The organism is Kitasatospora sp. NPDC053057 (assembly GCF_044546945.1).
Taxonomy (GTDB): domain Bacteria; phylum Actinomycetota; class Actinomycetes; order Streptomycetales; family Streptomycetaceae; genus Kitasatospora.
In genome coordinates this window covers 53,429-109,691 of the sequence record NZ_JBITZP010000009.1, presented here as the reverse complement: position 1 = coordinate 109,691, position 56,263 = coordinate 53,429, and the positions used below count along the sequence as shown (strand labels likewise).

Here is a 56,263-nt window from a genome sequence, read left to right as displayed (position 1 = left end):
GAAGGCCAGGCGCAGTTCGGCCATCAGCCGGGCCATGCACTCGTCGATCCGCCGGCTGCCGGCGATCCCCGTGACGGCCTGGTGGAAGTGCAGGTCGGCGGTGCCGACGGTGACCCAGTCGCCGATCGCCTCGGCGGCCTCCGCGCGGTCCAGCGCGGCCCGCACGGCGGCCAGGCGCTCGGGCGCCGTGCTGCGCAGGGCGCGCACGCCGGCCGTCTCCAGGGCGAGGCGCAGGGTGTAGATGTCGGCGACGTCGGCCGGTTCGAGGATCCGGACGAACACGCCGCGGTTCAGCTCGTGTACGACCAGCCGCTCGTCGGCCAGCAGTCGGAAGGCCTCGCGGAGCGTGTTGCGCGAGACGGAGAGCGCCTCGCCGAGCGCCTCCTCCGACAGTCGGGTGCCGGGGGCGAGCCGGCCCTCGGTGATGTGGTCGCGCAGCACCTCGGCCACGCGCTGGGCGGCGCTGGCGCGTTCGAGCCGGCCACGATCGGCCGCGAGCGCGTCGAAAACTCCGGTCACGTTCCACCTCCTGAGCTCTTGTCGGATTGTTCCACAATCCCCTAGCCTCGCGGCAACCCCCGCAGGGTCGCGGCCCACCCAGTCGCGACCGCCTCCGCCCGTGCTGCCCCAGACGGCCGCCCTCGGGGCGGAGGCCCGTTCGAAAGGCGGTCAGGAACATGATCGTTCTGCTCGGCATCCTCGTCGTGGTGGCCGGGTTCGCCACCCGGCGAAATCCGCTCCTCGTCGTCGGCGCCGCCGGCGTCCTCACCGGACTGCTGGGCGGGATGAGCCCGCTGAAGGTCCTGGAGGCCTTCGGCACCGGCTTCGCCTCCAGCCGCTCGGTGACCATCTTCGCCGTCACCCTGCCGGTGATCGGCCTGCTGGAGCGCCACGGCCTGCAGGAACAGGCCCGCACCCTGATGAACAAGCTCGCCAGGGCCAGTGCCGGACGCGTGCTCGCCGTCTACCTGGTGCTCCGCCAGCTCACCGCCGCCTTCGGCCTCACCGGCCTCGGCGGGCCGGCTCAGGCGGTGCGGCCCATGGTCGTACCGATGGCCGAGGCCGCCGCCGAACGCCGCCACGGCACGCTGACCGACAAGGCCCGCGAACGCCTGCGCTCCTTCGCCGCGAGCGCCGACAACGTCGGGCTGTTCTTCGGCGAGGACTGCTTCCTCGCCGTCGGCTCGATCCTCCTGATCACCGGCTTCGTCAACGCGACCTACCACACCGACCTGGAGCCGGTGCAGCTCGCGCTCTGGGCCATCCCCACCGCGGTCTGCGCCACCCTCATCCACGGCGCTCGCCTGCTGCGCCTGGACCACAGCCTCGCCCGGGACCTGCCCGCCGCCGGCCAGGCCACCACCGCCGTCCGCATCGAGGAGCCGAGCAAGTGATCAAGGTCGAGTGGCTGTACTGGCTGGTCGGAGCCATCTTCCTCGCGATGGCCGCGCAGATGGCGGTGGACCGCGGCAACCCCAGGCGCCACGGCAGCGCCGCCTTCTGGGGCCTGCTCGGCGCGAGCTTCGTCTACGGCACCTGGGTCGCCGACAAGAGCGCCCCCGCCGCACCGCTGGGCGTCGCCGTCCTGCTGATGATCTGTCTGGCCGGCTTCGGCTTCACCGGCCGAGGAACTCCCACGGCCGCCGCCCCCGAACAGCGGGCCGCCTCCGCCGCCCCCGAACAGCGGGCCGCCTCCGCCGCGCGCCTGGGCAGCCGACTGTTCATCCCCGCGCTGGCGCTCCCGCTGGTCGCGCTGGCCTGCGGAACCCTGCTCAAGGGCGTGCGCCTGGGCGGCGGCGGTGCGCTGCTGCTGCAGACCGGCAGCGAGACGCTGCTCGGGCTGGGCATCGGCACGCTCGTCGCCCTGGGCCTGGCGCTGCTGCTCACCCGCGAGCGCAACCCGGCCGTCGCCCTGCGCTCCGGCCGCGGGCTGCTGGAGGCGATGGGCTGGGCACTGCTGCTGCCCCAGCTGCTCGCCGTCCTGGGCTCGATCTTCCAGAGCGCCGGCGTCGGCACCCAGGTCGGCAAGATCACCACCCACTTCCTGCCGGACGGCAGCAAGTACGCGGCGGTGGCGGTCTACTGCCTGGGCATGGCCCTGTTCACGATCATCATGGGCAACGCCTTCGCCGCCTTCCCGGTGATGACCGCCGCGATCGGCTGGCCGATCCTGATCACCCAGCTGCACGGCAACCCGGGCGTGGTCCTGGCGGTGGGCATGCTGGCCGGCTTCTGCGGCACGCTGGTCACGCCGATGGCGGCCAACTTCAACCTCGTCCCGGCGGCACTGCTCGAACTCAAGGACCAGTACGGGCCGATCAAGGCCCAAGTCCCCACTGCTGGCGCGCTGTTGGTCTGCAACATCGCCATCATGTCGCTCTTCGCGTTCTGACAATTCTTGGAAAGGCGGTCCCGTGACCAGGGTCCTGCTCACCGGCTTCGAACCCTTCGACGGCGCCGACGTCAACCCGTCCTGGGAGGTCGCCCGCCTCGTCGCCGACACCCCGCCCGACGGGCTCCTGGTCACCCCCGTCCGCCTGAGCTGCGTTTTCGGCCAGGCTGCCGAGGAACTGCGGACCGCCGTACGGAAGTTCACCCCTGACCTGGTGGTCTGCCTCGGCCAGGCCGCCGGCCGCCCGGACGTCACCGTCGAGCGCGTCGCCATCAACGTCGACGACGCCCGCATCCCCGACAACGCGGGCCGCCAACCGGTCGACCAGCCCGTCGCCCCCGACGGCCCGGCGGCCTACTTCTCCACCCTGCCCGTCAAGGCCTGCGTGGCCGCCGTCCGGGAGTCCGGCGTTCCCGCCTCCCTCTCCCACACCGCCGGGACCTTCGTCTGCAACCACGTCTTCTACGCCCTGATGCACCTGCTAGCCACCGAACTCCCCACCGTCCGAGGCGGATTCGTCCACATCCCCGCCCTGCCCGAACAGGCCCTCGACGGCTCCAAGCCCTCCCTCCCGGCCGACTCCGTCGCCCACGCCCTACGCGCCCTCCTCACCGCCGCCGCGACCCACACCGCCGACCTCCGCATCCCGGAAGGCGCGACCCACTGAGGGCGCGACTGATGTGGGTGATGTCGGATTCCGTTCCGGCGGGTATCGGCTCGCAGCAGACCTGGTGGCGCTCCGGCCTGAGCGGGAACGACGCACGCCTCGGCGCCGTCAGACGGTTTGCTCCACCGGGTCGATGCCGAGAACCCTGGTATCGGTCCGGCCTCGTCCAGTCGGCGTGTCCGGCCGCCGATGCAGCCGGATGGTCAACGCGAAGCGGTGTCCGTTCAGGCAGGTACGAACTCGTCGCCACCGCTCGTCTGCCACGGTTCGCTCCGGCCCGGGGCTATGGCTTTCACCAACGACGGCCGGAAAGCGGAAGGAGCCGCTTCCCGAGGGCGACGGCCTCGGAAAGCGGCTGTCCGACTCAGCTGTTTCGGGTGCGACGGCGGGTCAGCACGACGGCGGCGCCACCGGCGGCGAGGAGGGCACCGGCGATGCCGGCGGTCAGGCCGACTCCGTCGGAGCCGGTGTCGGCGAGCTCGGCGCCGCTGTGGGTGGCGGCGGCCGGCATTGCCGGTGCCGCGGTGGTGGTGGATGCGGTGACCGGGACGACCGCGGGCGCGGTGGTGGTGCTCGGGGCGGGCGCCGGCGAGTTCTGGCCAAGGCACTCGGGGGCGCCGTCGACCGGGGTGGCGGCGATCGGCTTCGTGACCCAGAACAACGCCTGGTCGGCGCCCGGGAAGTAGCCGAAGTTCAGCGAGGCGTCCGTGTCGGTCTTGAAGTTCTTGCCGAGCGTGACGCGGGCGTTGAGCACCCGGTTGTCCACCGGGCCGGTGGCCCACTTGGTCAGGTCGACCTCCTGCCCCTCGATGCCCCCGGCCCGCAGGCCGACCTTGTGCCAGCTGCCATCCTTCGGGTCCTGGACGTCCACCTGGGCGTCACAGGCGGCCGGGCCTTCCATCGAGCCGTACTTCTGGCCGGCCCAGAGGAAGAACGAAGCCTTGGTGAGGTGCCAGTCGAAGCCGTTGGCGGTCTTGATCGAGACCTGGAAGGCGTGCGGCTTCCCGTCGGCGGGGACGTCCTTGGGCAGGCCGGTGACGGCCGTGGTGAGCCCCGTCGTCTTCACGCTCTTCCCGACGGCCCGTACCGTGAAGTCCTTGGCCAGGCCGTTCGCGTCCATGGTGGGCGCCAGGAAGGCCTCGAGCTCGACGTCCTGGCGGGGGCCCTCGTGCGTGGACTGCACCAGCTTGAACCGCAGCTTGAAAGTGCGCGAGGTGTGCGGCTGGACGTCGATCCCGGCACCGGTCAAGTCGGTCGCGACACCCTGGTGGTCGGCGGGCTTGGCGCCGAGGTCCTGGTTCACCAGCTTCACTGGCTTCCAGGCGCCGGAGGTGCCGTCCGCGTACTCGGCGGCGACCTGGTCCATGCCGAGCATCTCGGACCCGAAGTACAGCACGAGGTGCTGGCCGCTGTAGGGCGCGTCCGCGTCGTTCTTGACCGTGACGGTGCCCTCGGACCAGCCACCGCCGGCCTCCACCGCGGTGAAGCCGTCGACCGTGACGGAGTGGTCCTTGTCCGGTCCCGCAGCCTGGGCCGGCAGGGACATCGCGAGCGGGGACGCGATCAGGGAGGCAGTCAGAATTACACGCCGAAGGCTCAATTCAACCTCAAAAGTCCGAAATGGCCGCGATCTTCGCGGCGACGCGAAGGTTCCCCCCACCGCGTCGGGCCGGACAATAACCGATCACCATTCAGTAGGCAAACCATATGGAAATTCCAGCCAGCCGTCGACCCAGGGCTTGAACCTTCTCAGTCGCAGGCTTGGCCAGGTCAAGCCCGTGATCGGGGGCGACCGGCAGTGATCTACGGCGGCGGCGCGGCTGCGCCGGCCGATGGACCGGGATGGATGTCCCGCCCCACACCTACGTGTGTTGCTCGTCGATCAGGACTCGCCGGGGTCTTCGCGGCGCGCCGCCGAACTCGGAGAATCGACGGAATCGCTGGCGGGCAGTATCCGGTTTGCGGAGGCCTGGCGACGAGAAATTGCCGGGCCCGGGAGGGTCGAGGACTATCGGTACAGGTCGGTCCTGGTGCGGCGGGTCATCAATCTGGATCGAACCCTCTTTGTCGGGTCCTTCAATGCGGACTGGGAAGGGCACGAGTCGACAACCTGTAGGTTCTGGCCATCTTGCACGGCCCCTTGTGCCGGGGCTGGCGTCGGCAGTTCGGTGTCATGGTGGACGGCGCTGAGCGCGTCTTCTGACGGAGGGAACAGGATGGCGATCGAAGCGGAATTCAAGGCGGTCGTGCGTGATCCGGAAGGCGTGCTCAAGCAGTTGGAGCAGCAGTACGGTGTCGGGCGCGCGGAGGTCTATCGCGACACGTACTACGACGCCCCGGACGGCGGTCTGATGGGCGCCGACCGGGAGCTGCGGATCCGGACCGTGCACGGCCCAGAGGACACCCGCACCGTGCTCACGTACAAGGGTGCCCGGGTGGATGAGGCCTCCGGGTCGAAGCCGGAGGCCGAAACCCGGGTCGAGGACGCCGACGCGATGCACGAGATCGTCCGTGGCCTGGGTTTCGTTCCGCGCATCGCTTTCGAGAAGCGGTGCCGGAACTACAGCTTCCAGCGTGACGGGCAGCGTCTGCTGGCCACGCTGGTTCGTGTTCCGGAGCTGGACGACGCGACGTTCATCGAGGTGGAGACATCGGCCGCGACGGAGGATGAGCTCGCCCCGGCCCTCACCCTGGTTCGTGCCGTACTGACCGAACTCGGCATCGATGAGGACGATTTGACCACCGAGCTGTACACCGACGCGGTCGCGGCAGCGGACTACTGCCTGGTGTCGGCCCGCAGGGCCTCCATGAACCACGCGAACACCGGCGCCAGGCTTGGTGGAACGGGCCATCCGTTGATGACAGCCAGGAGGTGCCAGTAGCGTTCCGCGCGCGGGTCGCCGGCCATCTCCAGGCGTGTCAGCAGCCAGTGGCGCAGGTCGGCGTCGTCGGCGCGGCTGAAGGTCTGGGCGTAGCGGGCGGTCAGGGTGTTGAGGATTTGTGCGGCCTCGGCAGAGGTTGGGGCGATGTCGGCGTCGAGCGCGCGGCCGATCTGGTCGCGCACGGTCTCGGTGAGGTCGTGGTGCAGCCCGGTGGTGTCGCCCTGGGCGCGCTCGGCCGCCTGGTACTGCGCCATGCGGCGGACGGCGGTGCGGAAGTCCGGGTCCTGGGCGAGCTCGGCGAGTTCCACCCAGGCATCGACCTGATCGGGTTCGGGGTCGTCCGGCAGATCGGGCATGGCCGAGCGCATCATGTCCACGAAGTCGGCGTTGGCATCCAGACCGCCGAAGGTGTCGTCGATGAAGTCGCTGATGAGGCACCGGCGTTCGACATCGGAGAGCTTTGCGAGTTTGTGCATGAGATCCATTTCCTCAGTGGTGGAGCCCCGCTTGGCCACCGCGCGCAACACCGCCCGCCGGAGCCGGAGCGTGCGGATCTGCACCTCCAGAGCGTCGGCGTGCGCGGCCGCGATCTCGGGCACCGTGACCTCGTGGTCCAGCACCTGCCGAATGACGGCAAGGTCGAGTCCCAGGTCGCGAAGAGTGCGCACCATGTCCAGACGCGCGAGTGCGCTGATGTCATAGAGCCGGTAGCCAGCCGGGCTGCGGTCCGTCGGCGGCACGATCCCGGAATCGGAATAGAACCGAATGGTCTTGACCGTCAGCCCGGTCCGCCGAGCCAGGTCGCCGATCGAGAAGAGCGTGTCGCCGTCCATGTCTCCCACCTTTGCGTCTCCCCCTGCTGGAGACTCAAGCTCCTTCGCTTGCCGAACGGCAGCGAACAGCTCTCCCCCGCAGATCTCGACAATTCCACCGACGCCGCCAGCCGGGGTCCGCCAGCACTCGGTTGAGCTCGGATTGTGAGCCTCGGGGGATGAGTGATCACGAGTCGACCGATGCGGAACTGTGAGCAACAACCAGGAAGCGTGAGGAGCTGGCGATGGTGGCGTATCACGACGCCTCCGCCCTCTCCGAGAGGGCGGAGGCGTTGCAGACGATCTCTTATCGGCGCGCTCCCTGCGGCCACAGCACTTCGACCGGCACACCTCGCTGCTGCGCATACGCGACCACGTCTGCTGTGCCGCCGTATCCCCGGGCCGGCAGACCGTCCCAGACGGCGAGGAGCTTGTCGACGCGCTGGACGAGGATCTCGCTTCCCGCCATGTGGGCAGCTTCGCTGGACTCCACGTGTCCGGTGCGGTGAATGGCGGTGGCGGACTCCAACAGCCGGTCGTAAACGGGGTGATGCCACTCCGGCAGCCCGCCCCGGTACTGATCGGCAGGGATGACGACCTCCAACTGCGCACCCCGCGCAAGCGCGATCTCTGCCAACCAGGCGTCCGGCCCGTCCGCGATGCACGACACGACGGTGAGGCTGCTCGAATCCTCGCTCACGAGCGAGGATTCGAGCAGCTGTCGGACCTGCCCTTCGATCTCGGCCGTCAGCCCCCGGTGCCCTGTGATCCCGATCAGCATTTCGCATCAATCCAACTGCGCAGCGCGCTCATCCAGTTCTTCGACGCCCGGAACGTCGCGGAGACGGTAGAGGCGGGCTCGCATATCGCTGACAGCGTCCTGGACTTTGATGGAGCGGATGCCGTCCGCGCAGTCGAGGAAGTCGTTCCAGGAGACGAGGGCCCCGTCGACGTCGTCCTGGCGGAGACGGACGGTACCGAGGTCGGCGAGGACGATGGCGCGGGTGCGGCGGCGGTCGAGTCCGTGGATGTCGAGCGAGTGGTGGAGGTGTTCCTGTGCGCTGCTGTAGTCGCCGAGTCGGGCGAGGATCATGCCGGACTCATGGGCCCACCGGCCGATGCTGTAGTGCGAGGCCCATGACGCGCCCGGCGTGTCGGTGGCCCGTTCGATCGCGGTCTGGGAGGCCGAGAGCGCAGCGGTGGCGGTGCGGCGGTCGCCATCGAGCGCTGCCGCGTTGGCCAGGGTGGCCTGGTAGTAGGCGAGGGCTCGGGGTGCGTCAAGAGTCTTGGCATGGTCGACGCACTCTTCCGCTATCCGGACGGCGGTGGGCCTGAAGCCGAGGTCAATGGCCTGGACGGCGAGGCCGCGCAGGGCGGTGGCGGCGAGTTCGGCGTCGCCCGCTTCGGAGGCGAGGCGGAACGAGTGGGCGTAGTACTGCTGGGCGGCGTCCTGGTTGCCTTCGTCCTGGGCCATCCAGCCGGCCAGGTGGACGAGCTGGGCGGTCGCTGCGAACAGCTCCCGGCCGACGGCTTCGGTCCAGGTGCCGTCCAACCAGGGTGCTACGTCGTCGTGGAGGTAGCGGACGGCGAGGTGGCGGGCGTGTCCGCCGCCGAGTTCGGCAGCGGCATCGCCGAGCGACTTCGTCATCTGCCGAATGGCGGCAACCTCGCCATGGCCGACCTGAACCTTGCCACCGGACTTGAGCCGCACACGCCGCAGGACGGCGTCGGGGTCAGGCAGCCCCAGTGCCGCGAGCGCGTACGCGCTGGAGGCGGCCAAGAATCCCCGGCGATCCACCACGTCCCTCCGGCTCAGCTCGATGACGGAATCCACGGTATCGCCAGCTGCGGTCTCATCCTGACCGGTTGGTGAGCTGCCGATCGTTTCTGCTAGATCGATGCCCAGGACCGAGATCAGATAAGGCATCCAGTATTTGGGAACGCGCCCACCGCGTTCCCAGCGGGAGACCTGGCCGCGGTCTGGCCCCGGGCCGCCTTTGCCTTCTGCCGCGCCGAGTTCGCGACCGAGCCTGGGCTGTGACCAGCCTTTCCTTTCCCGTGCACTCCTGATCAGGTCTGCGACAGTCGCGGATCCCCCTGACACGGGCGCCCTCCCTCGGGCCGGTACCTGGCCCACAGCGGCCGACAACTGGCCGACATCTGGTCCACACGCTGGCACCTTATCTCGGAGCGTGTACGGAGGTTGACTGAGAGTGAGAACTTGCTTGTGCGTCAGTGTCTCGGCTGCTGCCGAGACACTGACGCCTGGCTCTGTGCGGGCATCTATCCTGCCCCGGTTGGCCTGGAGGGACCCATGGTGGTTAGTCCACTGAGTAACGCTCGATTCCCGGTTCCGCTGGAGTGGGGGGTACCGCCGGGGGCCGATGCGGTGCCTGCGGCTCGACGGCTCGTGGTGGCGATTTTGCGGGAGTGGGGGGTGCCGGTGTCGGACGACGCGCTTCAGGATGTGGAGCTGTGTGCGAGCGAGGTAATCGCGAATGCCTTGCTGCACGCGGGGGAGCGGTGTGTTGTGTCCGTCCGGTGGCGTGGTGGGCGGGTGCGGGTGGAGGTGGCCGACCGGTGTTCGGAGTTGCCGTTGCGGGAGCGGGATGCCGAATCGACGGGCGGGCGTGGGCTGTTGCTGGTGGAGGCGCTCGCGCACGCGTGGGGGTGGTATCCGACCGGATCGGGGAAGACGGTGTGGTTCGAGTGCCTGGAGAGCGCCGAAGCGCCGTGCCCCACGCATGGGTGGGGCACGGCGCAGGACCTTCGCGTCCTTCACGAGGTGGCGTAGTGGCGACCACAGCACGCCTCGTGTGGTGGGTGCTGTTCTCGGCGGCTGTGGTGGCGGGGTTCGTCGCTGGGTGTGACCGCTAGAGAGCTTCCAGGGTCTGCTTCATGACCTGGGCGCCCCGGCTCACGCGGAGGCGGACCTGCTCGGCCATGGCGTGGGGGAGCACATCAGTGGTCCACACGAGGGGGCACCGACCAGGCCCCTCGGGGAGGACCTGGAACGAGGCGTGGTGGTGCGTCAGGGGAATCTTGAAGCCCTCGACCGCCGAGTACGCGAGCCGCCGCAGGTCGTCGTCGATGCTGACGATCAGCTCCCGGATCACCGCCCCGCCCGGCATGGTCAGGTAGCGGACATCCCCGTCGACTCGGGTGTCGAGGACGTCAGACGGCGTCCGCGTCGGCCTCGACGACGACGTCCTCGACGATGGTGGCGATGCTCCTCAACTCCCTCAGGACGTACCGAAGAAGCTGTCCAGGATCCGCTGCGCGGCCAGCCCCGCCGGCAGCGTACCGGCGCGGACCTCGGCCTCCAGCGACGGGGCCAGCCGCCGCACGTCCGGGTGCTCGTGCAGCCGCGCGTACAGCTGGTCGTGGACCATCGACCACGTCCACTCGACCTGCTGCTCCCGCCGCTTGGCCGCCAGCGCACCCGTCGCGTCGAGCACCTTGCGGTGCTGCTGCAACCGCTCCCACAAGACATCGAGCCCAGCCCCGTCGAGCCCGCTGCAGGTGAGCACCGGCGGCGTCCATGCCGCATCTGGCGCCTGCAACAGCCTTAGCGCGCCCGCGAGTTCGCGCGCGGCAGCGCGAGCGTCCCGCTCGTGCGGCCCGTCCGCCTTGTTGACGGCGATGACGTCCGCCAGCTCCAGCACGCCCTTCTTTATGCCCTGGAGCTGGTCGCCGGTCCGCGCCAGGCTGAGCAGCAGGAAGGTGTCGACCATCCCCGCCACCGCAGTCTCCGACTGCCCGACGCCCACCGTTTCGATGAGCACCACGTCATAGCCCGCCGCCTCCATGACCACCATCGACTCCCGGGTGGCTTTGGCGACCCCGCCCAGCGTCCCCGACGTGGGCGACGGCCGGACGAAGGCGGCGGGATCCACCGCCAGCCGCTCCATCCGGGTCTTGTCGCCCAGGATGGAGCCGCCCGTCCGGCTGGAGGTCGGGTCGACGGCGAGCACCGCGACCCGGTGCCCCAGTCCCGTCAGCATGGTCCCGAAGGAGTCGATGAAGGTCGACTTGCCGACCCCGGGCACCCCCGTGATGCCCACTCGGACCGCCCCGCCCGCGTGCGGCAGCAGCCGCTGGAGCAGCTGCTGCGCGAGCGCGCGGTGGTCGGGCCGGGTGGACTCGACGAGGGTGACGGCGCGCGCGATCCAGGCGCGCGAGCCGTCCAGGACACCCGTCACGTAGCTGTCGAGGTCGATCGTCCTCGGTGGCATCCGCTAAAAACCCAGCCTCACAGCTCGTGGCCGAGGTCGGCCGCCAGTGCCGTCAGCAGGTCGTACGCCGCGTCCGGGATCACCGTGCCCGGGCCGAACACGGCCGCCGCGCCCGCCTCGTACAGCGCGTCGAAGTCCTGCGGCGGAATGACGCCACCCACCACGATGGTGATGTCCTCGCGCCCCGCCTCCGCGAGTTCGGCGCGCAGCGCGGGCACCAGCGTGAGGTGCCCGGCGGCGAGCGACGACACACCCACGATGTGGACGTCGGCCTCGACGGCCTGGCGGGCGACCTCGGCCGGGGTCTGGAACAGCGGGCCGACGTCGACGGTGAAGCCGAGGTCGGCGAAGGCGGTGGCGATCACCTTCTGGCCGCGGTCGTGGCCGTCCTGGCCCATCTTGGCGACCAGGATGCGCGGACGGCGGCCCTCGGCCTGCTCGAACCGCTCGACCAGGTCGCGGGTGCGCTGGAGGGGAGCCGACGGGCCCGCTTCGTCTCGGTACACACCGGAGATGGTACGGATCTGGCCGGAGTGGCGGCCGTACACCTTCTCCAGGGCGTCCGAGATCTCGCCGACGGTGGCCTTGGCCCGGGCCGCGTTGACGGCCAGGTGCAGCAGGTTGCCGTCGAGTGAGCCGCCGCGCTGCGGGCCGGCCTCGGCGGCCGCCGTCAGCGCGCGCAGGGCGTCCTGGGTCACGGCCTCGTCGCGCTCCTCGCGCAGCCGACGCAGCTTCTCGATCTGCCGGGCGCGCACCGCGGAGTTGTCGACCTTGAGGACGTCGATCTGCTCGTCGCTCTCGACCCGGTACTTGTTGACGCCGATCACCGGCTGGCGGCCGGAGTCGATCCGCGCCTGGGTGCGGGCGGCGGCCTCCTCGACGCGCATCTTCGGGATGCCCGCGTCGATGGCCTTGGCCATGCCGCCGGCCGCCTCGACCTCCTGGATGTGCTGCCACGCCCTGGCCGCCAGGTCGTGGGTGAGCTTCTCGACGTAAGCCGAGCCGCCCCACGGGTCGATCACCCGGCAGGTGCCGGACTCCTGCTGCAGCAGCAGCTGGGTGTTGCGGGCGATGCGGGCGGAGAAGTCGGTGGGCAGCGCCAGCGCCTCGTCGAGGGCGTTGGTGTGCAGCGACTGGGTGTGGCCCTGGGTGGCGGCCATCGCCTCGACGCAGGTGCGCGTCACGTTGTTGAACACGTCCTGGGCGGTGAGCGACCAGCCCGAGGTCTGTGAATGGGTGCGCAGCGAAAGGGACTTGGCGTTCTTCGGGTCGAACTGCTTGACCAGCCTGGCCCACAGCAGCCGGGCCGCGCGCAGCTTGGCGACCTCCATGAAGAAGTTCATGCCGATCGCCCAGAAGAACGACAGTCGCGGCGCGAAGGCGTCCACGTCCAGCCCCACGTCCAGGCCCGCGCGCAGGTACTCCACCCCGTCGGCCAGGGTGTAGGCCAGCTCCAGGTCGGCCGTCGCACCGGCCTCCTGGATGTGGTAGCCGGAGATGGAGATCGAGTTGTACCGCGGCATCTTCTGCGAGGTGTACGCGAAGATGTCCGAGATGATCCGCATCGACGGCTGCGGCGGGTAGATGTACGTGTTGCGGACCATGAACTCCTTGAGGATGTCGTTCTGGATGGTCCCCGCGAGCTTCTCCGGCGGTACGCCCTGCTCCTCGGCCGCGACGATGTACAGCGCCAGGACGGGCAGCACCGCGCCGTTCATGGTCATCGACACCGACATCCTGTCCAGCGGGATGCCGTCGAACAGCTGGCGCATGTCGTAGATCGAGTCGATGGCGACGCCCGCCATGCCGACGTCGCCGGTGACGCGCGGGTGGTCGCTGTCGTAGCCGCGGTGGGTCGGCAGGTCGAAGGCGACCGAGAGGCCCTTCTGACCGGCCGCCAGGTTGCGGCGGTAGAAGGCGTTGGACTCCTCGGCGGTGGAGAAGCCCGCGTACTGGCGGACGGTCCACGGCTGGTTGACGTACATGGTCGGGTACGGCCCGCGCAGGTACGGGGCGATGCCGGGGTACGTCTCCAGGAAGTCCAGCCCGGCCAGGTCGGCCGCGGTGTACAGCGGCTTGACGCCGATGCCCTCGGGGGTGTCCCAGACCTGCTCTTCGGCGTCCTTGCCGGTGGACCGGCGCCAGGCGGCCTGCCACTGGGCGTCGGAAACCTCGGTGACGTCCCCGGCGGTGCCGCCGTCCAGCCCGATTCCGGTGAAGTCGGGGATCATCGAGCAACTCCGATCTGGTCCAGCAGGGAGGTCAGGACGGCGATCGCGTCCCCGCCCGCGTAGATGAACTCGTCCACTCCGGTGGGCACTTCGGCGAGCCGCCCGGCCAGCAGCACCCGCTGGGCGCCGGCCGCCTTCAGGGCGCCCGCGACGGCTGCGGCGTGCTCGCCGTACAGGGCGTCGCTGGAGCACAGGCAGGCGACGACGGCGCCCGAGGCGGCGAACGCCTCGGCGAACGCGGCCGGGTCGACGCCCTCGGTGGAGACGGTCGCGATGCCGCCGGCCTGGAACAGGTTGGCCGCGAAGGTGGTGCGTGCGGTGTGCGCGGCGGCGGTGCCGATCGAGGCCAGGAACAGCTTCGGGCGGGCGCCGGTCTCGGCCAGGAAGGCGTCCGAGCGGTCCCGCAGAGCCTCGTACGCCTCGGCGCGGCGCACCCGCGGCAGGCCGCCTTCCGGCGACGCCGGGGCCGGCTCGCGGACCAGCGGCTGCTCGTCCAGGTGCGGGAACTCGCTGACGCCGGTGACCGGTTCGCGCCGCTTGGCGAGCTTCCCGGACCGCTCCGCCCAGGTCGCGGCGATCCGCTCGCCGACGAGACCGGACTCCAGCGCGGCCTGCTGGCCGCCGGCCCGCTCGATCTCCTGGAACCAGGCCCAGGCGGCCTGCGCCAGCTCCTCGCCCAACTGCTCGACGTACCAGGAGCCGCCGGCCGGGTCGATCACCCGGGCCAGGTGGGACTCCTCCAGCAGGATCGACTGGGTGTTGCGGGCGATCCGGCGGGCGAAGGCGTCGGGGAGGCCGAGCGCGCTGTCGAAGGGCAGCACGGTGACGGCGTCGGCGCCGCCGACCCCGGCGGCCAGGCAGGCCACGGTGGTGCGCAGCATGTTCACCCACGGATCGCGGGCGGTCATCATCACCCGGGAGGTGACGGCGTGCTGACGCTGCGCCGAGGCCTCGGCGGAGGCGCCGGACACCTCGGCGACGCGGGCCCACAAGCGGCGCGCGGCACGGAACTTGGCGATGGTCAGGAACTGGTCGGCGTCCGCGGCGAAGCGGAACTCCAGCTGGCCGAGCGCGGCGTCCACGGACAGTCCGGCGGCGGTCAGCGCGCGCAGGTAGGCGACGCCGGTGGCCAGCGCGCAGCCCAGCTCCTGGGCGGGGGAGGCACCGGCCTCGTGGTACGGCAGGGCGTCCACCGTGAGCGCGCGCAGCTGCGGGTACCCGTCGGCGCAGCGGGCGGCCAGCGCGGTGGCCTCGGTGAGCAGCGCAGTGGTGCGGCCGGCGGAGCCGGTGCGGGCCTGGAAGCCGAGCGGGTCGGCGCCGAGGTTGCCGGCGGCGGAGCCGGGGGAGACCTCGCGCTCCTCGTACAGCTTGAACAACTGTTCGGCGGCGTCGGTGAATTCGGCCCCAGCGTCGAGTGCCACGGCGGCCAGGTCCAGGTACACCCCGGCGAGTGCCTCGGGCAGGGCGGCGACCGGCAGGCCCGTGCCGCCCAGCTCCAGCCAGAGCGAGCCGACGCCGTGCTCCAGGTCGGCCAGCACGGCCTCGTTGGTGCGCCGCCGGTCCGGGTCGGCGTGCCGCTGGCGTACGTCCCACCCGGAGACGGCGGAGCCCTGTGGGCGGCCGCCGCGGACGAACGGCGGGAAGCCGGGGTAGCCGGGCTCGGCCGAGGTGTTCTCGGCGGTGTACAGCGGGCGGGCGCGCAGCCCGTCCGGGAGCGCGGTGGTGAGCGCCTGCTCGGCGGCGGCGCCGGCCTCGGGCTGGGCACCGGACTTGCGCAGCACGCCCTCGACGAGCTGCTGCCACTGCTCACGGTGCGCGGCCGGGAACTCGGCGGCGAGGGGGAGCCTTTCGGGCGGGACCTTCATGTGCGCAGGTTAGCGCCCGTTCGCATGCCCGCAGGAGGGGCGGCGCGTGTGAGCTTGTTCTCGCTTTGGCGAACCTTTTGCACTCCTTCGGCCGTGGAGTGTCAAGCGGGGCGTCGACGGCCGCGCAGTGCGGGGCGTCAACGGGAGTGCGGGGAGGGGGATTGCGAACCAGACCGGTCTGCGGTCACTCCCCGGCCACTGACAGGACGATCTTCCCGGTGGTGCGGCCCCGCTCGCCCAGCCGGTGGGCGTCCGCGGCCCGCTCCAGCGGCAGGACGGTGTCGACCAGGACCCGCAGCCGGCCGGACTCGACCAGCCGGGAGACCTCGCGCAGGCCCTGCCGGTCCGGCTCGACCAGCATGAAGACGGCGCGGACGCCCGCGGCCGCGGCCTCGGCGAGGGGGAAGGCGTCGGTCGGCGGCTCGATGGAGACCAGGGTGCCGCCGGGGCGCAGCGCGCGCAGGGAGCGGGACCAGCTGGGGCCGCCGAGCGGGTCCAGCACGAGGTCGACCTCGCGGACGGCCTCGGCGACGTCCTGGGTGCGGTAGTCGACCAGCTCGTCGGCGCCGAGTTCGCGCAGCAGCCCGTGCTTGGCGCTGCTCGCGGTGCCGATCACGTATGCCCCCCGGGCCTTGGCGATCTGGACGGCGAGGTGGCCGACCCCGCCTGCGGCGGCGTGCACCAGCACCCGCTGCCCGGGGCGCAGGTCGGCGGTGTCCACCAGGGCCTGCCAGGCGGTGAGCGCGGCGAGCGGCAGCGCGGCCGCCTCGACGTGGCTCAGGCCGCGGGGGCGGTGCGCGAAGTGCCGGGCGGGGGCGGCGACGTACTCGGCGTAGCCGCCCGCGGGGTGGGGGAAGCGCGGCATCCCGTACACCTCGTCGCCCGGACGGAAGATCGTCACGCCGTAGCCGACCGCCTCGACCACGCCCGAGACGTCCCAGCCGAGGGTGAACGGGGGCGTGCCGCCGGTGGCGAAGGTGCCGCGCGAACGGGTCTTCCAGTCGGCCGGGTTGACGCCGGCGGCGTGCACCCGGACCAGGATCTCGCCTCGGCCCGGCTCGGGTCGGGCGGTCTCCACCAGCCGGAGCACCTCGGGGCCTCCGGCGGTGTCCTGCGAGATCGCGCGCATGGTGTCGGTCATGTGGTGCTCCTCCGGTCGTCGGCCCGGACGGCTGACCGGGCACCCCGTCAGCGTGCCGGTGCGCGGCGGCCCCTGGTGGTGGCGCGATGGCCACAGGGTGAAAGGATCCGGCCATGCACCACGTCGGCGTACTCGCCCTGGACGGCGTCTTCCCGTTCGAGCTCGGCATCCCGGCCCGGATCTTCGGCACCGCCCGGGACGAGGAGGGCAGTCCGCTCTACACCGTCACCACCTGCGGCCTGCACGGCGGACCGGTCCGCACGGCCGCCGACTTCGACATCGCGGTCGCCCGGGACGCGGGGTTGCTCGCCACCGTCGACACCGTCGTCATCCCGCCCTCGGAGTCGCTCGGCGCCATCCGCGAACACGGCACCCTGCCCGAGGCGCTGCGGACCGCGCTGGCCGCGATCCGCCCCGGCACCCGGGTGGTGGGCATCTGCACCGCGAGCTACGTGCTGGCCGCCGCCGGCCTGCTCGACCGGCGCCGGGCCACCACCCACTGGCGGGAGGCCGACCGGCTGCAGCGGATGTTCACCACCGCCCGGATCGACCCGGACGTCCTGTTCGTCGACGACGGCGACATCCTGACCTCGGCCGGGGTCGCCGCCGGGATCGACCTGTGCCTGCACCTGGTGCGCCGCGACCACGGCAGCCGGGTCGCCAACGAGGTGGCCCGCTCCTGCATCGTCCCGCCCTGGCGCGACGGCGGCCAGGCCCAGTACATCCGTCGCCCCGTCCCCGAACCCTCCGCCGCCGGCACCGCCGCCACTCAGGCCTGGGCCCTGGAGCGCCTCGCCGAGCCGCTCACCCTCGCCGACCTGGCCGCCCACGCCCACACCAGCGTGCGCACCTTCTCCCGCCGCTTCCGCGAGGAGACCGGCACCACCCCCGCCCAGTGGCTCACCCGCCAGCGTCTCGACCTCGCCCGGCACTACCTGGAGACGACGGACTGGCCCGTCCCGCTGGTCGCCCGGCGCTCCGGCCTCGGCACCGGCGCCTCGCTGCGCCAGCACCTGCGCGCCGCCATCGGGGTCGGGCCGCAGGCCTACCGGCGGACCTTCCAGCCGAGCTGATGCATCGTCAAGATCCTTGACCGGTAACCGTGCAGTCCTCCTCGGCCAGGGCGGCAGGCGCCCGCCCGACCCGTTCGGCCGGGGTCAGCTGACCGCTGCGGTGGACCACGTCGGCGCCCATCACGGCGACGAACTCGCCCGCGTGGACGGTCAGGTCGACCCCGCGCAGGGCGTGCACCTCGGCGGCGCCGCGCCCGTGCGCTCGGGAGACCCCGGACAGCTGCAGGACGGGTGCGGGCCGGCTCGGATCGATGTGGGACGCGGTTCCCCTCGTGGGCTGTTCAGCTGTATATGTCGATGAACTATATATGCCGCGAGCGGGCGCACAAGCTGCCCGGGTTTGGTCAAGGTTCTACAAAGCTGTCGAAGATCAGCCGAAAAGGTGAACTCGGGTGGCCGCGGCGGGTCTATGCTTTTCGAGGTTTGAAAAGGCACCTCGTTCGGTGAGGCGTCTTCACGGACACAGGCCACTGACCCGACGACGTCGAGAGACGCCCAGGTTCAGGACAGGTCTTCCCGAGTTAAGGGTTGACCCCAAGTGGCTTCCGGCCGATCCGGCTGGACACGCCGTGGAGTGCCAAAGCTCTGACGAGTTGGGGTGTACCGGTCCATCGTTGACCGGTGTGCTCCTTGCCGTGTCGTGACGCGGCGCACAGACGGTGCGCCCCCGACCGGGAGGAGGCGAGAGACGTGGACTGCAATAGTCCGGGCCACAGTAGCCCCTACCCCCGCATGCTCTCGAACACCTCCGGCACGCGGTAACAACCTTCCCTGCGCGTTCACCCGGCGTTTCGTCCTGCGCTCGACCATGCCCGGACGCAAACCGCCTGACGCATCGTCATGCCCGCACGGCCGCCGCCGCTCAGCGTCGCCGTACGGAGCGGACGTCGTGCGCTCGCAGGGAGGATCGCTGCTGCGTGCCCCCTGTCGCCCTCTCAAGGAAGAGGGCAGGGAGGCCCCGCCATGACCAACGTGATGCTGGACCCGAAGGTTCCCACGGTCCCCACCGCTCCCGCCGCCGCCCAGTCCGCCGTGCTCGACGACGCCCACGTCGGCGACATCAAGGGCGCGCTCGGCACCATCCGGCTCGACGACACCACCCCCCGCAGCGGACTCTCCGCCCGGCTTAAGACCCTGCTGGCGATCGTCGGTCCCGGCCTGATCGTGATGGTCGGCGACAACGACGCCGGCGCCTTCTCCACCTACGGCCAGGCCGGCCAGAACTACGGCACCCAGCTGCTGTGGACCCTGCTCATGCTCGTCCCGGTGCTGTACGTCAACCAGGAGATGGTGCTGCGCCTGGGCGCCGTCACCGGCGTCGGCCACGCCCGCCTCATTCTGGAGCGCTTCGGCAAGTTCTGGGGCGCGTTCAGCGTCATCGACCTCTTCCTGCTCAACGCCCTCACCCTGGTCACCGAGTTCATCGGGGTCACCATGGCGGCCGGGTACCTCGGGCTGCCGAAGGTCGTCTCGGTGGTGCTGGCGGCGGCGATCATCATCGCCTCGGCCTTCACCGGCTCCTTCCAGCGCTTCGAGCGCGTGGCCATCACGCTGTGCATCGGCTCGCTGCTGCTGGTGCCGATCTACTTCATGGTCCACCCCAAGACCTCGCAGATGGCCCACGACTTCGTGACGCCGACCATGCCCGGCGGCGCCGGCCAGCTCGCCGCCGTGATGCTGGTCATCATCTCGATCGTCGGCACCACCGTCGCCCCCTGGCAGCTGTTCTTCCAGCAGTCGTACGTCATCGACAAGCGGATCACCCCGCGTTTCATGAAGTACGAGAAGGTCGACCTGTGGATCGGGATCGTCGTGGTCATCGTCGGCGCGGCCGCGCTGATCGGCCTCACGGCGGCGGCCTTCGCGGGCACCGACGGCTTCGGCCAGTTCTCCGACACGGCCGCCGTGGCCAAGGGCATCGAGGACAAGGCCGGCCACCTCGCGGGCGTGCTGTTCGCCATCGCGCTGCTGGACGCCTCGATCATCGGGGCCTTCGCGGTCTCGCTGTCCACCGCCTACGCGATCGGCGACGTGTTCGGCATCAAGCACTCGCTGCACCGCGGGGTCAAGGGCGCCAAGGGCTTCTACGCGGTGTACGCGGGCCTGGTGGTGGTCGCGGCGGCGATCACCCTGCTGTCCAACGACTACACCCAGGGGCTGATCACCCAGTTCGTCCAGGTGCTGGCCGGGGTGCTGCTGCCCTCCGCCACGGTCTTCCTGCTGCTGCTCTGCAACGACAAGGCCGTGCTCGGCCCCTGGGTCAACGGGCCGCGGACCAACGCCTTCACCTCCACGGTGGTCGGCGTGCTGGTGATGCTCTCGCTGATCCTGACCGCCTCGGTGGTCTGGCCGGGCATCAGCTCCGACGCGATCCTGTGGATCATGGGCAGCTGCGGCCTGGTGGGCGTGCTGGTCGCCGGATACTTCTTCACCGCCGGCCGCACCGCCACCAAGGAGGACCCTATCGACCGCACCGGCCGCGAGGACTGGCGGATGCCCCCGCTGGAGACGCTGAGCCGTCCGGTGATGTCCACCGCCCGCAAGGTCGGCATGGGCGCCCTGCGCGCCTACCTGCTGCTCGCGATGATCATGGTCATCATCAAGATCGTCCAGACCGCGCTGAACCACTGAGCCACCGGCCGCAGCCCGTACGGACGGGTGGTGAGCAGCGGCTCGCCACCCGTCCGTTGCTTTGCCCGCGCTTCCCTTGCCCATGTTCGGCCGTGACTCCCGCGAATCCTCTGGAGGAGGTGCCGTCGTGCACACCCTGACCACTGTCGAGTTCCTGGTCCGGCTCGCCACCGGCGTCGCCTGCGGCGCGCTGATCGGCGTCGAGCGCCAGTGGCGCGCCCGGATGGCTGGCCTGCGCACCAACGCCCTGGTCGCCGCCGGTGCCACCCTGTTCGTCCTGTACAGCGAGGCCGTCGGTGACACCGGAAGCCCCACCCGGGTCGCCTCCTACGTCGTCTCCGGCATCGGCTTCCTCGGCGGTGGCGTCATCCTGCGCGACGGCGCCGGCGTGCGCGGCCTCAACACCGCCGCCACCCTGTGGTGCTCGGCCGCCGTCGGGGTGCTGGCCGCCTCCGGCAAGCTGGACCTCGCCGTCCTCGGCACCCTGGCCGTGCTCGCCGTCCACCTGGTGCTGCGCCCGGCCGGCCGACTGCTCGACCGGGCCCCGCAGTCCGGCAGCGACCCGGACTCCACCTCCCGGGCCACCGTCCACCTGGAGTGCGACCGCAAGTCCGAGACCCACATCCGCGCCCTGCTGCTCCAGGCCCTGACCGCCTCCGGCCTCGCCCCCACCGGCCTGCGCGCCCGCCGCACCGAGCAGGGCGACGCCACCAGCCTGCGGGCCACCGTGGCGATCAGCGGCCAGGTCGCCCCGGCCCTCGAACAGGTCGTCACCCGGCTGTCCCTGGAGCCCGGTGTGCGGGACCTCCACTGGCACCTGGACGACGAGCCGGACGAGCCGGGCAACCCGGCGCTGGCCTGACGGTGCTGGTGTAGAACGGAAGGGCCGTCACACGAACCTTCCGGGAGGCCCGATGCTGAAAGCCGACCCCGAGCACGGGCCGCTGGTGCCGATGCTGCTGGTGCTGACCGTGGTCACCGGGGTGGTGGACGCGGTCAGCTACCTGGCGCTCGGGCACGTCTTCGTCGCCAACATGACCGGCAACGTGGTGTTCCTCGGCTTCGCCCTGGCCGGCGCCCCCGGCCTGTCCGCCACCGCCTCGCTGGCCGCCCTCGCCGCCTTCCTGCTCGGCGCCCTGGCCGGCGGCCACCTGTCCCGGCACCTGCCCGGCCACCGGGGCCGCCTGCTGACCGTCGCCGTCGCCGTTCAGGCGGTGTTCGTCGCCGCGAGCGTCCTCCTGGCGGCCGCGGCCGGCCACAGCTCCGAGGCGGCCCGCTACACCCTGATCGGCCTGCTCGCGCTCGCCATGGGCGGCCAGAACGCGGTGGTCCGCTCGCTCAAGGTCCCCGGCCTCACCACCACCGTGCTCACCATGACCCTCACCGCCCTCGCCGCCGACCGCACCGGCCCGCGCCGCGTCGCCTCGGCCGTCTGGATGTTCGCGGGCGCCCTCCTCGGCGCGCTCCTCGTCCTCCACACCTCCGTCCCCACCGCCCTGGCCCTGGCGCTCGCCCTGCTGGTCGCCGTCGCCGCCCTCACCCACCACGCGGCCAGGCCGACTCCGGCCCCGGCCTGGACGCGACGCCGCTGAGGCAGACGAGTTCCTGGGGCTCTCAGTCCTCCAGGCGGTTCCCGGCGCGGCCGCTCCAGAGCGGTTCCAGGCGCGCCCAGCCGGAGGTCCAGTCGGCCTCGGCGCGCCGGTCGAGGACGTGCAGGCGCAGACGCAGGGCGAAGGTGAGGAGGGCGAGCAGGGTGAGCAGGGCGCCGGCGCCGGTGCAGGCGGCGGAGACGGCGAGGGCGGCGCGGTTGACCGGGGGATTGGTGGCGTTGCCGGCGGGGTCGACCCAGATGGGGACGACGGTTCCGGCGCTGGCCGTGCTCGGCGCCTGGACGATGCCGGTGTGCCGGGTGGTGCCGGGGTAGGTCCAGGAGGCCTCGGCGTCGATCCGGTTGCCGTAGCCGCCGGAGAAGCGGCTGCCGGTGACGACGCCGTGTTCGGCGGCCGCGGTCACGACGGCGTCGACCTGGCGCAGCCGGGCCCGGTCGGTGTCGGCCTGCGGTGCGGTGGAGCGGTAGAGCAGCAGCGCGCCGCCGACGGCGAGGGCGGCGGCGAGCAGTCCGCCGAGGACGGTGAGCAGCCAGGCGCGGGCGCGGGCCCGGTCGATGGGGCGGGCCAACGGTTCGTGCCGGGCACCGAAGGCCCGCCGCAGCCGGCGGCCGGTTCGCCGCGGGAGCGACGCGGGCCTGGCCGGGCGGGGTGTGCTGGACACGCTGAGGTCTCCTCAAGGACGCGGGCGCGTACGGGGTTTCGTCACCCAATTTCCACCCGATCGCCCCCCTCGCACAAGAGTGGTGAGCGCTCGTGGCACCGTCGGCCCTGACCACCCGGGACGTTCGGCCCTCGGCAGCCGCCCCCGGGGCGGGCAGGCTGGGGTCCGACCGCGTCCCCCGTGCCTGGGCGCGGCGCCGGCCCGGCCGGACCGTGGGGGTTTCGGCCGGTGGTGCGGAGCAGGGGGCGGTCGTGCGGCCGCCTCCTGCCCGTCCTCTTCAGCGAGTTGACGTTTCACCAGGTCGGCGCCGTATTCTTCGCAGCTATACACTCGGTGTATATCCCTGGTGTATCGTCCTCCCCATGAGTGTTCCTTTGACCCTCCTCGGGCTGCTGGAGCGAGAGCCGAGTCACGGCTACGACCTCAAGCGCGACTACGACTCCCTCTTCGGCCGGGGCAAGCCCCTCCCGTACGGCCAGGTGTACGCGACCCTCGGCCGGCTGGCCCGCGACGGCAAGGTGATGGCCGGTGAGGCCGAGCCCGGCGACGGGCCCGAGCGCAAGCGCTACGTCATCACCGAGGCCGGGGCGACCGAGTTCGAGACCTGGCTCCAGGACCCGGTGGCGCCCGAACCCAACCTGCAGTCCGTGCTGTTCACCAAGGTGGTGCTGGCCCTGATGCTGGGCCGCGACGCCGAGACGTACCTGGACACCCAGCGCGCCGCCCACCTGCGCCGGATGCGCGAACTCACCGAACTGCGCCGCACCGGCGCCCTGGTGGACGCCCTGCTCGCCGACCACGGCCTGTTCCACCTGGAGGCCGACCTGCGCTGGATCGACCTGACCGTCGCCCGGCTCGACGCGCTCGCCGCGGAGGTGCGCGCATGACCACGGTGATCGAGGCCCGCGACATCGCCCTCGCCTTCGGCGAGACGCCGGCGCTGCGCGGGGCGAGCCTGTCCGTCCAGGCCGGCGAGGTGCTCGCGATCATGGGCCCCAGCGGCTCCGGCAAGTCGACGCTGCTGCACTGCCTGGCGGGCATCCTGGTGCCCGACGCGGGCGAGGTGCTGTTCGACGGGCAGCGCCTGGACAGCATGAGCGAGGCCCGGCGCAGCGCCCTGCGCCGCGACAAGTTCGGTTTCGTCTTCCAGTTCGGCCAGCTGGTACCGGAGTTGACGGCCGAGGAGAACGTCGCCCTGCCGCTGCTGCTGAACGGCGTGCGCCGCGGCGCGGCGCTGGCCCAGGCTCGCCCGTGGTTCGCCCGGCTCGGCCTGGACGGCATGGAGAACCGCCGCTCCGGTGAACTGTCCGGTGGTCAGGCGCAGCGGGTGGCGCTCGCCCGCGGTCTGGTGGCCCGTCCGCAGGTGCTGTTCGCCGACGAGCCGACCGGCGCGCTGGACTCGCTGACCGGCGAGCAGGTGATGGAGCTGATGGTCACCTCGGCCAAGGAGCAGGGCACCACCGTCATCCTGGTCACCCACGAGCCGAGGGTCGCCGCCTACGCCGACCGCGAGGCGATCGTCCGCGACGGCCAGGCCCGTACGCTCTCCGCCGGATCGGTGGCCCCGTGATCCCCTTCTCGCTCCGGCTGGCCGTCAGCGGCGGCCGGGAGGCCGTGGCCCGGCTGCTGATGATCGCGGCGGCGGTGGCGATCGGGGTCGGACTGCTGCTGTCCACCCTCTCCAGCCTCAACGCGATCGACCGCGCCAACGAGCGGCAGGTCTGGATGAACACGGGCGCCAAGGGCGCGACGGCGGCCAGCTCGGCGGACCCGCTCTGGTGGGCCGCCCGGGCGGACTACTACCGGGGGAAGACCGTCTTCCGGGCCGACCTCGCCCCGACCGGGCCCAACTCACCGCTGGTGCCCGGCCTGAGCCGACTGCCCGCGCCCGGCGAGTACTACGCCTCGCCCGCGCTGCAGAAGCTGATGCGCGAAACCCCGGCCGTCGAGCTCGGGGACCGCTTCCCGGGGCGGCCGGCCGGCACCCTCGGCGACGACGCGCTGCCTTCCCCGGACACCCTGGCGCTGGTCGTCGGCCGCACCGCGGACGAGGTCAAGGCACTGCCCAGGGCCACCACCGTCACCAGCATCGCCACCGCGCTGCCCACCGACTGCGAGGCCGCCTGCTACGGCGCGGGCGTGCACGGGGACCGGATGGTCCTGGTGCTCACCGTGGTGGCCGCCGCGCTGATCTTCCCGGTGCTGATCTTCATCGGCACCGCGACCCGGCTGTCCGCCGCCACCCGGGAGCAGCGCTACGCCGCGATGCGCCTGGTGGGCGCGACGCCCGGGCAGGTGTCGGTGATGTCGGCGGTGGAGTCCACCGTGGCCGCGGTGATCGGTACGGCGGTCGGCTTCGGCCTGTACTTCGTGCTGAAGCCGATGGTGGCCGACGTGCCGTTCACGGGCGCCCGCTTCTTCGCCTCCGACCTGAGCCTGACCCTGCCGCAGGTCGCCGGGACGGTGCTGGGCGTGCCGGTGGCGGCGGCGCTCGCCGCCCGGTTCGCGCTGCGCCGGGTCACCATCTCGCCGCTCGGGGTCTCCCGCCGGGTCACCCCGAAGCCGCCGAGCGCCTGGCGGCTGGCGCCGCTGGTGGCCGGCCTCGCCGAGCTCGGCTACTTCGTCGGCAGCAAGCCGGCGACCACCAACGGGCAGTCCATGGCCTACCTGACCGGCTTCGTGCTGGTGATGCTCGGCCTGATGACCGCCGGTCCGTGGCTCACCATGGCAACCGCCCAGGCGGTGGCCCGGCGGACCAGCCGGCCGGCCTCGCTGATCGCGATGCGCCGCCTCTCGGACGACCCGAGGGCGGGGTTCCGCTCGGTCGCCGGACTGGTGCTGGCGCTGTTCGTGACCACCGGAACCCTGGCCATCATGGGCACCATCAACGCCGACCAGGGCACGCTGAACGGCGCCCCCGAGGTCCGCAAGGCCATCGTGGACGTTCCGTTCGGCAACAAGGAGGACGCGGCCACGCTGCCTTCCGTGCCCGACCGGGTGCTGGCACAGGCTCGGGCCGTCCCCGGGTTCCAGGGGATCGCCCTGGTGCACGACAACCCGGCCCGGATCGGCACGTACCAGCTGGGCGAGCGGCGGATGGTGCCCAGCCTGGTGAGCTGCGCGGAACTCGCGCAGGTCCCCGTGGTCGGCCACTGCGCGTCCGGAGCTGCCGTCGCGGCAGTCGATCCCTTCCAGCTGGTCGACCTGACGGACGGCAGCGGGCACGAGTGGCCGGCCGCGGCGATCTCCGCGCCGGAGGTGGCCAAGCTCCCGGTGCGGATGCTCTACGCGACCACCGACGGCTCCGAGACGGCCAAGGAACAGCTGCGGACCCTGTTCATGAAGGAGTTCCCGACCTACGAGCCGCGCTTGGCCGAGGACTGGGCCTCCGAGGGGCAGAAGAAGCTCCAGGGCTGGCGGCAGCTGGCGAACGTGGTGCTGCTGACCACCCTGCCGATCGCCGGGTGCAGCCTCGCGGTGAGCGTGGTGGCCGGACTGTCCGACCGCCGACGGCCGTTCGCGATGCTGCGGCTGACCGGCGCGCCACTGCAACTGCTGCGCAGGGTAGTCGGTTTGGAGAGTGCGCTGCCGCTGCTGGCGGTGTCGGCGCTCGCGATCGGGACGGGCTTCGCCGCGGCGGCGATGTTCCTGAAGGCGCAGATGAACTACGGCCTGGTGTCCCCGGACCTGACGTACTACGGGCTGGTCGGCTTCGGGCTGGCCGCCTCGCTGGGGATCATCGCCTCGACCCTGCCGTTGCTGGGGCGGATCACCGGTCCGGAGGCGGCCCGCAACGGCTGAGCCCCGCACCGGAGTCGGTTACCCCGTGGCCCTCAGTGGGCGACGGGGTAACCGTGCGTCCCGTCCCGCCGCGCGCCGTCCAGCCCGGGCAGCCAGCTGCCGAGGACCAGCGCGGACGGGTAGAACATCGGCTCCGGCAGCGCGTCCACCGGGAAGCGCTCCCAGCCGGCGCAGGCGTGCGGCTCGGTGACCACCGCCTCGGCCAGGCTCGGCGGCGCCAGCACGGCGGCGGTCAGCCGGGGCCGGCCGAGCTCGTGGTCCAGGTGCACGGCGAGCACCCGCATCCGCTCGGCGGGCAGCACGATCCCGGTCTCCTCGGCGAGTTCGCGGGCCGCGGTCAGCTCGAAGGACTCGCCGGGGTCGACCTTGCCGCCGGGCAGGCTCCAGGTCGGCGGCTCGCCGGCCGTGGTGCGGCGGCCGATCAGCACCCGGCCGTCCCCGGTGGGCACGATGATCCCGGCGCCGAGCATCGGTGCGGTCGTCACTTCGCCGTCATCTCCTTCAGGTGGTCACCAGTTGCCGCGCTCGTAGTCCTTGAGGAAGCAGCCGTACAGGTCCTCGCCCGCCTCGCCGCGCACGATCGGGTCGTACACCCGGGCCGCGCCGTCGACCAGGTCGAGCGGGGCGTGGAAGCCCTCGTCGGCGAGGCGCATCTTGTCCGGGTGCGGCCGCTCGTCGGTGATCCAGCCGGTGTCGACGGCGGTCATCAGGATGCCGTCGGACTCGAACATCTCCTGCGCGCTGGTGCGGGTCAGCATGTTGAGCGCGGCCTTGGCCATGTTGGTGTGGGGGTGGCCGGCGCCCTTGTAGCCGCGGTGGAACACGCCCTCCATCGCGGAGACGTTGACCACGTACTTGCGGCGCGACGCGGACGCTGCCATCGCCGGGCGCAGTCGGCTGATCAGGATGAACGGCGCGGTGGAGTTGCAGAGCTGGACCTCCAGCAGCTCGACCGGGCCGACCTCGCTCACGGTCTGCACCCAGCTGTTGGTGGGCGCGAGGTCGGGCACCAGGCCGCCGGCGTCGATCGCGGTGCCGGCCTCGATCCGGGCCGGGGTGGCGGAGCCGGTGACCAGCGCGAGCGAGGTGACGTCCTCGGCGGCCAGCCGCTGCTCGCCGCCGCTCGCCTGGCGGGGGAGCGCGGGCAGGTCGACGGTGCCGCTGTTGAAGCGGCCGATCGTGGTGGCCTGCGGCAGCTCACCGGCCGGCAGCGGGGCGGACTCGGCGTTGACCAGCTCGCGGTAGGACTCCGGCGGGCGGCGGACGGTCTGCGCGGCGTTGTTGATCAGGATGTCCAGCGGGCCGTCCGCGGCGACCTCGTCCGCCAGGGCCATCACCTGGGCCGGGTCGCGCAGGTCGATGCCGATGATCTTGAGACGGTGGATCCACTCGGCGCTGTCCGGCATCGCCTTGAAGCGGCGGATCGCGTCGTTGGGGAAGCGGGTGGTGATGGTGGTGTGGGCGCCGTCGCGCAGCAGCATCAGCGCGATGTACATCCCGATCTTGGCCCGGCCGCCGGTCAGCAGCGCGCGCTTGCCGGTGAGGTCGGCCCGGGCGTCCCGGCGGGAGCGGTTCAGGACCGCGCACTTCTGGCACAGGTTGTGGTAGAAGGCGTCGACCTCGACGTAGCGGGTCTTGCAGGTGTAGCAGGAGCGCGGCCGCTCCAGGATCCCGGCGATCTCGGTGGTGGTGACGGTGGTCAGGCCGAAGGCGCCGGCCGTCTCGTCGTCGATCCGGGTCGGGGCGCCGGTGGCGGTGCGGGCGGTGACCTCGCGGTCGTTGGCCGTCTTGCGGGCCCGGGTCTCCTGGCGGCGGCGCTGCTTGAGGGTCCGGAATATGCCGCCGACCGCCTTGCGGACGGTGATCGCGTCCGGGTGGTCGACGTGCAGCTCGTCGAGTTCCGCGAGCACCTCCAGGCAGAGCCGCAGCCGCTCGGGGTCGAGGCCGGGACCGTAGTCGATCTCCTCCTCGTGCTGACCCTGCTCGATGTCCATCTGCTCGATGCTCACGCCCGCTGCCGCTTCCCAGTCGCCTCGCCGTTACCGCGTGAATGCTACGGGAGCGGCCCGGGCCGGGGCGAAAGGCCGACGTGGGGGAGGGCTTCTGGGGAACCCCTGGAGAGCGCTTGGAGGATCATCCATGTCTACGCGCGGAGCATTGATCATGGTTTGTGCACATCCCCAGCAATGCTGCTCGAACTGGCTTTTGGCGCCGCGCTCACGGAGAATCGAATGCTGGGTGCCGGGCGCCCGAGTGCGCCCCGACGGCTCCGCCGCAACCGCACCCGAGGTGTAATTTCTCCCAGCCAGAGAGCCCATTCATGCGTTTCCTGAACGACCTCAAGCCTTCGTACGACCTGACGTACGACGACGTCTTCATGGTCCCCAGCCGTTCCGCCGTGGGCTCCCGGCAGGGCGTGGACCTCTCCTCGAACGACGGCACCGGCACCACCATCCCGCTCGTCGTCGCCAACATGACCGCCATCGCCGGCCGCCGGATGGCCGAGACCGTCGCCCGCCGCGGCGGCCTGGTCGCCATCCCGCAGGACATCCCGACCGAGGTCATCGCCGACGTCATCTCCTGGGTCAAGCGCCGCCACCTGGTGGTCGACACCGCGATCACCCTGACCCCCGGCGCCACCGTCGCCGAGGCGCTCTCGCTGCTGCCCAAGCGCGCCCACGGCGCCCTCGTGGTGGTCGAGGACGACAAGCCGGTCGGCGTGGTCGCCGAGTCCGACTGCCAGGGAGTCGACCGCTTCACCAGCCTCGCCGACATTATGTCCCGCGACCTGCTGCTGCTGGACGAGGGCCTCGACCCGCGCGCGGCCTTCGACAAGCTCACCGAGGCCCACCGCAAGCTCGCCCCGGTCGTCGACGGCGACGGCAAGCTGGTCGGCCTCCTCACCCGCAAGGGCGCGCTGCGCGCCACCCTGTACACCCCGGCCGTGGACGCCCGGGGCAAGCTGCGGATCGCCGCCACCGTCGGCATCAACGGCGACGTCGCGGGCAAGGCCAAGGCGCTGATCGAGGCCGGCGCGGACGTGCTGGTCGTCGACACCGCGCACGGCCACCAGGAGAGCATGATCAGCGCGCTGCGCGCAGTGCGCGGTCTGGACCCGCAGATCCCGATCGTGGCCGGCAACGTGGTCTCCGCCGCCGGTGTCCGCGACCTGGTCGAGGCGGGCGCCGACATCCTCAAGGTCGGCGTCGGCCCGGGCGCCATGTGCACCACCCGGATGATGACCGGCGTCGGCCGCCCGCAGTTCTCCGCCGTCCTGGAGTGCGCCGCCGAGGCCCGCCGGCTCGGCAAGCACGTCTGGGCCGACGGCGGTGTGCGCCACCCGCGCGACGTCGCCATGGCGCTGGCCGCCGGCGCCTCCAACGTGATGATCGGCTCCTGGTTCGCCGGGACCTACGAGTCCCCGGGCGACCTGCAGACCGCCGCCGACGGCCGCCAGTACAAGGAGAGCTTCGGCATGGCCTCGGCCCGCGCCGTGAGCAACCGCACCGCCCAGGACTCCTCGTACGACCGGGCCCGCAAGGCGCTGTTCGAGGAGGGCATCTCGCACTCCCGGATGTTCCTCGACCCGGCCCGCCCGGGCGTGGAGGACCTGATCGACTCGATCGTGGCCGGCGTGCGCAGCTCCTGCACCTACGCGGGCGCCAACACCCTGGAGGAGTTCCACGAGAAGGCGATCGTGGGCATCCAGAGCGCGGCGGGCTACGCCGAGGGCAAGCCGCTGCACTCCAGCTGGGCCTGATCCGCCCGGGTCCGTTCCGGCGGGCGCCCGCTCGGGCGTCCTGCCGGACGGGCCGTCCTACCTCCCGCCGGCCGTCCGGTTCCTCGCTTCGGGGAGCCGGGCGGCCGCGGTCGTGTCGGGGGTGGCTGTGTCGGAGGCAGCCGTGTCGGGAGCGGCTGTGTCGGGAGCGCCTTCGTTCTGCCCGGTGCGCCCCTCGCAGTCGTCGTACGGCACCAGCGGCAGCAGCAGGGCGTGGCCGAGCAGCCCGACCGAGCCGTCCAGCGCCGCGGTGAAGGCGCGGGCGGCGGCCGGGAGCCGGCGCAGCTCCCAGAGCGCCTGGACGGCGGACCAGGCCCCCTCCCTGGCGGCCTCGACCGACCAGGCACCGAGCAGGTGGGTCAGCGGCTCGGCGCACTGCGGCAGCTCGGGCCCGGGCAGCAGTTGCTCCCGGACGACGGACTCCACCTCGGCCAGCACCCCGTTGATCCGGTGGTAGTCCTGCTCGACCTCGGCGGGCTCGCAGCCCCGGTGGCGGCAGAGCTCCACCACCGCCAGCGGCAGGTCGTGCTGGATGTGGGCGTTCATCCCGGCCAACGCGAACTGCAGCGGGTGCACGCCCGGGTGGGCGCGCAGCGCGAACAGCGGCCGCCAGCAGGCGGGCGGCTCCTGTCCGGCCGCGTCGGCGGCCACGGCCAGCAGGTACCGCCCGGCGAACACCGCGTCCAGCTCGGCCATCGCCGGCGGGTCGGCGAAGTACCCGCCCGCCAGCCGGTCGCGGACCGCCTCGGTGACGGTGAGGTAGAGCCGGTTGAAGACCGCCACCCCGTCGGCGAGGGGCAGGGCCGCCGCGATCTCCCGCAGCCGGCCGACCACCTCCTCGACCGTCACCGGTGTCCGGACCGTCACCGTGCGGGCCGTCGCTGTACCGGGCATGCGCCACCCTCCGAGGCTGATCGTGCACTGATCGCATCATCGTGGCAGCGTGGAGATATGCCCGTGGGCGCGGCGCGCGTCCGTCGAGCCGGTGTCACACGATCAGGCCGACTCCGCCGCGAAACGGCGCGGACCTGATCATGACTTTGCCGTTGCTCTGCCCATCCCCCACCTCCCGCCATGATCCCGATCGTGATCAACCGTCGAACCCTGATCGCCGCTCTCGCTGCGGCCCCCGCCCTCAGCGCCCTCGGCGCCACCGTGGGCAGTGCCCCCGCGAGCGCCGCTGACCTCTACCCCTCGAACACGGCCCTCTACGCCGACCCGACCCTGGTCGAGGGTGTGGACTACGGCCGCCGCTACCGCCGGCACCTGATCGACGACCAGAGCCCGCAGCACCGTACGGCCCTCATCCGCACCACCGTCATCGCCCCGCACGGTGGTGGGATCGAGCGCGGCACCTCCGAGCTGTGCCTGGCCGTCGCCGGCTACCACCCCGCCGACCTCGCCCCGACGCCGGCCGCCGGGCCGGTGCACGACTTCTGGATGTTCGAGGGCCTGCGCTCCTCCGACAACCGCGCGCTGCACGTCACCTCGACCCACTGCGACGACACCGTGGTCCGCGCGATGTGCTCCGGCAGCCTCAACGTGCTGTCGCTGCACGGCTGCACCACCGCCACGGCCGGACTGGAGGCCGGTGCCCGGGCGGTACTGGTCGGCGGCCTGAACTCCGGCCTCCGTCAGTACCTGATGGAGGAGTTCGCCGCAGCAGGCATCCGAGCCGTGAACGTCTCCGGTGAGAAGGAGTTCGCCGGAGACGACCCGGAGAACATCTGCAACCGCAGCATGCTCGGCATGGGCGCCCAGCTGGAGCTGACCACCGAGCTGCGGGCCGCGATGTTCACCCCGGGCGGTAACACCTGGGCCGACGCGGGGGCCGACACGCTGCCGCTGTTCTGGAGCTTCACGACGGCCGTCCGGGCCGCGATCCAGCGCCTGGAGGCGACCCAGCCGATCCTCTGAGCCATCGGCCGCCCGCGCGGCGGGCTGACCCGGCCGAAGGAGGCGCCGTCGCGCTCCTCCGTCTCCACCGGCTCGAACGCCGTCAGCTCGAACGACCCGCTCGCCTCGGCACCCATGACACGCTCCCCTCGTCGGTCCGCACGCACGGCAGGCACCTCGTCGACCGTGCGTGAAGCCTTGCACACGGCACTGACAAACCGGGCCTCAGCCCGTCGGCCCCGCTCCTGACGCACGGGCCTCAGTGGTCCCAGCGCAGCGCCAGCACCGCCGCGTCGTCGGCCAGCCCGGCGTCCCCGACCCAGCCGTCGACGTCCGCGAGCAGGGCGCCCAGCAGGTCCGCCGGATTCACCGCGGGCAGGCCGGGCAGACGTTCGGCCAGCGGGTAGAACCGGCCCTCGGCGTCCCGGGCCTCGGACACGCCGTCAGTGTGCAGGAGCAGCAGGTCGCCGGGCCGCGGCTCGAAGCGGCCCGCCGGGTAGCCGCCGCCGGTCAGCCCGAGCAGGCCCAGCGGCGGCGCGGGGAACGGCGGCTCCAGGTCGCTCACCCTGCCCGCGCGGCGCAGCAGCGGGTGCGGATGGCCGCAGTTCACGATCGTCACCGGCCCCCGGTCCGGCGCCACGTCCAGCAGTAGCGCGGTGGCGAACCGACCGTCCTCCGCCCGCGCGGTGAGCGCCGCGTCCAGCCGCTCCGCCAGTCGGGTGAGGTCGGGATCGGTCCGCGCCGCCTCCCGGAACACGCCCAGCACGTCCGCCGCCGTCTCCACCGCCGGCAGCCCGTGCCCCTGCACGTCGCCAAGCAGGATCCGCACGCCGAAGCGGGTGTCGACGACGGCGTACACGTCCCCGCCGATCCGTGCCTCGGCCGCCGCCGCGACGTACCGCACGGCCACACGCAGCCGCCCGATCCGCTCCGGCGGAGGGCGCAGCAGGGCCCGCTGCGCCGCCTCGGCCACCGTCCGGACCTGGTACAGCTGCCGCTCCCGGGCCGCCACCAGGACGACGTTGGCGGCGCTGGCCAACGTCGCGGCGAGCACCGTGATCAGCGCGGTGACGTGCACCTCGGACGGCAGATCGGTGTTGGTGGTCTCCAGCAGCCCGACCGCGAGGACGGCGATCGCCCCGGCGATCAGCGGCACCCGGGCCGTCCGGGTGATCGCTCCGGTCAACACCGGCGCCACCGCGAGGACGGGGGAGAGCGTCGTGCCGGGGCCGCTCGCCAGATCGGCCACGACGGCGCCGACCAGCAGCGCGAAGGAGCCGTACAGCAGCAACCGGGTGCGTCGCGGCAGGTGCAGTGGCGGCACACCGGCCAGGCCGTCGTCGGCGGTCACACGTCCTCCAGGGCTGAGCGGCAGAGCGGGCCCACGGTCCACTCTGCTCCGCGCCCCCCACAGGCGGCACCTCGGACAAGGACGGCCGGGCGTACCCGACTAGGCTGGGCCGCGAGATGAGACGCAAGAGCCGCCGCCCGGCCTCCCCCCTCCCACAGCGCAACGGCGTGGACCCGGTGCACCTGCGGCTCCCGGCCGAGGGCCCCTGGCCGACCGTTCGCGCCCACCTGGTCGAGCGGCTGCCCACCGTGGCGGCCGAGCGGATCGACGCGGCGCTGCACGGGCGGGAGATCGTCGGCGAGGACGGGCCGGTCGCGCCCGACGCGCCGTTCCGGCCCGGCGCTCACCTGTGGTTCTACCGGGACCTGCCGGACGAGGTCCGCGTCCCGTTCGAGTTGGAGGTGCTGCACCGGGACGAGCACCTGGTCGTCGTCGACAAGCCGCACTTCCTGGCCACCACCCCGCGCGGCAGGCACGTCGTCGAGACGGCGCTCTCCCGGCTGCGGCACACCCTCGACCTGCCCGCGCTCAGCCCCGCCCACCGGCTCGACCGGCTCACCGCAGGCCTGGCCATGTTCGTGGTCCGGCCGGAGGACCGCGGCGCCTACCAGACGCTCTTCCGCGACCGGCTGGTCCGCAAGGAGTACCAGGCCGTCGCCCCCTACGACCCGGCGCTGAGCCTGCCCCGCACCGTCCGCAGCCACATCGTCAAGGAACGGGGCGTGATCGCGGCCCGCGAGGTCGACGCCCCGCCGAACAGTGAGAGCGAGATCGACCTGCTCGACCACCGCGACGGCCTCGCCCGCTACCGCCTCCGCCCGCTCAGCGGACGCACCCACCAGCTGCGACTGCACATGTGCGGGCTCGGCGTGCCGATCCTCGGCGACCCGGTCTACCCGGTGGTGCTGCCCGAACCGGCCCCGGACGACTTCCGCCGGCCGCTCCAACTCCTCTCCTCCGTCGTCGAGTTCACCGATCCGCTGACCGGCCGCGAGCGCTGCTTCGAGAGCCGCCGCACCCTGGCCTCCTGGACCGACCCCGAGGGCTGGGCCTTCGGCGCGTCCTAGGTCCGGCGAACGACGGGCCCCGGCCCGGTGGCCGATCGGCCGTCCGACCCCGCGGCGCGATCGCGGAGGGGGCATGAACGCGGCACCGCCCACCGCCCCGCACTCCTCGGGAGTCTCGCGGGCTCCTACCCGCGAGACTGGCTCACCACCGTGATCACGGACAGTTGAACGCCGAGATCCCCGACAGGGTCAGGCTCGGACGGCGACGCGGTGCCCGTGGTGGTGCCGACCGTGCCGCCGCCGCCGTTGCCGCCGACCGGTTCCGGACGCCGACGATCCGGACCGGCCGGCTCCGGACATCGAGGCTTCCGAGGACGAGGATGAGTTGGCCGAGGCCTCGTCCGACTCCTTGCCGCGGCCCTCCGGTTCTGAGGGCAGCACGTCGATCCGGCCCATCTGGCCGTGCGAGGAGTGCACCATGTGGTGGCAGTGATAGACGTACTGGCCCGGGTAGTCGCCCCAGGTCATGGCGATCCGGACGGTCTCGCCCGGATGGATCGGGACGGTGTCCTTCAGCCCGGCCTCGGCCGGGCCGACCGGCTCCCCGTCGCGGTCCAGCACGCGGAACCGCACCAGGTGGGTGTGGAAGGAGTGGGGGGCGTGGAAGACCCCGGCCGGCCGGCGGGTCAGGCGGTTGTGGATCGTCCAGATCTCGCTGGTACCGACGGTTGTCCGCACGTCGGTTCGGTCCGGGTCGTACTTGCGCCCGTTGATCCTGGTGTCCGGGAAGGTCGTCAGCTCGAACTCCCGGTGCACCGTCGCACGCGGGATCGGCGGCAGGGTGGCCAGGACGTCCGGTATCCGGCTACGGTCCTCGGCCGTCCGGGTGATGTCGAAGCGCAGCACCTCGGGCCGCTCCGTCTTCAGCGCGGCCGTGTTCTCCAGCACCACCGATTCGCCGACCGGGTAGCGGGCGAAGTCGACCACGATCTCGGCGCGTTCGGCGCCGGCCAGGGTCAGCTCGTCCAACTTCACCGGCTCGGCGAGCAGTCCGCCGTCGGAGGCTATCTGGGTGAACGGCTCGCCGTCGGCCAGGCGCAGCGATATGTGGCGGTTGGGCGAGACGTTGAAGACCCGCAGGCGGTACTTGCGCGCCGCCACCTCGAAGTAGGGCCGCTCCTTGCCGTTGACCAGCATGTGCGGGCACTCGTACGGGTCGGTGTAGACCAGCCTGCCGTCCGTCTCGATCCGGGCGTCCCGGATCAGCAACGGGATGTCGAACTCACCGCTCGGCAGCGGCAGGCTGCTCTCGTGCGGGTCGCTGAGCAGGTAGGCGCCGGCCAGGCCGCGGTAGACGTTCTCGGCCTCCAGCTGGTGCGCGTGGTCGTGGTACCAGAGCGAGGCGGCCACCTGTTCGTTGGGGTAGCGGTACTCGCGGGTCTCGCCGGGCATGACGAGGGCCATCGGCAGGCCGTCGTACCGCGACCGGACATGGCCGCCGTGCAGGTGGACGGAGGTGTGCACGCTCAGGTCGTTGGTCTGCTCGACCACCACCTCCCGGCCCTTGACCGCCCGGATGGTCGGACCGGGGAAGCAGTCGCCGTAGGTCCAGACGGTGGTCAGCAGCCCCTTGACGATCTCCACCTCGCTCTCGGCCATCCGCAGCTTGTACAGGTCCGAGGAATCCGTCCGCGACACCGGACTCAGCACCGGGGGCACCCGCATGGCGTGCGCGAAGGGGACGATCCGGGCGGCCCGCCCCCTGGGCTCCGACCTGGCCTGAGCGGCAGGCAGTGCGGCTGGCGCGATCTGGGCCAGGCTCGGTGTGAGGCCCCATGGGAGGAGGGCCACCGGGCCGCCTATGGTGGCGGCCCTGAGGAGGTCTCGTCGGTTCAGCATCCTCGGTCTCTCTGTCCGGGACCCGGCGGTCGGTATGCCGCCGGGCAGATGGTCTCCGGCCGTGGTCGCCGGCCGCCCCGCCCAGCGGCTGCCGCGCACACGACGGTGCGCGGGCCTGGTGGTGGCTGACCGTGCGGCTCGCACCGCGCTTGGTAACCGCCCCGCTGGCTCAGTATCAGCGGGCTTCGCGCGCTCCGCATCGCGACCGCATCCGCGCGGGACGCCGGCATCCCCGGCACGGCCGGGTGTCTCCGCCGGTCATTCAGGTGGTGGCCGGTACGACATTGGTGGCGGCGACCGCGCGGCGGACCGATCTGGCCAGGTCCAAGGCATCGCCCTGGGCCCAGATGTGGGTGAAGAAGAGGCGCGGTTCGTCCGTCAGGCCGTGGTTGTGGAGTTCGACGAGTTCGATGCCGCCCTGCCGCAGCACCCCGAGCACCTCCTGGACCTCGGTGGCGACCATGGCGAGGTCGCCGCTGAGCGCGGCCCGTCCCCCGCCGAGCGGCTGGAAGTTGAAGGCCGAGGTCGCGCCCAGGCCGGGTGGCAGGACGTGCCCCTCGTCGACGAGGGTCTCGCGGCGTACGAAGACGCACGTATGGACGTCCTCGCCGCTGTTGCCCGTGGCTCCCAGTGCGGCGTCGATGCCGGCGGTGTCCAGATCGAGGGGCCGGAGCGGTCTGGGCGGGCGCGGTGCTGGAGTGCCGGTGCGGTCGAGCGCGGTCCGCAGCCCGCGGGCCAGTGCCACGGGGTCGTGGCCGTGCGCGCAGACATGGGTCCACCAGACGTCCGGCGACTGCGCCGGCAGGTGTTTGTGGATGGCGGTCAGGGCGATCCCCTGAGCCTGAAGGGCGTCGGTGAACGCCGGCAGCTCGTCCGCGGTCACCACCAGATCGCCCATCATCAGGGTGCTGCCGTCGTCGTACCGGGCGAAGGAGGCGTGCGAGCCCAGCGCGAGCCCGGGGGTGATGGTGACGCCGCGGCTGACCACGCGCAGGTCGTGCCGCGGGAAGGGCGTGTGGTGGTAGGTCGTGCGGATGAGGTTGCCCGGGCGGCCGAGGGTGTGCGCGACGTCGCCCCAGTCCGTCTCGCGGGTGGTCACCGGGACGGGGGTGGGCCCCATGTGGCCGGAATCATGGGCCGCGGCCGCCCCCATGGCCGCATCCCCCGCCAGGCCGACCAGCACCGGCATCAGCCCGGCCGCCGCCAGCAGTGGTCGTCGCGCTACAGCGGGGGGAACGGGGTTCCCGGGGGTTGCGTCCTCGGTTTTCACAGGCACCTCCAGAGCCCGGGGCGAGTACGGGAGCCGGTTCCCGCGTGGTGGCCATGGCGGCGCGCGGGTAACGGCTCCCGTCTGGGCCGGCCGCCGGGGGTGTGCCGACGGCCGGACGAAGGATCGGATGGGGGAGCGGCTCGACTTCTCGGTCAGGAACCGGGCGCCGCCCAGGTGCCCAGGGACATCTCGGCGGTGATGCCCGGGCCGAACCCGGCCAGCAGCCCGTGGTGGCCGTTGAGAGCCGACTTCTCGTCGAACATCCGGGCCAGGGCGTCGAGCACGACCGCACTGGCGATGTTGCCGTACTCGGTGAGGGTGGCCCGGCTGAAGCGGAACGCCTCGGGCGGCACCCCCAGGAAGCGGCTCAGGTCGTCCAGGATCCGTGGACCGCCGGCGTGGATGATGTAGAAGTCCAGCATGCCCACGTCCCACTGGTGCTGCTCCGCCACCGCACGCAGGGCAGGGCTCAGGGGCTCCATCGTCCCCGGGACACGCTTGTCCAGCTGGAAGTGGAATCCGGTGGGGCGGACCGCGTAGGAGATCCACTCCTCGGTGTTCGGGATGAGGTACGAGCCGTTGCGCTCCAACCGGATCCCGGTGCCGCCCTCGCCCCGGACCACGGCGGCGGCGATCCCGTCGCCGAACAGGCCGTTGGACAGCAGCGATCCCACGCCCAGGTCGGTGGGCTGGTAGCACAGCGAGCAGAACTCGCAGGCCACGATCAGCACGTTGGCGCCCGGGTAGGCCGAGCAGAAGTCATGGGCCCGGTTCACCGCCGCGCCGCCGGCCGCACAGCCCAGTTGGGCGATCGGCAGCTGCCGGGTCTCCGGCCGGAAGCCCAGCTTGTTGATCAGCCACGCCGTGAGCGACGGCATCATGAAACCGGTGCACGACACATAGACGATCAGGTCGATCTGTGACGGCTCCACTTGGGCCGCTTCGAGGGCCCTGATCACCACCGCCGGGACGCGTGCCTTGGACTCCGTCTCGAAGACGGCGCTCCGCTCGTCAAACCCCGGGTGCTTCAGCACCACGTCGATGGGTTGGATCAGATGCCGCTTCTGCACCCCGGTGTTCTTGATGAGGCGCAACGCCAGATCGAGCTGGGGATGGTCGTGGTGGAGCCTGCGCGCCAGTTCGAGGGTTTCCTCGTTGGTGATGACGTGCTCCGGCACGGCTATCGCCGGCTTACACAGAACGGCCATGGGACTTCCTCCTGACGGGCGGAGTTCCCGGTGCGACCCTGGCGAGGCGGGGAATTCGCGAGGCGGGGAATCAGTACTCGACGGCAGCCGCTGCGAACCGGACGCGTGGCGCCGGCGCGGCGGCGGGACTCACCGGGCGGGGCCCAACAGCGCGGCAGACGAGCAGGCAGAGCGAGGATCGGATGCTCGCTGTGCGGGCGGTCACGCCGGCCGTGAGTTGGTTCGGGCCACGTCAGCCCAATTTACGGAAGGTGGGTCCAGCACGCACGTCGGCCCGCGCACTCCAAGGTGCGCGGGCCGATGTGCGCGGCGATGCCGGAAGCGAGGTGGCGGCGGGCGAGCGCCGGAGCGTGGGGGCACCGTCACCAGGTGACAGGCAGCCCGAGCGGATAGCGCCAGATCGACGAGGTGTTCCACGCCAGTTCCGCGGCCGGCTTCGCCAGCGCGATCCCGGGGAAGCGCTCCAGCAGAGTCCCGAGGGCGACTTCGAGTTCGGTGATGGCCAGCGGTGCGCCGAGGCAGTGGTGCGCGCCCCAGCCGAAGGTCATGTGGGAGGGGCTGGTCCGCTCCAGGTCCAGCTCGTCGGGCCGCTCGAACCTGCGGCCGTCCCGGTTGGCGGTCAGGTAGGAGACGTGCACGATGTCCCCCGCCGGGATAGTCACCCCGCTCAGCTCCACGTCCTCAAGGGCCACCCGGGGGATGCCGACGCCCTTGCGGAAGGGGATGAAGCGCAGCATCTCCTGGATCACCTGGGGGAGCATCTCGGGCCGCTCGCGCAGGGTGGCGCGCACGTCCGGCCGGGTGAGGATGGTGTACGAGAGGTTGCCGAGCTCGTACGTCGTGGTGTCCTGGCCGGTGATCAGCAGGACCATGGCCATCACGGTGAGTTCCCGCTCGTCGAGGACCTCGTCCCCGTCGCGGGCCGTGGCCAGCGCGCTGATCAGGTCGTCACCGGGGTTCCTGCGCCGTTCGGCCGTCAGCTCGGCGAAGTACGCCCGCAGGTCGGCCTTGGCCCGCACCGCGTCCGGCTTGTTGTCCAGGTCCATGTTCATCATCGTCCGGGCGTTGGCGCGCAGCTGTGCGCTGTCGGCCTCGGGGATCTCCAGGACCTCGCAGATCGTGATCAGCGGGAGCGGGTGGGCCAGGTGCTCCATGAGGTCGGCCGGGGGACCCTGGTCCCGCATGCGGTCCAGCAGCTCGTTCACCACGTGCTGGGTACGGTCCCTCATCCGCTCGATGTGGTCGGGTGTGAAGCCCTTGGACACCAGGCTGCGCAGGCGGGCGCTGGCGGGCGGGTCCATGACGTTGATCGCCTCGGCCTGGACGATCGGCTCGGGAGTCATCCGCGGGAAGTCCCGGCCGACGATGGCGTGGCGGCTGAAACGCCGGTCAGTGGTCACTGTGCGCACGTCGTCGTACCCCGTGACGAGCCAAGCCTCCCCCTCGCCGTAGGGGAGGCGGATGCGGCTGACCGGTGCGTCGTTCATGAGCTGCCGGAGCGTCGGGTCGAACTCAAGGGCTTCGGCGAAGTCGAACGGGCAGTTCCGTGCGCTGGAGTCGGTGGACATGCGGACCTCCAGGTCCGGGCCGTGCGGGCCGGATGGGAAGACGGATGGAATGGACTGAGCACCGGTACCCGATCGGTCGGCCGTACACACCGGTGGAGGTGCGGGACCGCCGGTAATTCATCCGGGCTGATCAGCGGCAGGAGCGCCCGGTTCCCACATCACGCGGTCGCCCTGGCCGCCGTGCGCCGCTCCGCCGCCCGGCTGCTCACGGCCACCGCGAGGCCGCGCTGGGCGAGCTGACACCGCCGCCGCACCCTCGCCGCCTGGACCGACCCCCAGGACTGGGCGGCCGGGTCCTAGGACGGCCCGTCGATCTAGGACGAACGCATGACCCGGTCCCAAGCCGGGCGACCGATCCGCCGCTCGCCCCGGCGGCGGGATCGTTGCCTCATGAACGCAGCACCGCACACCGTCCCCGCCCCCGTCGCCCTGGTCACCGGCGCCTCCCGAGGACTCGGCCTGGCGCTCGCGCGCGCCCTCGCCGCCGAGGGCTGGCAGCTGGTGATCACCGCCCGCGGCGCGGCCGAACTCGCCGAGGCCGAGGCGGGCCTGGCCGCCGTCACCAAGGTCGTCGCCCTGCCGGGCTCGATCGTCGACGACGACCACCGGGCCCACCTGGCCGAGGCCGCCGAAGGCCTCGGCGGCGCGAGTCTGCTGGTCAACAACGCCGGCTCGCTCAACGGCGCCTCCGGCCCCGGCGCCGAACCGCTGCCCCGGCTGGCCGAGTTCCCGCTGCCGGACCTGCTGGAGCTCTTCGAGGTCAACGCGCTCGGCCCGATCGCCCTCACCCAGCTCGTCCTGCCCCAACTGCGCGCCCACTCGGGCGCCGTCCTCAACATCAGCTCGGACGCCGCCGTGGAGCCCTACCTCGGCTGGGGCGGCTACGGCGCCAGCAAGGCCGCCCTCGACCTGGCCACCGCCGTACTCGCCCGGGAGGAGCCGGAGTTGAAGGTCTGGGCGGTCGACCCGGGCAGCATGCGCACCCGGATGCTGCAGGAGGCCAGCCCCGGCGAGGACATCTCCGGCGAGCCGCTGCCGGGGCAGATCGCGCCCGTTCTGCTCGGCCTGCTGCGCGACCGCACCCCATCCGGCCGCTACCGCGCCGAGGACCTGGAAGCGGCCCCGGCCACCGACCGGGGTGGGCGATGACGGCCCTGACCGAGCTGGATCTCGACGTCACCGTCCCACCCGAACTCTCCGCCCGCGCACCGGCGGAGGCGCGCGGCGGCGCCCGGGACGGCGTACGGATGCTGGTCGGCCGGCGCGCCACCGGCGCCGTGGAACACCGCCGCTTCACCGACCTGCCCGAGGTGCTACGCCCGGGGGACCTGCTGGTGGTCAACAACTCGGCCACCCTCCCGGCCGCCCTGCCGGGCCGGCTGCCCGACGGCACCCCGGTCGCGCTGCACCTGTCCTCCGCTCAGCCGGACCAACAGGGCGTGTACCTGGTCGAGTTGCGCCGGGTGGTGCCGGGCGCGGCGGCGGCCTACTACCCGCCGCAGGAGTCCCCGGCGCGGCCTGGCCTGCGCATCGCCCTGCCGGCCGGCGGCGCGGCCGAGCTGGTGCAGCCCTTCACCGCCCGGCTCTGGTACGCCGAACTCGCCCTGCCAGAGCCGCTGTTGCCGTACCTGGAGCTGCACGGCCGGGCGATCCGGTACGGCTACGTGGACCGCGACTGGCCGCTCGATTCCTATCAGACGGTCTTCGCCAGCGTGCCCGGCAGCAGCGAAATGCCCAGCGCGGCCCGCCCGTTCACGCCGGGGGTGGTGGCCCGGCTGGCCGGGCGGGGCGTGCTGGTCGCGCCGGTCACCCTGCACACCGGGGTGGCCTCGCCCGAGGCGCACGAGGCCCCGTACGCCGAGCGCTTCCGCGTCCCCGCGGCCACCGCCCGGCTGGTCGGTCACGTCCGGGCGGGCGGTGGCCGGGTGATCGCCGTCGGCACCACCGTGGTCCGCGCCCTGGAGTCGGCCGTCGCGTCGGACGGAACGCTCCAGAAGGCCGACGGCTGGACGGAGTTGGTGATCACCCCGGAGCGCGGGGTGCGCGCGGTGGACGGCCTGCTCACCGGCTGGCACGAACCGCGCGCCTCCCATCTGCTGATGCTGGCCGCCGTCGCGGGCCGCCCGCTGCTTGCGGCCTGCTATCGCGAGGCGGTCCAACGGCGGTACCTGTGGCACGAGTTCGGTGACGTCAACCTGCTGCTGCCGGACTGAGGAGCGGTTCGTGGGTTGACGTCCGCTTCCATCGGACCAGGCTGACGGCCGGGACAGCGCGGTGGTCGGCACTCAGACCGCGACCAGGACGATCGACACTCCCTTTCTCATCTGAAGCATTCGAGCTCTGAATCATTATGGAAATTGTATGCTTCGAGTCATGGACGATGTCAAGAGCGGTAACGAGGAGGGCGGGATCCCCACCACGGTGGTGTTCCGGCTCGGCACCCTGGGGACGGTCGCCGCCGACAGATTCGCGGCCGTCATCGAGCCGCTGGGTCTCAAGCCCAAGCACGTCGGCCTGATGGCCGCGCTGGCCCATGGGGCCTCGGCCGGCTCGCAGCAGGATCTGGCCGCCCGCCTCGGCGTGGTCCCCAGCCTGGTGGTCTCGCTGGCCGACCACCTCGAACAGCTCGGTGCCGTCCAGCGGGTCCGTGACCCCGCCGACCGCCGCCGCCAGGTCCTCACCCTCACCGACCAGGGCCGCGACCTCCTCGCCCGGTGCACGGCCACCGCCCGAGACCTGGACGACCGGTTCACCGCCGCCCTCACCCCGGCCCAGCGCTCGGCCCTTCAGGAGGCCCTCGCCATCCTGGCGTCGGAGGCGGGCCTGCCGGGGCACTGAGCAGCCGGGTGGGCGGGAGGTCCGCGGCTGCGGCGTGAAGGTGCGGCCCGGCACCCGTTTCGCCGGATCATGGCCGGTCGTGGAGGCAGAGCGAGGACCCAGGCAGCCCTGGATGCTCTGCGCGTCCCCCGACCAGTGGCGTTGTGGTCGCCGTCGGTCGCGGCGAGCACCGCCGTCGTGACGCGCACCCCGAGCACCGAGGGGGACCTGGTGGTGCCGAAGTCCTGCGGGAGGTCGGCCGGACCCCCTGGCGAGCAGGCGATCATGGTACCGGCCCGGCGGAAGGCCGTTCAGGCCAGCAGGGTCTGCGCCACGTGGTGGGTGTCCAGGTACTCGCGAACGGCGGTGATCAGGCCGTTCTCGACGGTGAACACGCCGAGGCAGTGGTTCTCGTACGCGGCGCCGTTGGCGGCCGTTCCGACGGTGGTCCACTCGGCCACCGCCTGCGGGCCGTCGGCGAGGATGTGGGTGAGGGTGAGGGCCGGCGTGCCGCCGGGGGCGAAGAGGGTGCCGACCCGGCCGAGGAAGTCGCCGAAGATCTCCTGCTTGCCGTGCCAGGTGCGGGAGAGTTCGAGGCTGCCGGGGTAGGTCCAGGTGGCGTCCTCGGCGAACAACGCGATGGCGGCGTCCAGTTCGCCCGCGGCGAGCCGGGTGACGTACTCGGTGACGACGGTGCGGGCGTCGTTGTGCTGCATGGTGGGCTCCTCGGTCCGTCCGGTCGGGGCTCTCCCGCCGTGGAACCAGCAAAGCCCGGCGGCCGTCGCGGCGGCCAACAACCCCCGGACCGTTGCCGACAACGAGCAGTTGTTCATGCAGTCGGGAAGCCCGGCGGCAGCTCCAGCTCGAACCAGACCACCTTGCCGTTCGCGGTCCGGCGACTGCCCCAGCGGTGCGCCAGCTCGTTGACCAGGTGGATGCCGCGCCCGCCCTCGTCCTCGCTGCGGGCGCGGCGGATCCGGGGCGTGCCGCTCTCCCGGTCGGCGACCTCGACGGTGAGCACCCGGTTGCAGAACAGCCGCAACTGGGTGGGGGATCCGGCGTGCACCAGGGCGTTGGTGATCAGCTCGCTGGTGAGCAGCTCGGCCCAGTCCGAGAGCGCGGTCAGGCCCCAGGCGGTGAGCGTCTCGCGGGTGAAGCGGCGCGAGTGGGCGACCATCGAGTGGTCGCCGGTGAGCGGCAGGGTGGCGATCCGGTCGGCGCCCTCGGGGCGGACCTGCGCCATGATGACGGCGATGTCGTCCTCGGCGGTGCGCCCGGTGAGCCGGGTCAGGACGGCGTCGCAGGTCTGCTCCAGCGAGCGGCTCCGGGCGGCGACCGTACGGCAGAGCAGTTGCAGGCCCTCGTCCAGGTCGCGGCCCCGGCGCTCGACCAGGCCGTCGGTGTAGAGGGTCAGGATGGCCTGCTCGGGAAGGGTGAACTCGACGCTCTCGAACGGGACTCCGCCCACGCCGAGCGGTGCGCCGGGCGGCAGGTCGACCAGGTGGGCGTTGCCCTCGGTGTCGGCGACCACAGGCGGCAGGTGGCCGGCGCAGGCGGCGGTGCAGCTGCGGTCGGCCGGGTCGTAGAACACGCACACGCAGGTGGCGAACTGGCCCTCGCCGAGCGCCGTGGTGGCCTCGTCCAGCCGGTGCAGCACCCGCTCTGGGTTCAGTTCCAGAGTGATCAACGTCCGTGCCACGGTCCGCAGTTGGCCCATGGTGGCGGCGGCCCGGATGCCGTGGCCCATCACGTCGCCGACGATCAGCGCGGCCCGCCCGGAGGAGAGCGGCACCACGTCGAACCAGTCGCCGCCGACCTCGCTGACCACACTGCTGGGCAGGTAGCGGTAGGCGAGCTCCAGGCCGAGCGTGCGATGGATCTCCTGTGGCAGCAGGCTGCGTTGGAGAGTGAGCGCGGTGTCCCGCTCCCGGCGGTAGAGCCGGGCGTTGTCGATCGCCAGCGCGGTGCGGGCGGCCAACTCCTCGGCCAGCGAACGGTCCGCCGGGCCGAACGGCACCGGATTGTGGGTGCGGACGAACTCCGCGCCGCCCAGCACGAGTCCGCGCGCCACCAGCGGCACCATCAGGTACGAGTGCACCCCGGCCGCCAGCCCCGGCTGCACCCGGTCGGGGGAGGCGACGATCCGCCGCAAGTCCTCCTCGGTCACCGCGGAGACCAGGATCGAGCGCCGGGTGCGCAGGCTCTGCGCGTACACCTCGGCCGACTGCGAGGTCTCGCCGACCTGGTCGGCGGCCGCCGCCATGCTGCCGTCCGGCGCCGACTCGCCGACCGCCACCGCCCGCATCAGCACCGGCCCGTCCCGCGGCACCGGGCCCGGCTCCTCGCCGCCGAGCACCGCGTCGCGCAGGTCCACCGTGACGAAGTCGGCGAAGCGCGGGAGCACCACGTCCACCAACTCCCTTGCGGTGCGGTGCAGATCGAGCGTGGTGCCGATCCGGTTGCTGGCCTCGTTCAGCAGACCCAGCCGCTGCTGGGCGGCCCAGGCCTCGTCCAGCGCCCGCTGCCGGGCGGCGGCCGCATCGCGCTCGCGGGTGAACAGCAGCGCGTTGTCGATGGACACCGCCGCCCGGACCGCCAACTCCCCGGCCAGCGCGAGGTCCTCGTCCTCGTACGGGCGCTCCACCAGGGTCCGGTAGAAGCCCGCGACGCCGACCGGATTGCCGCGCGCGATCAGCGGCACGACCATGAACGAGCGCACGTTCTGCTCCCGTACGGCGGCGGTGCGCACCGGGTCCTCGGCGAACCAGGCCATGCCCTCCTCGTCCATCCGGGGCACCAGCACCGGCTTGCGGTTCGCCAGGCTCCACGCGTACGGCGAACCCGGCAAGAAGCGGTGCACCCCGCCCAGCCGGTCGATCGGCGCCAGGGTCGAGCCGCGCACCGAATGGAACGCCATCCGCCGCAGCAGCGCCGAGCCGTCCGCCGGGGCCCGCACCTCTCGCTCGCCCCGGACCAGCTCCTCCAGCACCTCCACCACCACGGTGTCGGCCAGCCGGGGCGTCGCCACCTCGGCCAACTCCTGGGCGGTGCGGTCGAGATCGAGCGTGGTGCCGATCCGGGCGGACGCCGCGTTGATCAGCGCCAGTCGCTCCTGCGCGGCCTTCGCCTCGTGCAGCGCCTGCTGCCGGGCCAGCACCGTCTGGTGCTGGCGCAGGTACAGCCGGGCGTTGTCGATCGCGACCGCCGCGCGCGAGGCCAGCTCGTCACCGAGCGTGATGTCGGCCTCCGCGAAGGGTTCTCGCTCGCCGCGCCGCGAGTACACCACCATGCCGAGCGTGGTGCCGCGTGCCACCAGCGGCGTGATCCGCACCGAACGCGGCCGGTCGCCGAAGAACGCCCGGTGGCGGCTCTCGCTGAGGCCGTCGGCCAGCGGCGACAGCTCCCAGGACGGCACCACCACCGTCCGCCCGGTGATCAGCGCCCGGGCGTACGGGGAGTCCGGCGGCAGCTCGTACACCGAGTCCACCGGCAGCGCGTCGGCTGGGTACAGCGGGTCGGAAGTCGCCAGCGCCAGGCGGCGCACCAGCTGCGGGGCGTCCGGGGCGGGCGGCTCGACGTTGCGCCCCGCGATCAGCGCCTCCAGCGCGAACACCCCGCTGATGTCCGCGACCCTCGGCACCATCGCATCGGCCAGCTCGCGCGCGGTCTGGCGCAGGTCCAGCGTGGTGCCGATCGAGGCGGTCGCGTCCACCAGCAGTGACAGCCGCTCCTGCGCCCGGGCTGCCCGGGCGTCGGCGCGGTAGCGGTCCGTGACGTCGATGATCGTCGCGCTCACCCCGAGCACCCGCCCGCCCCGGTCCACCAGCCGGAAGTACGAGGCGGACCAGGCCCGGTCGCGCCGCGGATCCCCAGGTGTGCGGCCGTGCGAACGGAAGTCCACCACCGGCAGGCCGCTCGCCAGTACCTGCCGCATCACCGCCTCGGCCTCGGTGGCGTTGATCCCCGGCAGCACCTCGGTCAGCCGGTGGCCCAGGTGCGCCCCGGCGGCCAGACCGTTGGTCTGCGCCAGTGCCTCGTTCAGCCGGACGAAGCGCAGTTCGGTGTCGAAGACGGCCATGCCCACCGGGGACTGGGTGAAGAAACCGTCCAGCACGGCCAGATCCGCCTGGATCCGCCGCAGCGTCGTCACTTCGGAGGCCACCGCCAGCACCAGCGGCGCCCCACCGGGCCCTTGGACCGGATGGGTACGGAACTCCAGGTTCACCAGATGCCCGTCCCGGTGCCGCACCGGGAACACCCCCGACCACTCCCGGCCCGCCAGGATCTCCCCGAACAGCTCCAACACCTCGGGCCGCTGCTCGTCCGAGGTCAGCAGCTTGGCCGCCTTCGCGCCCACCGCCTCGTCGGCACGGTAACCGAGCAGTGCCTCCGCGTCGCCGCTCCAGTGCAGGATCCGCCCGTCGGCCTGGATCAGCGCTGTGGCGATCGGCACCATCAGCAGGGCGTCCTGCTGAGGCTCCCCCCGGTGCTGTCCGTCGTCGTTCACCATGGCCAGAGAACCGCCCAACCGCCCGGGAGCTCGTTCCCACCAGCCCTGCCATCCTCGCACGCAGGCCCCACGACCCGCTCATCGTGCCCTGCGCCGCAGCGCGGGCCACACCAGGCGGCACCAGGCGCTACGTCGGCCGGGCGCCCGCCTCGGTCTCACGGGCAACGGTCGAACTCGTACCCACGGTCGGTAGAGGCTTCGCTGACCCCGGCGAGCGAACACCGCCCGCCCCGCCCGGGTGAGGCGCCGGTCGACCGGGTGCTCAGGTACCCCCAGGGCGTTGGCGCCGGCACCGCCTCGCATGAGAAGTCGGCGGATTCGACTTCCGGTGTCGGCTCGGGCTGAGCGCGGGGCCGTGATCCGTGTGCCTTGGCTCCTGATCCCGGCCGCGCGGCGCCCTGCCGGGCCGAGTGAGTGGGGTCCGGAGCTCAGTCCCTCGTCGGCGCCGGGGCCTTCGCCGGCCCGGCCGGGTGCTCGGGTTCGAGTACGAAGACTGGGATCACGCGGTCGGTCTTCTCCTGGTATTCGGCGTACGGCGGATACGCGGCGACCGCGCGCTGCCACCACTGGGCCCTCTCGTCCCCGGTGAGCTCACGGGCCATCATGCCCTGGCGGTTGGGGCCGTCCTGGAGATCCACCTGCGGGTCGGCCTTGAGGTTGAAGTACCAGACCGGGTGGCGCGGGAAGCCGCCCTTCGAAGCCACCGCCGCGTACCGCCCCTCGTGCTCCACGCGCATCAGCGGAATCTTGCGGATCCTGCCGCTCTTCGCGCCGCGCATCGTGACAATGACGACCGGCAGGCCGGTGTCCCAGAGCGTTGTGCCCTGCGTGCCATCCGAACTCTCATACAGCTCGACCTGTTCACGCACCCACTGCGCCGGGCTCGGCTCGTACTCGCCCTCAAGAGGCATCGCATTCACCCCATTGTCGTGCACGGATTATGTCGGGACTGTCCAACACAAGCCTCGCGCGAAGGAGCGACCGCCGCTCCCGCTCTGTGGTTCCGGTTCCGCCAGTTCACCACCTCCGACCTGGACGATCTACTGGCCAGACTCGATCGGCACACCGCCGATCACCAGGAAGAAGCCTCCGTCGAGCCCGCTACATGATCGACCCCCGAAGGACTTACGCATTCGACCACTGAGGCCGACCCGTGCGTCATCGGGTGGGGGCGCGGGCCGGGGCGGGTGGCGTGGGTTGGGGGAGCAGGGATCGGCGCTGGGGTGGTGAGTGTCGGTGCGGCTCCGGGGTGGCGTCGTCGGTGCCCGCCAGGAAGTCGGCCGGGTCGACTTCCTGCGGTGCGTCACCGGGTGGTGGCGGGTTCGCGGGTGGGGGGTGTGGGTCGGGGTGTGGGGTGGGTGCGGGATTCGGCGGTGCGGGCGGCGAGGGCCAGGGCGGCTCCGAGGAGGCAGAGGGCGGCGGCGACCAGGATCGCGCGGTCGGTGCCGGTGGCCAGGGCGTGGGCGGCGGCTTCGGGGCCGGGAGCGGTGGGGCGGGCGGAGCCGGCGACGGCGACTGTCACGGCCACGCCCAGGGCCGAGCCGATGTAGCGGGAGGTGTTGTTGGCGCCCGAGCCCATGGCGGCCCGGTGGGCGGGGACGCTGCTGACCGCGAGCCGGGCGAGGGCCGCGTTGAGGACGCCGCTGCCGATGCCGGCGACCGCGAGGCCTGGGGCCAGCCGGAGCCAGGTGGAGCCGGGCGTGAGCCCGTAGAGTCCGCCCTCGCCGAGGCCGCAGATCAGTAGGCCGAGGGCGACCTGGGCGGTGGCGGACAGGTGGGCGGCCAGTCGTCGGGCCTGGAGGGCGGAGAGCACGGACAGGCCCGACCAGAGGGCCAGTACTCCGCCCGCGGCCAGGCCGGAGAGGCCGAGCACGCCCTGGAGCAGGGTGGGCAGGTAGCTCATGAAGCCGACCAGCGAGAGTCCGGTGAACAGGGCGCCGCCGGTCGCGGCGATGAAGCCGGGGCTGCGGAACAGGGCGAGGTCGAGCATCGGCTCGCGGACCTTCGCCTCGACCAGCGCGAAGGCCGCGAGCAGCAGCACACCGCCCACCAGCAGGGCCACCACCGCGGGCCGTCCCCAGCCGCTGCGGCCCTCGGCGAGACCGGCGATGAGCAGGGACGTTCCGGTGGTGAGGGTCAGCACGCCGTACGGGTCGAGTGGGCGGGGCTGCTCGGCCCGGGACTCGGTGAGGCAGACGGCGGCGCAGGCGGCCACCGCGGCCGAGACCACGGCGAGCCCGCCGCTGACCGCGCGCCAGCCCGCCCACTGCTGGACGAGTGCGCCGTAGACCGGTCCGACCGCGATGCCGAGGCCGACGGCCGCGCCCCAGATGCCGAGTGCCCGGATCCGGTCGGGTCCGGGCGGGTGGGCGTGGCTGATCAGGCCGAGCGCGGGTGCCAGGACGGCGGCCGAGGCGACGCCGAGCAGCACCCGTGCGGCCAGGTAGACGACGCCGTCGGGGGCGAGCGCGGCGAGGGCCTCGGCGGCGGCGAACAGCAGCACGCCGAGGGTGAAGACCCGCTTGCGGCCGTGGTCGTCGGCGGCGCTGCCGGCCGTGAGGAGGAGTGCCGAGATGCCGACCAGGGTGCCGGTGAGGATCCAGGTGCGGCCGGAGGCGCCGAGGTGGGCGGCCTGGGCGGTGGCGGCGAGCGAGGCGGTGGGGGCGGTGTAGGCGACGGTGACCAGGGCGGTCGCGGCCGCCGTGACGGCCAGGGTGGCGCCCGGCCGGACGGACACGGTGGCGGAGGCCGGGGCGGAGCCGGGTGGTGCGGGGGACATGGGTGTTCCCTCCGGAGGCTGGACCAATGGGTCTGGTGAATGAACCTTCGTCTCGGGCAGCACGCTACCACCGTTGGTCTGTTCATTGAACCCACCTCGACCGTGGACTACGCTGGCCCGCATGGCGCTGGGAACCGACTACGAACTGCAGGACTGCGCACTGGCCCGCGCCCTGGAGGTGGTCGGTGAGCGCTGGAGCCTGCTGATCGTCCGCGACGCGTTCTACGGCGTGCAGCGCTTCAACGACTTCCTTGCCCACCTCGGCATCCCGCGAGCCGTCCTCACCGCCCGCCTCAACGCCCTGGTCGCGGCCGGGGTGCTGCGCAAGGAGCCGTACCAGCAGGCGCCGCTGCGCCACGGCTATCTGCTCACCGAGGTCGGCCTCGAACTCTGGGGCCCGCTCTACCAGTTGAGCCGTTGGGGCGGCCGGCACGCCACCGAGGACGGCCCGCACCACCTCTTCGCACACGCCGCCTGCGGCACCGACCTGGACCTCGTCGGGGCCTGCCCCAAATGCGGTGGCGGGCCCGTCCCCCCGGCCGAGGTCGCCATGCGCCCGAACCCCGCCCGTAACGGTGGCCACCGCGAGGACCCGGTCTCCCGCGCCCTGGTCCGCCCGCACGCTCTGCTCGAACCGATCGCCTCGGCGGCGGCGTAGCGGGGCGCCGTCGGGGCGGGTGGGTCGACGAGGCCGCCGGCAGGTCGCCGACGGCCTCGCGGGTACAGCAGATACAGCGGATACGGCAGGGTGCAGCAGGCGCTGTGGGTGCAGCAGGTGCTGCGGGTCAGGGCGTGCGCCCGGTCAGGACTGGAACCGGACCTCCGGGTTGGCGGCGGTCGGCCCGTCGAACAGCGGCTGGTCGATGCCCTTCAGCTGGAGGTCGAAGAAGGCGCCGACGTACTGCCGGGTGAGCTCGACGGCCCGCCCGCCCGCCATGGTGGTGCCCGGCCCCTGGGACATGCCGAGCGCGTCGTAGAACAGCGGGAAGTCGGTGAAGCTGCCGTGGTTCGAGCCGTCGAAGGTCAGCAAGCGCTTCCAGCCGTCGAGCCGGGGCCAGCTCGTGGTCCAGCTGCCGTCCTCGGCGCCGTCGGGCAGCGGGTGACCGATCATCAGGTACGGCTTGCCGCCGACGCCGGACTCGGGCACCAGATAGTCCATGCCGCCGTCCAGGTTCACGCCGGCCTTGATCCGGTCGTCGGTCACCAGCGCGGGGACGGTGGCCGCGCCGCCGGCCGAGTGCCCGGCCATGCCGATCCGGTCGCGGTCGATCATACGGGCGTAGCGCCAGGCCGGGTGGGGGCGCTGGGTGAGCTGGTCGATGACGAAGGAGACGTCCTTGGCGCGGCTCTCGTCCAGGCCCTTCCATGCCTCCCGGGTCTTGAGCTGGCCGCACATCACACAGGGCAGCGTCTGCCCGTCCGGGAAGGTGGTCCCGGTGTTCTCGTAGGTGTGGTCGACCAGCGCCACGACGTACCCGCGGCTGCCCAGGTCCTCGGCGAGGCTGGTCAGCGAGGTGCGCGGCATGGTGAAGCCGGGGGACAGGACCACCAGCGGGTAGTGGCCGCCCTGCGGGCTGGCGTCCGTGCTGGACCACGTCCGGGTGTCGGTCACCAGCGAGGTCGGGATCGTGTTGCCGGGGAGCTTGTCGTCCAGCAGCATCCGGGCGGCCGCGGCGGTCATGTACGGGGCCGGGCTGCCGGTGCCGGCGTGGGCGGGGTAGTACATCGTGACCATCAGCTGACGCGGACCGGCGGAGGGGACCCACGGGTCCGGACGGTTCCGGTCGACCAGGTGCAGGACCTCCTGCCCGACCGCGTGCGGCCCGGTGGGGCGCGGGAGTTCGACGTGGAGGGCGCTCGGGGCGGTGGCGGACGCACCGGCGGCGGGAGCGGCCGGAGCGGCCGGGGCGGCGGGCGCGGCCAGGGCCGGTGCGGCCGCGGCGACGGACAGGGGCAGCGCGAGCAGCAGTGCTGCCGCGGCCGCGGTGGTGCGGAGTCGGCTCGTGTGTCGGGTCATGTGAGCGACGGTAGGTCGCGGGCAGGGGAACTGACGTCCACTCAGCGAGGTACTGCTCCCTTGCGGGTTGGCCCTCGGCGGCCCTTAGGGGGTGGGCGCGGTCAGTGGATCGCCTCCAGGATCGTCGCGTTGGCCAGGCCGCCCGCCTCGCACATGGTCTGCAGTGCGAACCGCCCGCCGCTGCGGTGCAGTTCGTGCACCAGTGTGGTCATCAGCCGGGTGCCGCTGGCGCCCAGCGGGTGCCCGAGGGCGATCGCACCGCCGTTGACGTTGAGCCGGGCCGGATCGGCACCGGTCTCCTGCAGCCAGGCGAGGACGACGCTCGCGAAGGCCTCGTTCACCTCGAACAGGTCGATGTCGGCGAGCGAGAGCCCCGAGCGGCGCAGCACCTTCTCGGTGGCGGGCAGCACGCCGGTGAGCATCAGCAGCGGGTCCGAGCCGGTGACCGCGAAGGAGTGCAGCCGGGCCAGCGGACGCAGGCCGAGCCGGGCGGCGGTCTCGCTGCTGGTGATCAGGACCGCCGAGGCGCCGTCGTTGATCGGGCTGCTGTTTCCCGCCGTCACCGACCAGGCGATCTGCGGGAAGCGCTCGGCGTAGGACGGGTCGGCGAAGGCGGGCCGCAGGCCGGCGAGCACCTCGGGCGAGGTGCCCGGGCGCACCGACTCGTCCATGGTCACCAGGCCGCCGGGCGTCGGCACCGGGACCAGCTCGTCGGTGAACCGGCCCTCCGCGTGGGCCCGGGCCGCCTTGGCGTGCGAACCGGCCGCGAACTCGTCCATCGCCTCCCGCGAGAGCGACCACTTGGCCGCGATCAGCTCGGCGCTGACGCCTTGCGGTACGAGCCCGCCCGGGTAGCGTGCCGCGACCGAGGCGCCGAACGGGTCCGCCCCCGGCGGCACGTTGGACCACATCGGCACCCGGCTCATCGACTCGATCCCGCAGGCCACCACCACGTCGTACGCCCCGGCGATCACCCCCTGCGCCGCGAAGTGCACCGCCTGCTGGGAGGAGCCGCACTGGCGGTCGACGGTGGTCGCCGGGACGGACTCCGGGAACCCGGCCGCCAGCCAGGCGTAGCGGGTGGTGTTCATCGCCTGCTCCGCGACCTGGTCGACGCAGCCGCCGATCACGTCGTCGACCATGGCCGGGTCGATGCCGCTGCGCCCGATCAGGGCCTGGAGGGTGTGGGCCAGCAGGTCGACCGGGTGGACGGCCGAGAGCGAACCTCCCGGCTTGCCCTTCCCGACGGGTGTCCGGACGGCTTCGACGATCACGGCATCGCGCATGGCGGGCCGCCTCTCCTCAGAGGGTGGATTGGATTCCCGAACTCACTATAGATCTATGGGTTTGGGAATCCAACCCTCTAGGTGCTCGCCTCGGCGCTCCAGGCCCGGACCTCCTCCAGGAACTCCGCCGCCGCGCGGGCGTTGGACACCGGGAGGGTGAGTGGCAGCCCGGCCGAGTGCGTCCGGATCTCCAGCTCCCCGAGGCCGGAGGGCCGGGCCGAGTGCACCTCCGCCCAGCGGTAGGCCTCCGTCGCGGCCAGCGGGTGCGGCGGCCGGTGCACCAGCCCGCCGGCCGTCACCGTCAGCCGCCCCCGGCCGAACCGGACGCTCCCCTCGGTGTGCAGCGCCTCGTGCAGGGTGGCCCGGAGGCCGGGGGAGAGGCGCTCGTCCACCTCCCGGAACAGCCCGTCCAGCCCGCGCAACTGCGTCAGCACCAGCGGCTCGTCCGCGCCCGCCGGCCATATTCGGCCGTGCTCGGGCTTGCCGCGCTGCCCGCCCGGGGCGTACTCGACGGCCTCGATCTCGCCCCACGGCAGCAGCCGCTCGCCACCGTCCGACCCGACCAGTGCCAGCCCGCCCTGGTGGATCCGTGCGGAGCGCAGCCTGGGCGCCGGCCGCAGCAGCCCGTACCCGCTCACGGCCACCACTGCCAGGGCCGCCACCACCGGCGCGGGCCACCACTCGCCGAGCGCCAGGCAGACCGTTAGTGCGAGGAGCGCCGCAACGGCCTCCAGCCACGTCCGCGCCCGCCACGGGACGGGCCGGAAGCCCCGGTGCACCCGCACTACCGGTCCGAGCGGACCGGCCGCCCCGCGCCGGGCCTGGCCGCCCTCCACGAGCGACCGCGCCCACCCCGGCGACCACACCATCGCCACTTCGGCCTCCTTGTACTCGGCGGTCTCCCCAACCGGAACTGCGACTGTCGGATCACCAGGATCGATCGCCTGCCATCCTCGGGAACAGTGCCAATCGACACGTTTTGGCCCGAAACAGCCGATGTGGGTCCGGAACGGGGGTGCCGTTCGGCCCATCTGCGGCTGAAACGGCAGCAATGGCAGCAATGGCAGCAACGGCAGATACGGCAGCGGCGGTCCCGTCAGTCCCCCGCTGCGCCGAACCCGATCTGCAGCCTCCGCAGCAGTGCCGTGCCCGCCGGGTCCACCGACCGCCGGGTGTTGGCCAGCACCACCACCCCCACCCGCTGCTCCGGGTCGAACGCGACGAAGGAGCTGAACCCGCCCGTCCCGCCGTTGTGCCACAACTGCAGGTGCCTGCCCTGCTGGGCGTGCAGCCGGTGCCCGAGCCAGCCGAGGTGTGTCCAGGCGAACGGGTTGACCCGGTGCCTGGTCTCCCGGGTGAGCAGGATCGCGGGCGTCAGCGGCGCGTCGGGCTCGCGCTCGGCGGCCAACTGCGCGCGCAGGAGCACCGCGAGGTCGGCCGCCGTGGAACGGAGCCCGCCCATGCCCGGGAGCGCCGCCAAGTCCCAGGAGGGCACCGGCCGCCCGCCCGGCGCGTGGCCGCGGGCCAGGCGTTCGGACTGCTCCGCGCCGGGCCGCAGGCAGGTGTCGGCCAATCCCAGCGGCGCGCAGACCTCGCGCGTCACCAGCTCCTCGTACCCGGTGCCGGCCCGGTGGGCGAGGGCCAGGCCGAGCAGCCCGGCGCCGAGGTTGGAGTAGCGGAAGTTGCGCCCGGGGGCGGAGTGCAGTCGGGTCCGGGCGAGCCCGGAGAGTATTCGCTCGGCAGTGCAATGGGCGTACGGATCGGGCCGGTTGGGCTGGAGCAGCGCGCGCACCGCCATGCCCCGGGGCAGGCGGGGGAGCCCCGAGGTGTGGGTGGCGAGGTGCCGCAGTGTGATCGGCTGGCCGCCCCGGACCGGGACGGCTGCCCGGCCGGGGAGCACCTCGGCCAGCGGCTCGTCGAGTCGCACCGCTCCGTCGAGCGCCAGCCGCGCGAGCACGAGCGAGGTGAACACCTTGGTGACGGAGCCGATGTCGAAGAGTGTGTCGGCCCCGGGCACCCCGCCACCCGGCCCCGTCCGCCCGGCGCCGTGGATCTCCAGGGCGTCACCGGCCAGCCCGGCGACCACCACGCCGACGTGCCGGCCCGCGAGCCGGTCGGCGGTCTGCTGCACGAGGCGGGCGAGTTCGTTCATGTGCGCGAGCCTAGGCGGCCGCGACCTGCGAAGTCGTCCGCCCGGAAAATGATTTCGATCGCTCCGGATGCTCCCACAGGTGTACGCCCCGCTCAGTGCGGTTGCGCCTCACGAAGTACGGACCGCTGCGTCCGGAGCAGCAGCGCAGCACGGCAGGAACGGCGGGTGGGACGGCTGAGCTGGATCGGTCTGCGCCCGTAGTGCGCGGCCTGCCCGGCCGGGCACCCGTACGGTTGCGAAGTGTCGCAGTGGTGCGGGTAGTTGGAGGTTGTGCCCGTGGTACTAGACGGCGGCGCCGCCGCCGGTGTACACGGCGGTGGCGCTCCACGCGGTGCCGCAGGACGGCCGACCGGGGTGCAGGCCGGTACGGGGCTGGCACCGACTCAAGCGGAGTGGTCTATACCTGTCAAGAGGCTAGGCGGAAGCACCCCCAATGAACGCGGCACAGACGGCCTCCGGCGAACCCCCAACGACCCCCGGAATCCCCGGAACCTCAACACCCCCGGGACCCCCTACGCCTCCCCGAGCGCCGCCCGCAGCCGCGCCGCGACCTCCGCCGCCCCCGCCTCGTCCGGGTACTTCCCCCGTGGCCAGAAGAACCCGCGCAGCCCGTCCTTCGGATTGCGCGGCACCACGTGCACGTGCAGGTGCGGCACCGACTGGCTGATCCGGTTGTTCGCCGCCACGAAGCTCCCTGCCGCGCCCAACCCCCGCTCGACCGCCG

48 protein-coding genes, 1 pseudogene and 1 riboswitch (2 of these 50 cut by a window edge) are annotated in these 56,263 nt (G+C 72.4%); of the genes and pseudogenes, 19 read left to right on the top strand and 30 right to left on the bottom strand.

Going from position 1 to position 56,263, the window contains the following annotated elements; translation table 11 throughout:
• On the bottom strand, nt 1–519 hold the 5' portion of the coding sequence (locus tag ACIG5E_RS12805; protein WP_396533418.1) for a GntR family transcriptional regulator. 171 nt of this gene lie to the left of the window's left edge; 519 of the gene's 690 nt are visible here — the first part of the coding sequence; its start codon is at nt 517–519; its stop codon lies off the left edge, out of view.
• A 158-nt stretch (nt 520–677) separates the two neighbouring features.
• Here ACIG5E_RS12805 and ACIG5E_RS12800 point away from each other — a divergent pair, with 158 nt between their 5' ends.
• Genes ACIG5E_RS12800 through pcp form a run of 3 tightly spaced genes read left to right on the top strand, consistent with a single transcriptional unit; the run spans nt 678 to nt 3,059 of the window.
• Nucleotides 678–1,394, top strand: coding sequence for a DUF969 domain-containing protein (locus ACIG5E_RS12800; protein ID WP_396533417.1), 717 nt, complete (start codon nt 678–680; stop codon nt 1,392–1,394).
• Nucleotides 1,391–2,392, top strand: a complete 1,002-nt coding sequence (locus tag ACIG5E_RS12795; protein WP_396533416.1) for a DUF979 domain-containing protein — start codon at nt 1,391–1,393, stop codon at nt 2,390–2,392. Before ACIG5E_RS12800 ends, ACIG5E_RS12795 begins: the two co-directional genes overlap by 4 nt.
• 22 nt (nt 2,393–2,414) lie before the next feature.
• Nucleotides 2,415–3,059 (top strand): pyroglutamyl-peptidase I, encoded by a 645-nt coding sequence (pcp, locus tag ACIG5E_RS12790; protein WP_396533415.1) that lies wholly within the window; start codon nt 2,415–2,417, stop codon nt 3,057–3,059.
• A 364-nt stretch (nt 3,060–3,423) separates the two neighbouring features.
• On the opposite strand, the gene ACIG5E_RS12785 is transcribed toward pcp, so the two are convergent.
• Nucleotides 3,424–4,605 carry a hypothetical protein gene (locus ACIG5E_RS12785; protein ID WP_396533414.1) on the bottom strand — a complete coding sequence of 394 codons (1,182 nt, stop codon included), beginning with the start codon at nt 4,603–4,605 and terminating at the stop codon, nt 3,424–3,426.
• A 670-nt stretch (nt 4,606–5,275) separates the two neighbouring features.
• Between ACIG5E_RS12785 and cyaB the strand changes: the two genes are divergently transcribed.
• Nucleotides 5,276–5,941, top strand: coding sequence for a class IV adenylate cyclase (cyaB, locus tag ACIG5E_RS12780; RefSeq protein WP_396533413.1), 666 nt, complete (start codon nt 5,276–5,278; stop codon nt 5,939–5,941).
• Here the strand turns inward: cyaB and ACIG5E_RS12775 are convergent.
• The 3 genes from ACIG5E_RS12775 to ACIG5E_RS12765 all read right to left on the bottom strand — a co-directional run bounded on the left by ACIG5E_RS12775 (nt 5,836) and on the right by ACIG5E_RS12765 (nt 8,680).
• Nucleotides 5,836–6,774, bottom strand: a complete 939-nt coding sequence (locus ACIG5E_RS12775; protein ID WP_396533412.1) for a MerR family transcriptional regulator — start codon at nt 6,772–6,774, stop codon at nt 5,836–5,838. The genes cyaB and ACIG5E_RS12775 overlap by 106 nt on opposite strands.
• Before the next feature lie 286 nt (nt 6,775–7,060).
• Complete coding sequence (locus ACIG5E_RS12770; RefSeq protein ID WP_396533411.1) at nt 7,061–7,534, bottom strand: hypothetical protein; 474 nt, start codon at nt 7,532–7,534, stop codon at nt 7,061–7,063.
• 6 nt (nt 7,535–7,540) lie between these two features.
• A complete protein-coding gene (locus tag ACIG5E_RS12765) occupies nt 7,541–8,680 on the bottom strand; it encodes a tetratricopeptide repeat protein (RefSeq protein WP_396533410.1) in 1,140 nt (379 codons plus the stop codon).
• 387 nt (nt 8,681–9,067) lie between these two features.
• Here ACIG5E_RS12765 and ACIG5E_RS12760 point away from each other — a divergent pair, with 387 nt between their 5' ends.
• Complete coding sequence (locus ACIG5E_RS12760) at nt 9,068–9,547, top strand: ATP-binding protein (protein WP_396533409.1); 480 nt, start codon at nt 9,068–9,070, stop codon at nt 9,545–9,547.
• Between the two features lie 79 nt (nt 9,548–9,626).
• Here ACIG5E_RS12760 and ACIG5E_RS12755 read toward each other — a convergent pair whose 3' ends face one another.
• The 5 genes from ACIG5E_RS12755 to ACIG5E_RS12735 form a co-directional block, all read right to left on the bottom strand.
• On the bottom strand, nt 9,627–9,869 hold the full coding sequence (locus tag ACIG5E_RS12755) for a hypothetical protein (protein ID WP_396533407.1): 243 nt from the start codon (nt 9,867–9,869) through the stop codon (nt 9,627–9,629).
• 126 nt (nt 9,870–9,995) lie between these two features.
• The gene (meaB, locus tag ACIG5E_RS12750; RefSeq protein ID WP_396533406.1) at nt 9,996–10,988 is read right to left on the bottom strand and encodes a methylmalonyl Co-A mutase-associated GTPase MeaB; all 993 of its coding nucleotides are present in this window, start codon (nt 10,986–10,988) and stop codon (nt 9,996–9,998) included.
• 17 nt (nt 10,989–11,005) lie between these two features.
• Nucleotides 11,006–13,219, bottom strand: coding sequence for a methylmalonyl-CoA mutase (gene scpA / locus ACIG5E_RS12745; protein WP_396533405.1), 2,214 nt, complete (start codon nt 13,217–13,219; stop codon nt 11,006–11,008).
• Nucleotides 13,216–15,084 carry a methylmalonyl-CoA mutase small subunit gene (gene mutA / locus ACIG5E_RS12740; RefSeq protein ID WP_396533404.1) on the bottom strand — a complete coding sequence of 623 codons (1,869 nt, stop codon included), beginning with the start codon at nt 15,082–15,084 and terminating at the stop codon, nt 13,216–13,218. Before mutA ends, scpA begins: the two co-directional genes overlap by 4 nt.
• 184 nt (nt 15,085–15,268) lie before the next feature.
• Complete coding sequence (locus ACIG5E_RS12735; protein WP_396533403.1) at nt 15,269–16,225, bottom strand: NADP-dependent oxidoreductase; 957 nt, start codon at nt 16,223–16,225, stop codon at nt 15,269–15,271.
• A gap of 113 nt (nt 16,226–16,338) precedes the next feature.
• Between ACIG5E_RS12735 and ACIG5E_RS12730 the strand changes: the two genes are divergently transcribed.
• Nucleotides 16,339–17,298 carry a GlxA family transcriptional regulator gene (locus tag ACIG5E_RS12730; RefSeq protein WP_396533402.1) on the top strand — a complete coding sequence of 320 codons (960 nt, stop codon included), beginning with the start codon at nt 16,339–16,341 and terminating at the stop codon, nt 17,296–17,298.
• A 7-nt stretch (nt 17,299–17,305) separates the two neighbouring features.
• Here the strand turns inward: ACIG5E_RS12730 and ACIG5E_RS12725 are convergent, their stop codons facing one another.
• The gene (locus tag ACIG5E_RS12725; protein WP_396533401.1) at nt 17,306–17,476 is read right to left on the bottom strand and encodes a hypothetical protein; all 171 of its coding nucleotides are present in this window, start codon (nt 17,474–17,476) and stop codon (nt 17,306–17,308) included.
• A gap of 250 nt (nt 17,477–17,726) precedes the next feature.
• Nucleotides 17,727–17,903, top strand: a riboswitch (M-box (ykoK) riboswitch).
• Between the two features lie 370 nt (nt 17,904–18,273).
• On the opposite strand from ACIG5E_RS12725, the gene ACIG5E_RS12720 reads away from it, so the two are divergent.
• The 3 genes from ACIG5E_RS12720 to ACIG5E_RS12710 all read left to right on the top strand — a co-directional run bounded on the left by ACIG5E_RS12720 (nt 18,274) and on the right by ACIG5E_RS12710 (nt 21,521).
• Nucleotides 18,274–19,929 (top strand): NRAMP family divalent metal transporter, encoded by a 1,656-nt coding sequence (locus tag ACIG5E_RS12720; RefSeq protein WP_396533536.1) that lies wholly within the window; start codon nt 18,274–18,276, stop codon nt 19,927–19,929.
• A 127-nt stretch (nt 19,930–20,056) separates the two neighbouring features.
• A complete protein-coding gene (locus tag ACIG5E_RS12715) occupies nt 20,057–20,791 on the top strand; it encodes an MgtC/SapB family protein (protein ID WP_396533400.1) in 735 nt (244 codons plus the stop codon).
• Nucleotides 20,792–20,843: 52 nt separating this feature from the next.
• A complete protein-coding gene (locus ACIG5E_RS12710) occupies nt 20,844–21,521 on the top strand; it encodes a YoaK family protein (RefSeq protein ID WP_396533398.1) in 678 nt (225 codons plus the stop codon).
• Nucleotides 21,522–21,543: 22 nt separating this feature from the next.
• Here ACIG5E_RS12710 and ACIG5E_RS12705 read toward each other — a convergent pair whose 3' ends face one another.
• Entirely contained in the window at nt 21,544–22,200 is a 657-nt protein-coding gene (locus ACIG5E_RS12705) for a hypothetical protein (RefSeq protein WP_396533397.1), read from the bottom strand.
• Between the two features lie 362 nt (nt 22,201–22,562).
• Between ACIG5E_RS12705 and ACIG5E_RS12700 the strand changes: the two genes are divergently transcribed.
• From ACIG5E_RS12700 to ACIG5E_RS12690, 3 genes are read left to right on the top strand one after another with little or no spacing between them, the layout of a single operon-like run.
• Complete coding sequence (locus tag ACIG5E_RS12700; RefSeq protein WP_396533396.1) at nt 22,563–23,087, top strand: PadR family transcriptional regulator; 525 nt, start codon at nt 22,563–22,565, stop codon at nt 23,085–23,087.
• On the top strand, nt 23,084–23,770 hold the full coding sequence (locus ACIG5E_RS12695) for an ABC transporter ATP-binding protein (RefSeq protein ID WP_396533395.1): 687 nt from the start codon (nt 23,084–23,086) through the stop codon (nt 23,768–23,770). The genes ACIG5E_RS12700 and ACIG5E_RS12695 overlap by 4 nt, the downstream gene beginning before the upstream one ends.
• Nucleotides 23,767–26,001 (top strand): FtsX-like permease family protein, encoded by a 2,235-nt coding sequence (locus ACIG5E_RS12690; protein ID WP_396533393.1) that lies wholly within the window; start codon nt 23,767–23,769, stop codon nt 25,999–26,001. The genes ACIG5E_RS12695 and ACIG5E_RS12690 overlap by 4 nt, the downstream gene beginning before the upstream one ends.
• 32 nt (nt 26,002–26,033) lie before the next feature.
• Here the strand turns inward: ACIG5E_RS12690 and ACIG5E_RS12685 are convergent, their stop codons facing one another.
• A complete protein-coding gene (locus tag ACIG5E_RS12685) occupies nt 26,034–26,486 on the bottom strand; it encodes an NUDIX hydrolase (RefSeq protein WP_396533392.1) in 453 nt (150 codons plus the stop codon).
• Between the two features lie 24 nt (nt 26,487–26,510).
• Complete coding sequence (locus tag ACIG5E_RS12680; protein WP_396533535.1) at nt 26,511–27,995, bottom strand: SDR family NAD(P)-dependent oxidoreductase; 1,485 nt, start codon at nt 27,993–27,995, stop codon at nt 26,511–26,513.
• Nucleotides 27,996–28,321: 326 nt separating this feature from the next.
• Between ACIG5E_RS12680 and ACIG5E_RS12675 the strand changes: the two genes are divergently transcribed.
• Nucleotides 28,322–29,761, top strand: a complete 1,440-nt coding sequence (locus ACIG5E_RS12675) for a GuaB1 family IMP dehydrogenase-related protein (protein WP_396533391.1) — start codon at nt 28,322–28,324, stop codon at nt 29,759–29,761.
• Nucleotides 29,762–29,818: 57 nt separating this feature from the next.
• Here the strand turns inward: ACIG5E_RS12675 and ACIG5E_RS12670 are convergent, their stop codons facing one another.
• Nucleotides 29,819–30,673, bottom strand: coding sequence for a DUF5995 family protein (locus ACIG5E_RS12670; RefSeq protein ID WP_396533390.1), 855 nt, complete (start codon nt 30,671–30,673; stop codon nt 29,819–29,821).
• Nucleotides 30,674–30,853: 180 nt separating this feature from the next.
• Here ACIG5E_RS12670 and ACIG5E_RS12665 point away from each other — a divergent pair, with 180 nt between their 5' ends.
• A complete protein-coding gene (locus ACIG5E_RS12665) occupies nt 30,854–31,696 on the top strand; it encodes a poly-gamma-glutamate hydrolase family protein (protein WP_396533389.1) in 843 nt (280 codons plus the stop codon).
• Between the two features lie 238 nt (nt 31,697–31,934).
• On the opposite strand, the gene ACIG5E_RS12660 is transcribed toward ACIG5E_RS12665, so the two are convergent.
• Nucleotides 31,935–33,026, bottom strand: coding sequence for a PP2C family protein-serine/threonine phosphatase (locus ACIG5E_RS12660; RefSeq protein ID WP_396533388.1), 1,092 nt, complete (start codon nt 33,024–33,026; stop codon nt 31,935–31,937).
• 116 nt (nt 33,027–33,142) lie between these two features.
• Here ACIG5E_RS12660 and ACIG5E_RS12655 point away from each other — a divergent pair, with 116 nt between their 5' ends.
• Nucleotides 33,143–34,093: a pseudouridine synthase gene (locus ACIG5E_RS12655; RefSeq protein WP_396533387.1), complete on the top strand. Its 951-nt coding sequence runs from the start codon at nt 33,143–33,145 to the stop codon at nt 34,091–34,093.
• A 189-nt stretch (nt 34,094–34,282) separates the two neighbouring features.
• Here ACIG5E_RS12655 and ACIG5E_RS12650 read toward each other — a convergent pair whose 3' ends face one another.
• The 4 genes from ACIG5E_RS12650 to ACIG5E_RS12635 form a co-directional block, all read right to left on the bottom strand.
• On the bottom strand, nt 34,283–35,884 hold the full coding sequence (locus ACIG5E_RS12650) for a multicopper oxidase family protein (RefSeq protein ID WP_396533386.1): 1,602 nt from the start codon (nt 35,882–35,884) through the stop codon (nt 34,283–34,285).
• A gap of 310 nt (nt 35,885–36,194) precedes the next feature.
• Nucleotides 36,195–37,052, bottom strand: coding sequence for a DUF1259 domain-containing protein (locus ACIG5E_RS12645; protein ID WP_396533385.1), 858 nt, complete (start codon nt 37,050–37,052; stop codon nt 36,195–36,197).
• A 302-nt stretch (nt 37,053–37,354) separates the two neighbouring features.
• A complete protein-coding gene (locus ACIG5E_RS12640; RefSeq protein WP_396533383.1) occupies nt 37,355–38,410 on the bottom strand; it encodes a type III polyketide synthase in 1,056 nt (351 codons plus the stop codon).
• Between the two features lie 362 nt (nt 38,411–38,772).
• Complete coding sequence (locus ACIG5E_RS12635) at nt 38,773–39,978, bottom strand: cytochrome P450 (RefSeq protein ID WP_396533382.1); 1,206 nt, start codon at nt 39,976–39,978, stop codon at nt 38,773–38,775.
• A 390-nt stretch (nt 39,979–40,368) separates the two neighbouring features.
• Between ACIG5E_RS12635 and ACIG5E_RS12630 the strand changes: the two genes are divergently transcribed.
• From ACIG5E_RS12630 to ACIG5E_RS12620, 3 genes are all read left to right on the top strand, one after another.
• Nucleotides 40,369–41,127, top strand: a complete 759-nt coding sequence (locus tag ACIG5E_RS12630; protein ID WP_396533381.1) for an SDR family NAD(P)-dependent oxidoreductase — start codon at nt 40,369–40,371, stop codon at nt 41,125–41,127.
• Nucleotides 41,124–42,191, top strand: coding sequence for an S-adenosylmethionine:tRNA ribosyltransferase-isomerase (locus ACIG5E_RS12625; RefSeq protein ID WP_396533380.1), 1,068 nt, complete (start codon nt 41,124–41,126; stop codon nt 42,189–42,191). The genes ACIG5E_RS12630 and ACIG5E_RS12625 overlap by 4 nt, the downstream gene beginning before the upstream one ends.
• 160 nt (nt 42,192–42,351) lie before the next feature.
• Complete coding sequence (locus tag ACIG5E_RS12620) at nt 42,352–42,816, top strand: MarR family winged helix-turn-helix transcriptional regulator (RefSeq protein WP_396533378.1); 465 nt, start codon at nt 42,352–42,354, stop codon at nt 42,814–42,816.
• A 290-nt stretch (nt 42,817–43,106) separates the two neighbouring features.
• Here ACIG5E_RS12620 and ACIG5E_RS12615 read toward each other — a convergent pair whose 3' ends face one another.
• The 4 genes from ACIG5E_RS12615 to ACIG5E_RS12600 form a co-directional block, all read right to left on the bottom strand.
• Nucleotides 43,107–43,511 (bottom strand): nuclear transport factor 2 family protein, encoded by a 405-nt coding sequence (locus ACIG5E_RS12615; protein ID WP_396533377.1) that lies wholly within the window; start codon nt 43,509–43,511, stop codon nt 43,107–43,109.
• 113 nt (nt 43,512–43,624) lie between these two features.
• Entirely contained in the window at nt 43,625–47,305 is a 3,681-nt protein-coding gene (locus tag ACIG5E_RS12610; RefSeq protein WP_396533376.1) for a SpoIIE family protein phosphatase, read from the bottom strand.
• 428 nt (nt 47,306–47,733) lie between these two features.
• Nucleotides 47,734–48,216, bottom strand: a complete 483-nt coding sequence (locus ACIG5E_RS12605; protein WP_396533374.1) for a nitroreductase family deazaflavin-dependent oxidoreductase — start codon at nt 48,214–48,216, stop codon at nt 47,734–47,736.
• Nucleotides 48,217–48,608: 392 nt separating this feature from the next.
• The gene (locus ACIG5E_RS12600; RefSeq protein ID WP_396533372.1) at nt 48,609–50,084 is read right to left on the bottom strand and encodes an MFS transporter; all 1,476 of its coding nucleotides are present in this window, start codon (nt 50,082–50,084) and stop codon (nt 48,609–48,611) included.
• A 121-nt stretch (nt 50,085–50,205) separates the two neighbouring features.
• Between ACIG5E_RS12600 and ACIG5E_RS12595 the strand changes: the two genes are divergently transcribed.
• Complete coding sequence (locus ACIG5E_RS12595) at nt 50,206–50,742, top strand: winged helix-turn-helix transcriptional regulator (RefSeq protein WP_396533370.1); 537 nt, start codon at nt 50,206–50,208, stop codon at nt 50,740–50,742.
• A 144-nt stretch (nt 50,743–50,886) separates the two neighbouring features.
• Here ACIG5E_RS12595 and ACIG5E_RS12590 read toward each other — a convergent pair whose 3' ends face one another.
• The 6 genes and pseudogenes from ACIG5E_RS12590 to ACIG5E_RS12565 form a co-directional block, all read right to left on the bottom strand.
• Complete coding sequence (locus tag ACIG5E_RS12590; protein ID WP_396533368.1) at nt 50,887–52,101, bottom strand: alpha/beta hydrolase family protein; 1,215 nt, start codon at nt 52,099–52,101, stop codon at nt 50,887–50,889.
• Nucleotides 52,102–52,202: 101 nt separating this feature from the next.
• The gene (locus tag ACIG5E_RS12585; protein ID WP_396533366.1) at nt 52,203–53,387 is read right to left on the bottom strand and encodes a thiolase family protein; all 1,185 of its coding nucleotides are present in this window, start codon (nt 53,385–53,387) and stop codon (nt 52,203–52,205) included.
• A 77-nt stretch (nt 53,388–53,464) separates the two neighbouring features.
• On the bottom strand, nt 53,465–54,262 hold the full coding sequence (locus ACIG5E_RS12580; protein WP_396533365.1) for a hypothetical protein: 798 nt from the start codon (nt 54,260–54,262) through the stop codon (nt 53,465–53,467).
• Nucleotides 54,263–54,483: 221 nt separating this feature from the next.
• Nucleotides 54,484–55,539 (bottom strand): serine hydrolase domain-containing protein, encoded by a 1,056-nt coding sequence (locus ACIG5E_RS12575; RefSeq protein ID WP_396533363.1) that lies wholly within the window; start codon nt 55,537–55,539, stop codon nt 54,484–54,486.
• 173 nt (nt 55,540–55,712) lie between these two features.
• Nucleotides 55,713–55,808, bottom strand: a pseudogene (locus tag ACIG5E_RS12570) (chitinase); the annotation flags it as partial.
• 243 nt (nt 55,809–56,051) lie between these two features.
• Nucleotides 56,052–56,263 carry the 3' portion of an HIT family protein gene (locus ACIG5E_RS12565; RefSeq protein WP_030279828.1) on the bottom strand. Its footprint extends 205 nt past the window's final position, so only the last 212 of its 417 coding nucleotides appear in the window; the start codon falls outside the window, past its right edge — the gene reads right to left on this strand; it ends in the stop codon at nt 56,052–56,054.

Coding starts and splice junctions, on each gene's coding strand:
- ACIG5E_RS12800 (WP_396533417.1), top strand. CDS start 678: ATGATCGTTCTGCTCGGCATCCTCGTCGTGGTGGCCGGGTTCGCCACC.
- ACIG5E_RS12785 (WP_396533414.1), bottom strand. CDS start 4,605: ATGTCCCTGCCGGCCCAGGCTGCGGGACCGGACAAGGACCACTCCGTC.
- cyaB (WP_396533413.1), top strand. CDS start 5,276: ATGGCGATCGAAGCGGAATTCAAGGCGGTCGTGCGTGATCCGGAAGGC.
- ACIG5E_RS12775 (WP_396533412.1), bottom strand. CDS start 6,774: ATGGACGGCGACACGCTCTTCTCGATCGGCGACCTGGCTCGGCGGACC.
- ACIG5E_RS12770 (WP_396533411.1), bottom strand. CDS start 7,534: ATGCTGATCGGGATCACAGGGCACCGGGGGCTGACGGCCGAGATCGAA.
- ACIG5E_RS12765 (WP_396533410.1), bottom strand. CDS start 8,680: ATGCCTTATCTGATCTCGGTCCTGGGCATCGATCTAGCAGAAACGATC.
- ACIG5E_RS12760 (WP_396533409.1), top strand. CDS start 9,068: ATGGTGGTTAGTCCACTGAGTAACGCTCGATTCCCGGTTCCGCTGGAG.
- meaB (WP_396533406.1), bottom strand. CDS start 10,988: ATGCCACCGAGGACGATCGACCTCGACAGCTACGTGACGGGTGTCCTG.
- scpA (WP_396533405.1), bottom strand. CDS start 13,219: ATGATCCCCGACTTCACCGGAATCGGGCTGGACGGCGGCACCGCCGGG.
- mutA (WP_396533404.1), bottom strand. CDS start 15,084: ATGAAGGTCCCGCCCGAAAGGCTCCCCCTCGCCGCCGAGTTCCCGGCC.
- ACIG5E_RS12735 (WP_396533403.1), bottom strand. CDS start 16,225: ATGACCGACACCATGCGCGCGATCTCGCAGGACACCGCCGGAGGCCCC.
- ACIG5E_RS12730 (WP_396533402.1), top strand. CDS start 16,339: ATGCACCACGTCGGCGTACTCGCCCTGGACGGCGTCTTCCCGTTCGAG.
- ACIG5E_RS12720 (WP_396533536.1), top strand. CDS start 18,274: ATGCTGGACCCGAAGGTTCCCACGGTCCCCACCGCTCCCGCCGCCGCC.
- ACIG5E_RS12710 (WP_396533398.1), top strand. CDS start 20,844: ATGCTGAAAGCCGACCCCGAGCACGGGCCGCTGGTGCCGATGCTGCTG.
- ACIG5E_RS12700 (WP_396533396.1), top strand. CDS start 22,563: ATGAGTGTTCCTTTGACCCTCCTCGGGCTGCTGGAGCGAGAGCCGAGT.
- ACIG5E_RS12695 (WP_396533395.1), top strand. CDS start 23,084: ATGACCACGGTGATCGAGGCCCGCGACATCGCCCTCGCCTTCGGCGAG.
- ACIG5E_RS12680 (WP_396533535.1), bottom strand. CDS start 27,995: ATGGACATCGAGCAGGGTCAGCACGAGGAGGAGATCGACTACGGTCCC.
- ACIG5E_RS12675 (WP_396533391.1), top strand. CDS start 28,322: ATGCGTTTCCTGAACGACCTCAAGCCTTCGTACGACCTGACGTACGAC.
- ACIG5E_RS12670 (WP_396533390.1), bottom strand. CDS start 30,673: ATGCCCGGTACAGCGACGGCCCGCACGGTGACGGTCCGGACACCGGTG.
- ACIG5E_RS12665 (WP_396533389.1), top strand. CDS start 30,854: ATGATCCCGATCGTGATCAACCGTCGAACCCTGATCGCCGCTCTCGCT.
- ACIG5E_RS12655 (WP_396533387.1), top strand. CDS start 33,143: ATGAGACGCAAGAGCCGCCGCCCGGCCTCCCCCCTCCCACAGCGCAAC.
- ACIG5E_RS12645 (WP_396533385.1), bottom strand. CDS start 37,052: ATGGGGCCCACCCCCGTCCCGGTGACCACCCGCGAGACGGACTGGGGC.
- ACIG5E_RS12640 (WP_396533383.1), bottom strand. CDS start 38,410: ATGGCCGTTCTGTGTAAGCCGGCGATAGCCGTGCCGGAGCACGTCATC.
- ACIG5E_RS12635 (WP_396533382.1), bottom strand. CDS start 39,978: ATGTCCACCGACTCCAGCGCACGGAACTGCCCGTTCGACTTCGCCGAA.
- ACIG5E_RS12630 (WP_396533381.1), top strand. CDS start 40,369: ATGAACGCAGCACCGCACACCGTCCCCGCCCCCGTCGCCCTGGTCACC.
- ACIG5E_RS12625 (WP_396533380.1), top strand. CDS start 41,124: ATGACGGCCCTGACCGAGCTGGATCTCGACGTCACCGTCCCACCCGAA.
- ACIG5E_RS12620 (WP_396533378.1), top strand. CDS start 42,352: ATGGACGATGTCAAGAGCGGTAACGAGGAGGGCGGGATCCCCACCACG.
- ACIG5E_RS12615 (WP_396533377.1), bottom strand. CDS start 43,511: ATGCAGCACAACGACGCCCGCACCGTCGTCACCGAGTACGTCACCCGG.
- ACIG5E_RS12610 (WP_396533376.1), bottom strand. CDS start 47,305: ATGGTGAACGACGACGGACAGCACCGGGGGGAGCCTCAGCAGGACGCC.
- ACIG5E_RS12605 (WP_396533374.1), bottom strand. CDS start 48,216: ATGCCTCTTGAGGGCGAGTACGAGCCGAGCCCGGCGCAGTGGGTGCGT.
- ACIG5E_RS12600 (WP_396533372.1), bottom strand. CDS start 50,084: ATGTCCCCCGCACCACCCGGCTCCGCCCCGGCCTCCGCCACCGTGTCC.
- ACIG5E_RS12595 (WP_396533370.1), top strand. CDS start 50,206: ATGGCGCTGGGAACCGACTACGAACTGCAGGACTGCGCACTGGCCCGC.
- ACIG5E_RS12590 (WP_396533368.1), bottom strand. CDS start 52,101: ATGACCCGACACACGAGCCGACTCCGCACCACCGCGGCCGCGGCAGCA.
- ACIG5E_RS12585 (WP_396533366.1), bottom strand. CDS start 53,387: ATGCGCGATGCCGTGATCGTCGAAGCCGTCCGGACACCCGTCGGGAAG.
- ACIG5E_RS12575 (WP_396533363.1), bottom strand. CDS start 55,539: ATGAACGAACTCGCCCGCCTCGTGCAGCAGACCGCCGACCGGCTCGCG.